Annotated in this window: 45 protein-coding genes and 15 tRNA genes (1 of these 60 running past the window's edge); 43 read left to right on the forward strand and 17 right to left on the reverse strand. The window is 51.3% G+C overall.

Features of this window, described 5'->3' with window-relative positions:
* Window positions 1–117 precede the first annotated feature (117 nt).
* From IEY53_RS29675 to IEY53_RS29745, 15 genes are all read left to right on the forward strand, one after another.
* A tRNA-Ile gene (locus tag IEY53_RS29675) sits at window positions 118–194 on the forward strand.
* Between the two features lie 3 nt (window positions 195–197).
* Window positions 198–273 (forward strand) — tRNA-Asn (locus tag IEY53_RS29680).
* 3 nt (window positions 274–276) lie between these two features.
* A tRNA-Ser gene (locus IEY53_RS29685) sits at window positions 277–369 on the forward strand.
* Window positions 370–384: 15 nt separating this feature from the next.
* Window positions 385–456 (forward strand) — tRNA-Glu (locus IEY53_RS29690).
* A 6-nt stretch (window positions 457–462) separates the two neighbouring features.
* Window positions 463–538: transfer RNA gene (locus tag IEY53_RS29695), tRNA-Val, on the forward strand.
* A 27-nt stretch (window positions 539–565) separates the two neighbouring features.
* Window positions 566–642, forward strand: a tRNA-Met gene (locus IEY53_RS29700).
* 43 nt (window positions 643–685) lie between these two features.
* Window positions 686–762 (forward strand) — tRNA-Met (locus IEY53_RS29705).
* 4 nt (window positions 763–766) lie between these two features.
* Window positions 767–844: transfer RNA gene (locus IEY53_RS29710), tRNA-Asp, on the forward strand.
* 33 nt (window positions 845–877) lie between these two features.
* A tRNA-Gln gene (locus tag IEY53_RS29715) sits at window positions 878–952 on the forward strand.
* Between the two features lie 13 nt (window positions 953–965).
* Window positions 966–1,041, forward strand: a tRNA-Lys gene (locus IEY53_RS29720).
* A gap of 17 nt (window positions 1,042–1,058) precedes the next feature.
* Window positions 1,059–1,142, forward strand: a tRNA-Leu gene (locus IEY53_RS29725).
* Window positions 1,143–1,149: 7 nt separating this feature from the next.
* Window positions 1,150–1,224: transfer RNA gene (locus IEY53_RS29730), tRNA-Gly, on the forward strand.
* A gap of 9 nt (window positions 1,225–1,233) precedes the next feature.
* Window positions 1,234–1,310 (forward strand) — tRNA-Arg (locus IEY53_RS29735).
* 11 nt (window positions 1,311–1,321) lie between these two features.
* Window positions 1,322–1,395: transfer RNA gene (locus IEY53_RS29740), tRNA-Pro, on the forward strand.
* Window positions 1,396–1,407: 12 nt separating this feature from the next.
* Window positions 1,408–1,478 (forward strand) — tRNA-Gly (locus tag IEY53_RS29745).
* Window positions 1,479–1,617: 139 nt separating this feature from the next.
* On the opposite strand, the gene IEY53_RS29750 is transcribed toward IEY53_RS29745, so the two are convergent.
* Entirely contained in the window at window positions 1,618–2,064 is a 447-nt protein-coding gene (locus tag IEY53_RS29750; RefSeq protein WP_189031348.1) for a GreA/GreB family elongation factor, read from the reverse strand.
* 369 nt (window positions 2,065–2,433) lie between these two features.
* On the opposite strand from IEY53_RS29750, the gene IEY53_RS29755 reads away from it, so the two are divergent.
* Window positions 2,434–2,628: a sporulation protein Cse60 gene (locus tag IEY53_RS29755; protein WP_189031350.1), complete on the forward strand. Its 195-nt coding sequence runs from the start codon at window positions 2,434–2,436 to the stop codon at window positions 2,626–2,628.
* Window positions 2,629–2,783: 155 nt separating this feature from the next.
* Here the strand turns inward: IEY53_RS29755 and katA are convergent, their stop codons facing one another.
* Entirely contained in the window at window positions 2,784–4,241 is a 1,458-nt protein-coding gene (gene katA / locus IEY53_RS29760) for a catalase KatA (protein ID WP_189031352.1), read from the reverse strand.
* Between the two features lie 188 nt (window positions 4,242–4,429).
* Between katA and IEY53_RS29765 the strand changes: the two genes are divergently transcribed.
* The 11 genes from IEY53_RS29765 (at window position 4,430) to IEY53_RS29815 (ending at window position 15,917) form a co-directional block, all read left to right on the forward strand.
* Entirely contained in the window at window positions 4,430–4,690 is a 261-nt protein-coding gene (locus tag IEY53_RS29765) for a hypothetical protein (protein WP_189031354.1), read from the forward strand.
* 70 nt (window positions 4,691–4,760) lie between these two features.
* Window positions 4,761–5,219 (forward strand): PleD family two-component system response regulator, encoded by a 459-nt coding sequence (locus tag IEY53_RS29770; RefSeq protein ID WP_189031356.1) that lies wholly within the window; start codon window positions 4,761–4,763, stop codon window positions 5,217–5,219.
* On the forward strand, window positions 5,216–5,539 hold the full coding sequence (locus tag IEY53_RS29775; protein ID WP_189031357.1) for a GGDEF domain-containing protein: 324 nt from the start codon (window positions 5,216–5,218) through the stop codon (window positions 5,537–5,539). The genes IEY53_RS29770 and IEY53_RS29775 overlap by 4 nt, the downstream gene beginning before the upstream one ends.
* A 188-nt stretch (window positions 5,540–5,727) precedes the next feature.
* Entirely contained in the window at window positions 5,728–7,566 is a 1,839-nt protein-coding gene (locus tag IEY53_RS29780) for a sensor histidine kinase (protein WP_308424268.1), read from the forward strand.
* On the forward strand, window positions 7,544–8,716 hold the full coding sequence (locus IEY53_RS29785) for a response regulator (RefSeq protein WP_189031359.1): 1,173 nt from the start codon (window positions 7,544–7,546) through the stop codon (window positions 8,714–8,716). The genes IEY53_RS29780 and IEY53_RS29785 overlap by 23 nt, the downstream gene beginning before the upstream one ends.
* Before the next feature lie 277 nt (window positions 8,717–8,993).
* Window positions 8,994–10,484, forward strand: coding sequence for a DUF5605 domain-containing protein (locus tag IEY53_RS29790; RefSeq protein WP_189031361.1), 1,491 nt, complete (start codon window positions 8,994–8,996; stop codon window positions 10,482–10,484).
* 21 nt (window positions 10,485–10,505) lie between these two features.
* Entirely contained in the window at window positions 10,506–11,807 is a 1,302-nt protein-coding gene (locus tag IEY53_RS29795; protein WP_189031363.1) for an ABC transporter substrate-binding protein, read from the forward strand.
* A gap of 79 nt (window positions 11,808–11,886) precedes the next feature.
* Complete coding sequence (locus IEY53_RS29800) at window positions 11,887–12,762, forward strand: carbohydrate ABC transporter permease (RefSeq protein WP_189031364.1); 876 nt, start codon at window positions 11,887–11,889, stop codon at window positions 12,760–12,762.
* Between the two features lie 24 nt (window positions 12,763–12,786).
* Window positions 12,787–13,623, forward strand: a complete 837-nt coding sequence (locus IEY53_RS29805; RefSeq protein ID WP_189031365.1) for a carbohydrate ABC transporter permease — start codon at window positions 12,787–12,789, stop codon at window positions 13,621–13,623.
* Window positions 13,624–13,797: 174 nt separating this feature from the next.
* Window positions 13,798–14,562, forward strand: coding sequence for a type I 3-dehydroquinate dehydratase (gene aroD, locus IEY53_RS29810; RefSeq protein ID WP_189031366.1), 765 nt, complete (start codon window positions 13,798–13,800; stop codon window positions 14,560–14,562).
* 473 nt (window positions 14,563–15,035) lie between these two features.
* Window positions 15,036–15,917: a copper amine oxidase N-terminal domain-containing protein gene (locus tag IEY53_RS29815; protein WP_189031367.1), complete on the forward strand. Its 882-nt coding sequence runs from the start codon at window positions 15,036–15,038 to the stop codon at window positions 15,915–15,917.
* A gap of 101 nt (window positions 15,918–16,018) precedes the next feature.
* On the opposite strand, the gene IEY53_RS29820 is transcribed toward IEY53_RS29815, so the two are convergent.
* Entirely contained in the window at window positions 16,019–16,783 is a 765-nt protein-coding gene (locus tag IEY53_RS29820; protein WP_189031368.1) for a MerR family transcriptional regulator, read from the reverse strand.
* Between the two features lie 226 nt (window positions 16,784–17,009).
* Window positions 17,010–17,762 (reverse strand): 3'-5' exonuclease, encoded by a 753-nt coding sequence (locus IEY53_RS29825; RefSeq protein ID WP_189031369.1) that lies wholly within the window; start codon window positions 17,760–17,762, stop codon window positions 17,010–17,012.
* Between the two features lie 210 nt (window positions 17,763–17,972).
* Here IEY53_RS29825 and IEY53_RS29830 point away from each other — a divergent pair, with 210 nt between their 5' ends.
* Window positions 17,973–18,392, forward strand: a complete 420-nt coding sequence (locus IEY53_RS29830) for a hypothetical protein (protein WP_189031371.1) — start codon at window positions 17,973–17,975, stop codon at window positions 18,390–18,392.
* Window positions 18,393–18,408: 16 nt separating this feature from the next.
* Window positions 18,409–23,397, forward strand: a complete 4,989-nt coding sequence (locus IEY53_RS29835) for a DUF4132 domain-containing protein (protein ID WP_189031373.1) — start codon at window positions 18,409–18,411, stop codon at window positions 23,395–23,397.
* A 115-nt stretch (window positions 23,398–23,512) separates the two neighbouring features.
* Here IEY53_RS29835 and IEY53_RS29840 read toward each other — a convergent pair whose 3' ends face one another.
* The 6 genes from IEY53_RS29840 to IEY53_RS29865 all read right to left on the reverse strand — a co-directional run bounded on the left by IEY53_RS29840 (window position 23,513) and on the right by IEY53_RS29865 (window position 30,794).
* Window positions 23,513–24,229, reverse strand: coding sequence for a spermidine synthase (locus tag IEY53_RS29840; protein WP_229696435.1), 717 nt, complete (start codon window positions 24,227–24,229; stop codon window positions 23,513–23,515).
* A 14-nt stretch (window positions 24,230–24,243) separates the two neighbouring features.
* Window positions 24,244–25,740 (reverse strand): response regulator transcription factor, encoded by a 1,497-nt coding sequence (locus IEY53_RS29845; RefSeq protein WP_189031375.1) that lies wholly within the window; start codon window positions 25,738–25,740, stop codon window positions 24,244–24,246.
* A 26-nt stretch (window positions 25,741–25,766) separates the two neighbouring features.
* Entirely contained in the window at window positions 25,767–27,572 is a 1,806-nt protein-coding gene (locus tag IEY53_RS29850; protein WP_229696436.1) for a sensor histidine kinase, read from the reverse strand.
* A 44-nt stretch (window positions 27,573–27,616) separates the two neighbouring features.
* A complete protein-coding gene (locus tag IEY53_RS29855) occupies window positions 27,617–28,450 on the reverse strand; it encodes a carbohydrate ABC transporter permease (RefSeq protein ID WP_189031377.1) in 834 nt (277 codons plus the stop codon).
* Window positions 28,451–29,344 (reverse strand): carbohydrate ABC transporter permease, encoded by an 894-nt coding sequence (locus tag IEY53_RS29860; protein WP_189031379.1) that lies wholly within the window; start codon window positions 29,342–29,344, stop codon window positions 28,451–28,453. It abuts the gene before it with no gap.
* A gap of 106 nt (window positions 29,345–29,450) precedes the next feature.
* Window positions 29,451–30,794: an ABC transporter substrate-binding protein gene (locus IEY53_RS29865; protein ID WP_189031381.1), complete on the reverse strand. Its 1,344-nt coding sequence runs from the start codon at window positions 30,792–30,794 to the stop codon at window positions 29,451–29,453.
* A 198-nt stretch (window positions 30,795–30,992) separates the two neighbouring features.
* Here IEY53_RS29865 and IEY53_RS29870 point away from each other — a divergent pair, with 198 nt between their 5' ends.
* Window positions 30,993–33,542, forward strand: a complete 2,550-nt coding sequence (locus IEY53_RS29870; RefSeq protein WP_189031383.1) for a beta-mannosidase — start codon at window positions 30,993–30,995, stop codon at window positions 33,540–33,542.
* A gap of 348 nt (window positions 33,543–33,890) precedes the next feature.
* Here IEY53_RS29870 and IEY53_RS29875 read toward each other — a convergent pair whose 3' ends face one another.
* Window positions 33,891–35,033 carry an asparaginase gene (locus IEY53_RS29875; protein ID WP_189031385.1) on the reverse strand — a complete coding sequence of 381 codons (1,143 nt, stop codon included), beginning with the start codon at window positions 35,031–35,033 and terminating at the stop codon, window positions 33,891–33,893.
* Between the two features lie 335 nt (window positions 35,034–35,368).
* On the opposite strand from IEY53_RS29875, the gene IEY53_RS29880 reads away from it, so the two are divergent.
* Window positions 35,369–35,866 carry a CYTH domain-containing protein gene (locus IEY53_RS29880; RefSeq protein WP_189031386.1) on the forward strand — a complete coding sequence of 166 codons (498 nt, stop codon included), beginning with the start codon at window positions 35,369–35,371 and terminating at the stop codon, window positions 35,864–35,866.
* Between the two features lie 78 nt (window positions 35,867–35,944).
* Window positions 35,945–37,351: a threonine synthase gene (thrC, locus tag IEY53_RS29885; RefSeq protein WP_189031387.1), complete on the forward strand. Its 1,407-nt coding sequence runs from the start codon at window positions 35,945–35,947 to the stop codon at window positions 37,349–37,351.
* A gap of 103 nt (window positions 37,352–37,454) precedes the next feature.
* Here the strand turns inward: thrC and IEY53_RS29890 are convergent, their stop codons facing one another.
* Window positions 37,455–38,738 (reverse strand): PucR family transcriptional regulator, encoded by a 1,284-nt coding sequence (locus IEY53_RS29890; protein WP_189031388.1) that lies wholly within the window; start codon window positions 38,736–38,738, stop codon window positions 37,455–37,457.
* 119 nt (window positions 38,739–38,857) lie between these two features.
* Here IEY53_RS29890 and IEY53_RS29895 point away from each other — a divergent pair, with 119 nt between their 5' ends.
* From IEY53_RS29895 to IEY53_RS29925, 7 genes are all read left to right on the forward strand, one after another.
* A complete protein-coding gene (locus IEY53_RS29895; protein WP_189031389.1) occupies window positions 38,858–40,798 on the forward strand; it encodes an NAD(P)/FAD-dependent oxidoreductase in 1,941 nt (646 codons plus the stop codon).
* Window positions 40,799–40,842: 44 nt separating this feature from the next.
* The gene (locus IEY53_RS29900) at window positions 40,843–41,664 is read left to right on the forward strand and encodes an acetoacetate decarboxylase family protein (protein WP_189031390.1); all 822 of its coding nucleotides are present in this window, start codon (window positions 40,843–40,845) and stop codon (window positions 41,662–41,664) included.
* 69 nt (window positions 41,665–41,733) lie between these two features.
* The gene (locus IEY53_RS29905; protein ID WP_189031391.1) at window positions 41,734–42,507 is read left to right on the forward strand and encodes an SDR family NAD(P)-dependent oxidoreductase; all 774 of its coding nucleotides are present in this window, start codon (window positions 41,734–41,736) and stop codon (window positions 42,505–42,507) included.
* Between the two features lie 171 nt (window positions 42,508–42,678).
* Window positions 42,679–43,665: a Gfo/Idh/MocA family protein gene (locus tag IEY53_RS29910; protein ID WP_189031393.1), complete on the forward strand. Its 987-nt coding sequence runs from the start codon at window positions 42,679–42,681 to the stop codon at window positions 43,663–43,665.
* Between the two features lie 19 nt (window positions 43,666–43,684).
* Window positions 43,685–44,560, forward strand: a complete 876-nt coding sequence (locus tag IEY53_RS29915) for a radical SAM/SPASM domain-containing protein (RefSeq protein ID WP_189031395.1) — start codon at window positions 43,685–43,687, stop codon at window positions 44,558–44,560.
* 127 nt (window positions 44,561–44,687) lie between these two features.
* Window positions 44,688–46,799: a class I SAM-dependent methyltransferase gene (locus IEY53_RS29920; RefSeq protein ID WP_189031397.1), complete on the forward strand. Its 2,112-nt coding sequence runs from the start codon at window positions 44,688–44,690 to the stop codon at window positions 46,797–46,799.
* 49 nt (window positions 46,800–46,848) lie between these two features.
* The gene (locus IEY53_RS29925) at window positions 46,849–47,298 is read left to right on the forward strand and encodes a hypothetical protein (RefSeq protein ID WP_189031398.1); all 450 of its coding nucleotides are present in this window, start codon (window positions 46,849–46,851) and stop codon (window positions 47,296–47,298) included.
* Between the two features lie 153 nt (window positions 47,299–47,451).
* On the opposite strand, the gene IEY53_RS29930 is transcribed toward IEY53_RS29925, so the two are convergent.
* The 3 genes from IEY53_RS29930 to IEY53_RS29940 are packed head-to-tail and all read right to left on the reverse strand — an operon-like array spanning window position 47,452 to window position 49,350.
* Entirely contained in the window at window positions 47,452–47,634 is a 183-nt protein-coding gene (locus IEY53_RS29930) for a hypothetical protein (protein WP_189031399.1), read from the reverse strand.
* A 35-nt stretch (window positions 47,635–47,669) separates the two neighbouring features.
* Complete coding sequence (locus IEY53_RS29935; protein ID WP_189031400.1) at window positions 47,670–48,407, reverse strand: MBL fold metallo-hydrolase; 738 nt, start codon at window positions 48,405–48,407, stop codon at window positions 47,670–47,672.
* Between the two features lie 40 nt (window positions 48,408–48,447).
* A complete protein-coding gene (locus tag IEY53_RS29940; RefSeq protein ID WP_189031401.1) occupies window positions 48,448–49,350 on the reverse strand; it encodes a helix-turn-helix transcriptional regulator in 903 nt (300 codons plus the stop codon).
* A 127-nt stretch (window positions 49,351–49,477) separates the two neighbouring features.
* Here IEY53_RS29940 and yicI point away from each other — a divergent pair, with 127 nt between their 5' ends.
* Together yicI and IEY53_RS29950 are read left to right on the forward strand one after the other, a co-directional pair.
* Window positions 49,478–51,799, forward strand: a complete 2,322-nt coding sequence (gene yicI / locus IEY53_RS29945; RefSeq protein ID WP_189031402.1) for an alpha-xylosidase — start codon at window positions 49,478–49,480, stop codon at window positions 51,797–51,799.
* A 129-nt stretch (window positions 51,800–51,928) separates the two neighbouring features.
* Window positions 51,929–53,110 carry an SGNH/GDSL hydrolase family protein gene (locus IEY53_RS29950; RefSeq protein ID WP_189031403.1) on the forward strand — a complete coding sequence of 394 codons (1,182 nt, stop codon included), beginning with the start codon at window positions 51,929–51,931 and terminating at the stop codon, window positions 53,108–53,110.
* On the opposite strand, the gene IEY53_RS29955 is transcribed toward IEY53_RS29950, so the two are convergent.
* Both IEY53_RS29955 and IEY53_RS29960 read right to left on the reverse strand, forming a co-directional pair.
* On the reverse strand, window positions 53,099–54,757 hold the full coding sequence (locus IEY53_RS29955; protein ID WP_189031404.1) for a response regulator transcription factor: 1,659 nt from the start codon (window positions 54,755–54,757) through the stop codon (window positions 53,099–53,101). The genes IEY53_RS29950 and IEY53_RS29955 overlap by 12 nt on opposite strands.
* Window positions 54,754–56,574, reverse strand: a complete 1,821-nt coding sequence (locus IEY53_RS29960) for a cache domain-containing sensor histidine kinase (protein ID WP_189031405.1) — start codon at window positions 56,572–56,574, stop codon at window positions 54,754–54,756. The genes IEY53_RS29955 and IEY53_RS29960 overlap by 4 nt, the downstream gene beginning before the upstream one ends.
* Window positions 56,575–56,708: 134 nt before the next feature.
* Between IEY53_RS29960 and IEY53_RS29965 the strand changes: the two genes are divergently transcribed.
* Entirely contained in the window at window positions 56,709–57,590 is an 882-nt protein-coding gene (locus IEY53_RS29965) for a carbohydrate ABC transporter permease (RefSeq protein ID WP_189031407.1), read from the forward strand.
* Window positions 57,590–57,671 carry the start of a carbohydrate ABC transporter permease gene (locus IEY53_RS29970; RefSeq protein ID WP_189031409.1) on the forward strand. Its footprint extends 752 nt past the window's final position, so 82 of the gene's 834 nt are visible here — the first part of the coding sequence; its start codon is at window positions 57,590–57,592; its stop codon lies off the right edge, out of view. Before IEY53_RS29965 ends, IEY53_RS29970 begins: the two co-directional genes overlap by 1 nt.

Here is a 57,671-nt window from a genome sequence, read left to right on the forward strand (position 1 = left end):
CCTCCAGCGCCGATGGTACTTGGACCGAAGGGTCCTGGGAGAGTAGGACGTCGCCAAGCGGACAACCACAATAAACTGTGGTATTTTTTTTGCCCTTAATAATTGCATACAATAGAAGGGCCTTTAGCTCAGCTGGTTAGAGCGCACCCCTGATAAGGGTGAGGTCGGTGGTTCGAGTCCACTAAGGCCCACCATATTCCCTGATAGCTCAGTTGGTAGAGCACTCGACTGTTAATCGAGTTGTCACAGGTTCGAGTCCTGTTCGGGGAGCCATTTGGAGAGGTGTCCGAGTTTGGCCGAAGGAGCACGATTGGAAATCGTGTAGGCGCCACAAGCGTCTCGAGGGTTCGAATCCCTCTCTCTCCGCCACTAGTATTACAGCATGGCCCGTTGGTCAAGGGGTTAAGACACCTCCCTTTCACGGAGGTAACATGGGTTCGAATCCCATACGGGTCATATCACGGAGGCTTAGCTCAGCTGGGAGAGCATCTGCCTTACAAGCAGAGGGTCGGGGGTTCGATCCCCTCAGCCTCCACCATAAACATCCATATATATCTTTTACTGACGCGGGGTGGAGCAGCCCGGTAGCTCGTCGGGCTCATAACCCGAAGGCCGCAGGTTCAAATCCTGCCCCCGCAACCAAATTATCTTGGTAAGAGAATACAATGGAATATTTAGTTACTGACGCGGGGTGGAGCAGCCCGGTAGCTCGTCGGGCTCATAACCCGAAGGTCACAGGTTCAAATCCTGTCCCCGCAACCAATTTGGAACCGTGGTGTAGTTGGCCTAACATGCCTGCCTGTCACGCAGGAGATCGCGGGTTCGAATCCCGTCGGTTCCGCCATCTTTACAGCTTCAAGTGAAGCATGATTACTGTTGGGGATTAGCCAAGCGGTAAGGCAACGGACTTTGACTCCGTCATGCATAGGTTCAAATCCTATATCCCCAGCCATTTTTTAAAGTGAGAGCCATTAGCTCAGTTGGTAGAGCACCTGACTTTTAATCAGGGTGTCGAAGGTTCGAGTCCTTCATGGCTCACCATTTATTCTCAGAAGTGTGCGCGTGTGGCGGAATGGCAGACGCACCAGACTTAGGATCTGGCGTTTCACGACGTGGGGGTTCAAGTCCCTTCACGCGCACCATGTTTTTGCGGACGTGGCTCAGCGGTAGAGCATCGCCTTGCCAAGGCGAGGGTCGCGGGTTCGATTCCCGTCGTCCGCTCCATATAGATTTGCGCCCTTAGCTCAGCTGGATAGAGCGTTTGACTACGAATCAAAAGGCCGGGAGTTCGAATCTCTCAGGGCGCGCCATTATTTACTTTCGGGATGTAGCTCAGCTTGGTAGAGCACCTGGTTTGGGACCAGGGGGTCGCATGTTCAAATCGTGTCATCCCGATTTTACTTCTTTGCGGGTGTAGTTCAATGGTAGAACTTTAGCCTTCCAAGCTAATAGCGTGGGTTCGATTCCCATCACCCGCTTACAACAATTCATTTACTGCAGAAGACACTTGCCCATAACCTGGGCAGGTGTTTTTTGGTTTATCCTTTTGATGCCAATGTGGTTATGGGCAAAAATTAAAGCCCCTTCCGTAGTGTTACGGAAGGGGCCCAGTGTCGGTTACCCAACCTCCCCGCAGTTTATGAACCTGCAGCTTTCGATCTGAACGGATAACTGGCCGGAAGGAACCTGAAGCTCATAAGTCCGGCCCGGCTCGGCCAGCAGCAGCTGCATTCCCACTGGAGACAGCAGGGAAACCTTGTTCTCTTCAGGCTTGGCTGATTCGGGGAACACAAGGGTGTAGGTATCCAAAGCATCGTCATCGAGATAGCGTAGCTGAAGCTCACTGCCGATCAGGACTTGGTTATCCAGCTGATCCTCCTGAAAATCGGCCAGCCGCTCCTCCAGAGCGGAGCAATAGCGGTTAAGCAGCTCTTCCGCAGCTGCCCGCTGCTTACCCGGCTCCGGGAAATAATGAGTTAGGAATCCGGTCTTTTCTTCATCAAAATAAACCAGCTGTCTAATCAACTGTGTCCGCGAGTCTTGCTTCAGTGTACTATGGTTCATAGTAGATTTCCCCCCCTCTAAGAAACACAGTTCGTCCGGCAGTAATGCAACATTGTGCCATGATAATCCCTCCTATATAAATAGAGGTTCCCTGATAGGAAACCTTCACAACAGTGTATCAGCTGGCACTTGTAAATACAATCCATATTATCGTTGACTCTTGGCGCATTGGGTGCTAAGCTAGGCTGATATATAGGGCATTCCGCAAAGCAGCGGAGTGCCTTAGTCTATGTAAAGGATTTTTTTACATTTAATGTTACCGGAGGGGTGATGCGCTATGTGCACATTTATAAGTTCCGGCCTATGATTGAACAGAAGGGAATTCATGAATTCGTCTGACCACCAAATCTATTTAAAGGGGAGTTTACAATGATACAAGTAAAAGAGTTCGTAGATACGGATAATTCGTATGCAGAGAATAAAGCAAATGAGTTCTTGGCGGGACTGCAGGAGGAACAGGTAGTGAAGGTATGCTACGGTTCCGTGGTTAAATCTTCACGCGATGGCACAGAGCACCAGAGAAGTACCATTTTGATCGTTTATAAGACTAATGAAAAACAATAGCTGGCATACTTTTTTTTCCTTTCTTTCTGTTGCTTCATCGCTTGCTATTGTAATTGTCGCCATCTATTTGTTGTTCATCCGCTAAGCAGCTTATATCCAAAGAAGTCCTTCACCGATTCGGTTGAAGGACTTCTTTGCTTTGGAAGTGTATTTACTTATGGATTGCTTGGTGCAGGTAACCCCAGGCCTTCTGCAATCCGTTGTCCGAATTCCGGGTCGGCTTTGTAGAAATGGCCGATTTGCCGGATCTTAATCTCGTCTCTCTCCACGGGTGCCATGGCCCCTACGATGTTTCGCACCAGCCGGGTGCGTTCTTCCTCACTCAGCAGACGATACAGATCACCCGGCTGTGTGTAGTGATCGTTGTGGTCGTAGGCGCTGCTGTCTGCAAGCCCGGATACCTCAAAGGGGGCTGGTTTGTTCTGAGCAGACTCAGCCGGTCCTCCGTAGCTGTTAGGCTCATAATAGACGGAACCGCCGCCATTGTTTCCATGAGTCATTGCCCCATCACGCTGATAGTTCTTCACATCAGCCTTGGGACGATTGATCGGCAGACTGTTATGATTCGCACCGACCCGGTGGCGATGGGCGTCACCGTAGGCGAACAGGCGGCCCTGAAGCATTTTATCAGGCGAAGCTTCAATGCCGGGTACAAAGGAACCTGGAGAGAAGGTGGCCTGCTCCACTTCGGCAAAGTAATTCTCCGGATTGCGGTCCAGCACCATCCGGCCGACCTCGATCAGCGGGTAGTCTTTTTGCGACCAGACTTTGGTTACATCAAACGGATCGAAACGGTACGTATTCGCATCCTCCACAGGCATAATCTGCACATGCAGTCTCCAGGCGGGGAAGTCCCCTTTGTCAATGGCGTTGAATAAATCCTCTGTATGGTAATCCGGGTTCTCTCCGGCGAGTTTGGCGGCAAGTTCAACATCCAGGTTCTTCACGCCTTGCTCTGTCTTGAAATGATATTTCACCCAGACAGCAGCACCTTCCGCATTCACCCATTTGAAGGTGTGGCTGCCGAAGCCATGCATGTGCCGGAGAGTGGCCGGGATACCGCGGTCAGACATTAGAATCGTTACCTGATGCAGAGACTCGGGCGATAAGGACCAGAAATCCCAGACTGCATTGGGGTTCTTCAGGTGTGTCTGCGGATGACGTTTCTGGGTATGGATAAAGTCCGGGAATTTAATGGCATCACGAATGAAAAAGACCGGTGTATTGTTGCCGACTAAGTCATAGTTACCTTCCTCGGTGTAGAACTTCACAGCAAACCCGCGGGGGTCACGAACGGTATCGGAAGAACCAAGTTCCCCGGCCACTGTAGAAAAGCGGATAAACATCGGCGTGCGTCTGCCTACTTCGGAAAGAAAGTTTGCTTTGGTGTATTTGGACAAATCCTGGGTAACCTCAAAATATCCATGGGCTCCGGCACCTTTGGCATGTACAACCCGTTCAGGCACACGCTCGCGGTTAAAATGTGCCAATTTCTCCAGCAGATGAACATCCTGCAGCAATGTAGGCCCGCGGGAACCGGCGGTCATTGAGTTTTGATTGTCTCCAACCGGTGCACCCCAGCTTGTCGTAAGATTATTGTTGTTGGAACTCATAAATAGTCACCTCATAGGATTTAAATTTAGATTTAGTATAAGTTCTATAATAACAAATATCTTATAAAATGCAATCCTTTTTTATAATAATTATAATTAAATCATCAAAATATAGAGGTGAATATGAATAAATATTGGGGGAAAAAGACCTGGGATATGATATACAATGGAGCTAAAGGAGGATAGACATGCTTAAAAAATTAGTTATGATGCCTTTCTCCATGTCTTTAGATGAGCAGGAGAAGTTGCGCAAGTTTACATTGGAAGAGAATCTTTTTCGAGGCAGGTTGTTTGCCAGGATCATCATCGGCGTTGAATGCGCAATGGCTGCTGTAGGTATTGCCGGGTCCTTGCTAAAAGTACATGAGAGCTTTCGGTTTAGCTTTTATTTGATAAATGTATATGTTCATGATTCTAATAAATATCGGATTTCTTTGGGGAACCGCTAAATTTGAAAAAGATAAGAAAAGGAAAGAAGTAAATTTCCTCGCTTATGAACGTGCTTTTCAACTCTATGCCATGGTGTTTATGTTATGGGGCTGCATTGTCACTCTGGCGGATCAGAGGTTATATGGGCAGTTGATGGCATTTGTAGTTAATATGATCAGTATCTCGGTTATTTTTTACTTCAGCAACCGGCAAATGATTATTCTGTACGGGATCTCCACCCTGCTGCTGTTTGCAGGACTGCCGTTTGTCCAGCCTTCCAGTGAAGTGCTGGCTGGCCATTATGTAAATCTGATTGTATTCCTGTTCTTTTCCTGGGTGGCCTCCAGAATTTTGTATGTCACCTATTGCAGCAATTTCCACAGCAGGATACAGCTGAAGCAAAGCAATCAAAGGCTGGAAGAGGAAATCACCGAGAATAAAAGAGTCCATGTTGAGCTGGAACGGGCGAATAAAGAGCTGCAAAGGCTCTCGCTGGTGGACGTGCTGACCGGGATTCCGAACCGCCGGGCTTTTGAGCAATTACAATGATCGCACAGGTCATTCACGAAGCTGCAGACACCCCCTCGAATATTGCGGCCCGGCTTGGAGGCGAGGAATTTGTATTGACCGCTTTTGGCACCGGGGAGAAGCAAGCCGGGGAGCTCGCGGAGAATATACGGCAGCACGTGAGTGAAATGAAGATCCGGCATGAATATTCCGCAATCCATCCTTATGTTACGGTGAGTCTGGGAACGGCTACAGGCCGGATTTCAAATGCGGCAGATTTCAGCAAGCTGATACTTCTGGCGGATCAAGCGCTCTATGCAGTCAAGGCGGGCGGACGCAATAGCGTGAAAAGTCTGAAATAATTTGATAAACGTCAAGGAAGGATTATTATTCTCAAAGCGGCACCGGGGCTGGAACCTGGCTGCCGCTTTTGTTGTCTGGCGCAGTTAGTCGAATTATGTCGGATTAAGGTGGGTTTAATTGGATTTTGTCAGTTATTTGTTGACCTATGAATTATGGAGTGATAAATTGGGGGGGATATCAATATGTAATGAAAGCGATGCCAAATTTCTGGGGGGCAAGCATGCGCGGATGGTCCAATATACGTTTTCAGACGAAACTTTTTGTTGTGTTTATCCTTCTTAGCAGTGTCCCTGCTCTGCTGATCGGGACAACTGCTTATCATAAATCCTCAGAGATGCTGCAGGACCGGACAGAACAGGATTTGAGTGTTATTCTGACACAGTTAAATACGTCCATTGAACGGCAAATCAGTGATTTTGACCGATTCACAATGATTCCTTATTATTTGCCGGATATCTTCAGTTTTCTGAATCAGCCCTATTTATCTAAGGACCAATGGGGGAGCCAAGAGATCAATGCCCAGAAAACTATGGCCCGCCTGATGAGCGCTTATCCATCCATCAATTCTTCTATTAACGGGCTTGTGGTTTACGGTATGAACGGCACAAGCAACGCTTACCGGCTAAGTGGAAACTCTGTGATGAATCCGAACCTGCGGTTTGTTGACAATCCGTGGTACGACGAGGTTATAGCGAAAAATGGGGGTTTTACCATTACCGGCGTTCAGGAGATCAATCAGTTCAACACTGATTCTTTTCAGGCTATTGTTGGTGCAAGGCTGCTTATGGATGAAGAGTATCAACCTTTGGCGGTTATGGCCATCTATATCTCTCCCAATTTTATACCAAAAATTGTACGGTCTTTGGAGCTGTCGACTGTACAAGTTGCGGTGTTTGACAGGGACCAGCGGGTTATTTACAGTTCTGAACCTGCACTGACAGACAAGCTTAAGTCCTTCGGCCAAGGACAAACGAAGGGGGGCTGGGAAACGGAGGCCTCTTCTGACACCCGCCAGATCGGATACAATGGTGTTTTTCTTGAAAGCGATTACTTGGGTTGGAAAACCTATCTGGGAGTGGATCGCGAAGAATTATTGGCAGGGAGCCGTTCGATCCGCAGGTTCACGCTGTTTATTATAGTTGCCCTTGTATTCATTACTGCGGCAGCCTCTTGGCTCCTGGCCAGAAGCTTGTCCAAGCCGATCTACCGATTAATCCGTTCCATGCGCGATGTAGAAAAAGGGAAATTTGCGGTCACTGTTCCCGTAGGACGCGGTGATGAAATCGGGCGGCTGGAGGGCAGCTATGGACGGATGGTCACCCGATTGGATGAGTTGGTGCATTCTATTGAAGAGAAGGAACGCCAGAAGCGCCACGCTGAATTGTATGCACTGCGTGCCCGGATCCAGCCTCATTTTCTGTACAACACCTTGAATTCGATCCGGATGCTTGCCATTCTGCAGCAGTCGCCCCATATCGCCAAGCTGATTCAAGCCTTGAACAAGCTGCTCCAGGCCAATATGAAATTGGACAGTGAGCTCGTCTCATTGCAGGAAGAATTGCAGATGCTGCGGGATTACGTCAGTCTGATGGATTTGAGATATACCAATGTGTTTACGGTCGACTGGAAGGTCCCGGAGGAGTTTCTTCATCTTCCAATCCCTCCTATGCTGCTTCAGCCACTGCTGGAGAACGCAATCTTTCACGGTGCCAAAGGTTTGGACCGGAATTTGCACATCACGGTAACAGCGATGCCCGGGCAGGATCAGCGTGCTCTGATTCTGGAGATTATTGATGATGGCGCAGGTTTCCCGCCCGGAGTCATAAATTTGGATAACGCCCCAGATGCCCCGGACTCCTCGCAGATCGGGCTGCGCAACGTTAGGGACCGCATCCGGCTGCGGTTCGGGGAAGAATATGGACTGGAGATGCTGCGGATTGACAATCTGACGATAATGAGGGTAAGCATTCCTTTGATGAGTATGCAGTTGGGAGGGGATAGCCATGTGGAATCTACTGGTCGTTGAAGATGAGTCTATCGTCAGAATGGGCCTGCGGTATATGGTCAACTGGGAAAGCCAGGGTATTCATTGGCATGCTGAAGCCGCAGGCGGCGAGGAGGCACTCCTGGTAATGGCCCGGGAAGACATTCATATTGTAATGACAGATATCCGGATGCCGGGAATGGACGGGCTGGAGCTGGCCAAACAGATTAAAGTCCAGTATCCGCTCGTACAGATTATTTTCTTGAGCAGCTATGACACCTTCACTTATGTACGGGAAGCATTTAAGCTGGGGGCCATTGATTATTTGCACAAGCCGACAATGGATGAGCATGAAATTGTCTCCACCCTTCAGAAGGTGCTTGCCCAACTCAATGTAATAACTTCTGCGGTGCCGCCGGAACTGACGGGGGAGGAGAAGAATGCGCTGTACTTATCTCTTCTGGATAGATACACTTTTCCATTAAGTCCTGTTATCCCTGAATTTGCGGACGATGCTTACCAAAAAGGTTATGAACTGGTGGTATTCCGCAAAAGGGATGATGCGGTTCTGGGGGATGAGGATTCGAATCATCTGCGCTTTCTATCTTTGCAGTATTTAATTACCGAATTTGTAACCAAGGACTGGGGCGGGATTGTATTTCACCGCAGCTTCCGTGAGATTATTTGGATTGCACCGGTACTTCCGCGAGCAGAACAGGCGGATAAAAGCAAATATCTGGAGATCCTGCGCCAAAAGGTACTGGAACTGCTCAATGTCGCGCTGATTTTTGCCGTCAGTCCCATCTGCATGGATATGACCCGGCTTCCGGAGGCTTATCTGGGAGCGCTGCTGCGTTTTCCCGTGCATGAACAAAGCGATAATCTCATTGTGCGCAAGGCTAAGGAATATATTGATCAGCATCTGCTGGAAGAGGTCACACTGGCAAAAGTAGGAGAGGCCATTCACGTGAGCCCGGGTTATTTAAGCCGGATTTTTATTAAGGAGCTTGGTGAGAATTTCAGCGATTATATTATCCGCAACAAAATAGAGCATGCCCAAAAGCTGCTCCGCAGGACAAACCGGAAGGTCTATGAAATTGCAGCCGATATTGGTTATACGAATGCCCATTACTTCAGCAAGCTGTTCAAAGACCGCATGGGCGTTACGCCCCTGGAATACCGAAATCAATAAGGGCAGTAAGGGCCCGTAAGACTTCAAGCAGCAAGCTTCGAAAGACATGAGGCTTGCTGTTTGGCATTTCAGGGCTGCCGTTCAGGAGAAAGGGAATGACAAAAAAACATAGGAGATGTCATGATTCAGCTATTGAAAAAACGGAATGCCCATATTATCCCGGGTAGACGTGCAAATAGTGTAGGAAAGAGCCTTTTTACTGGCTACTGCTCCCCGCTTTCCCTCTCTACAATAGAAATAGAAGCAGAACAGATCAGCAAAGGAAGGGGAGTATCACATGGAAGATGAAGAACAATTGGGGAGCCTCCGAACACAGCGCTGGGGGAGATTTGAATTGAATCTACAGGGACCCTCATCGGGAAATCCGTTTACAGAAATAACGTTAACCGCTAAGTTCCGGCTGCGGCACCTTGTAATTGAGGTGGACGGATTCTATGACGGGGAAGGGCGCTACATTATCCGGTTTATGCCGGATACGGTCGGAGAATGGTCCTATGAAACTACAAGCAATGTTCAGGAGTTGAGCGGCATCCGGGGTACCTTCTATTGTGTAGATCCCGAAGCCGGGAACAGAGGTCCTGTAGGCGTCGATAAGACATTCCATTTCGCTTATGCGGACGGAACCCCCTTTTATCCATTCGGAACGACCTGTTATGTGTGGAATCACCAAGGGGAAGAATTGGAGGAACAGACGCTTCGCAGTCTGGCCGAATCGTCGGCTTTTAATAAAATTAGAATGTGTGTGTTTCCGAAGCATTATGACTACAACCTGACCGAGCCGGCATTCTATCCTTATGAAGGATCACTGGAGAACGGATGGGATTTGAACTCATTCAATCCCGGCTACTGGAGGCATCTGGAACGCCGCTTAAGCAATCTGCAAGCTCTGGGTATCGAAGCGGATCTGATTCTGTTCCATCCCTATGACCGCTGGGGCTTCTCGAAGATGAGCCGCGAAGAGGATAGCTTGTACCTGCGTTATGCCATCGCCCGCTTATCTTCTTTCCGTAATCTGTGGTGGTCGCTTGCCAATGAATATGATCTGATGAAGTCGAAGTCGATGCAGGATTGGGATCGGTATTTCCGCTTACTTCAAGAGCATGATCCTTACCAGCATCTGCGGTCCATTCATAACTGGCATCATCCAGGGATTCATTACCGGAGCAATCTGCATTGGTATGACCATGGCAAACCGTGGGTGACACATGCCAGCATCCAGCATCCCGATCTTCATTTCGTATCCGAATGGCGGGAGCAATTTCAGAAGCCGGTGGTCATTGACGAATGCCGATACGAGGGGAACCTGAACCATGGCTGGGGCAATATCACCGCGGAGCGAATGCACGATTGTTTCTGGGAAGGTGTGTTGCAGGGAGGATATGTGACGCATGGGGAGACCCTTCTTCAAGAAGACCCTATCCTCTGGTGGTCGCATGGAGGAATGCTGCATGGGGACAGCCCGGAGCGGATCAGGTTCCTGCGCGGAATTGTGGAGGAAGGTCCGCAATTAGACAAGGTTTCGATTAATTTTGAATGGGATACATCGGCCGGAGGTGTGGATGGTGAATATTATCTCGTTTATTTTGGCTCCAGCCGGCCGGCTTTCCGCATTCTGCCGCTCCCCGAAGACATTACCTTCACCATTGAGCGAATCGACACCTGGGAGATGACGATAACGGCATTACCCGGATTATATACAGCGGGAAGCCGTATAGATTTGCCGGGCAAGCCTTATCAGGCACTGCGTATTACAGCCGTTCACAACTAAATCATCAAAAGGGGAATGTACATGAAAAAATGGATCTTGCTGCTGACGGGTGTGTTGCTTGTTTCTATAATTGCTGCGGGTTGCTCTTCCGGTAATAACAGCGGGACGGTGAACAATGCAAGCCCCTCAGCGGATAATACCCAAAACGGCGGGGCAAAGGTCAATATCTCCTTATGGGTGCTGAATACCGGCTGGGAATGGTTGCCGGAGGCGGTACGGGATTTTGAACAGACGAATCCGAATATCAGTGTAGAGGTTACCAAATACGAGGTGGACCCGATTAAGGAAGCTTTGAAGGTGGCCGCCAGTTCCAAAACATTGCCTGATATGTGGTTTACCTGGGGCGGATCGCTGGGTTCCTTCTATGCGGAAAACGGGATGACGATGGACCTGACGCAAGTCGCCGCAGATCATAAGTGGTCCGAAATTTACAATCAAACAGCTATCGACATGTCGACCTATGATGGGAAAGTATCCGGCATCCCGATCCATCTCAATGTACTGGGGATGTGGTATCCCAAAAATGTTTATCAAAAGCTCAATCTGCAAGCGCCTGCGACCTTTGCCGAGTTTGAAAGCCAGCTTCAAACCCTAAAGGACAATAATATCACCCCGCTTGCTTTTGGAAGCAAAGGGGGCTGGCATACGATGCGTTTGACCGAACAGCTTCTGGAACACTTTGCAGGCCCTGAGCTGCATGATAAGTTAAACAGCCTGGATGCTTCCTGGAATGATCCGGCTGTCGTCAAGGCCTTCGGGAAGATCAAGGAATACACGGATAAAGGTTACTTTCCGATGGGCTATTCATCCTTGGACCCGAGCGAAGCTGAAAGCCTGATCTATCAGGAGGCGGCAGGAATAATTAATGAAGGTACCTGGTTTGACGGAACGATTATTACGAACGGATTTAATCCGAAAGACTTTGATGTGTTTAAATTCCCGAACGATCAGACGCCGTCCAGGGCCTCTGTGTTCGCCGAGATGTTCCAGATCAATGCTGAAACGGAAGCGGCTAAACAGGAGGCGGCCATTAAGTTCGGTGAATATTTGACCAGTACAGATGTAATCAACAAGTACGTTGAAGATTATGGTTCACCGGCGGCGCTTGAATTCAATATTTCCGATACTACTCCCCATCTCAAGCCATTGCTCGACAGCGCGGGTGACGGAGGTTTCCTGATTACTGACCAGGCCTTGCCGCAGGAAGTGGCCCAGAAGCTGTTCGAGGCGCAGGATAAGGTAGCACTTGACGAATGGACACCGCAGCAGGCAGCGGAAGGTATGGACAAGGCTGTAACTGCCTACAAGAGCAAGCAGAAATAAGAGGATGAATGAATGCGGGGGATTGCAGTCTTATAGCAAAGGAGAGGCTGTAATCCCAAGCAGGAAGGGAGCGTTCCTTGTGACAACAAGAACACTGAAGCCATGGCTGTTCCTGATGCCTGCGCTGGTTATTTATTTGACGGTGATTTTTGTACCGTCCATCTACACGTTTTTTCTCAGCTTCTTCAGGTGGAATGGAGTCACTCCGGACAAGGAATTCGTGGGGCTGGGCAACTATACGGACCTGATCATGAATGACACCGTCTTTGCGAGGGCATTACGAAACAATTTACTGTGGACGATCGGTTCTCTGACGCTCATTATGGGCTTTGGTCTAATCCTGGCTCTAATGCTGAACAAGAAGCTGAAGGGGCGTATTGTGTTTCGCGGCATCTTCTACTTTCCGTATGTGCTGTCCGGTATTATTGTCGCAACCGGCTGGACCTGGATCTATAATCCTACCCAGGGATTTGTGAATAAAGCGCTGGAGCTGCTGGGTCTGGAGAGTTGGAAACATGCCTGGCTCGCTGAACCCAAAACTGCTCTGTATGCAGTATTTGTCGCGGCTTTGTGGCAGGGTATCGGACAGCCGATGGTTCTGTTTCTGGCAGGTCTTCAGACGATTCCGCAGGACCCTTATGAAGCGGCTTACATCGACGGAGCCAAGCCGCATCAATCCTTCTGGTATATTACACTTCCACTGCTCCGGGAGACTTTTGTAATTGTCATTGCGACAACACTTATCGCTTCAATGAAGGTCTATGACATTATATACGGAATGACCGGCGGCGGACCGGCAGAAAGCACGCAGGTATTATCCTCGTGGATGTATAATCAAACCTTCAAGTTTGCAAATATCGGGACAGGATCAGCCATTTCATTCTTTCTGGTTATGATCTCCATGATTGTCATTATTCCTTATGTCTACTACACAACAAAGAAATCACATGTGTAAAGGATAGAAAGCGGGTGGGAACGAATGGAAGAGTTAAGGGTTCACCCGGGAATCCAGGCGCTGAGGTACACCGTATTGATCCTTTTGGCCGCCATATTTCTGATTCCCGTATTATTTATTGCATTTACCGCACTGAAATCGAAGTCGGATTTGCTGACAAGCCCTTTCTACGCCCTGCCGCAGAAGTTCCAGTGGGGGAATTTCGCTGAAGCCTGGAATCAGGGTAAAATGAGCATGTATATGAGCAATACTGCTTTTATCTGTTTGGTCAAGGTCCCGCTGGGGATTATGATTGAAGCACTGGCGGCGTTTGCCTTGACCCGGCTCAACTTTAAATGGAGCAATTCCATGTTTGCTTTTTTTCTGGTGGGTATGATGATTCCGATTCAGGCCACGCTGGTTCCGCTCAATATTTTTCTGAACAAGACACATTTGGTCAATACGTATCCTGGTATTTTTCTCGTTTATGTCGGATTCGGCATACCGTTTGGCATTCTGATTCTCCGGGGCTTTTTCCGGACGATTCCCAAGGAGATTGATGAATCCGCTCTGATCGACGGCTGCGGGGATATGGGGAAATTCTACCGCATCGTTCTTCCGCTGGCCATGCCGGCAATCGCAACCCTGGTGATCTTTGACTTCATGGCAACCTGGAATGAATTCCTGCTTGCCCAAATTTTTATTACCAAGGATTCAATGAGAACGATCACTACCGGGCTGCTGTCATTCAAGGGAGAACATGCGACGGATTATACCCTGATGAATGCAGGAGTATTGATTTCCATTATTCCGACATTGGTAGTCTACCTGCTGTTTCAGAAATATTTTGTTTCCGGGCTGGCCGGCTCTGTTAAAGGCTAATATTTGGCGAAATCAGCTATCATTAAGGACATGGCATAAGCTGCTGTGTCCTTTTCTTGTGGAGGATGGACGAAAGGGTTTGATTATCCGGGTTAAAGCCAATAAGATAGAGGATATAGCGGGACCGGCAAAAGTCAGGAGCAGATCTACATACCAGGATAGGAGCTGTAATTTATGAGCCGCACAGTAACCGTTAAAAATGTAATTATAGGCGAGGGTACGCCGAAGATTTGCGTTTCGCTTGTGGGGGCGACGTTATCCGATTTAAAGCAGGAGGCAGCGGCGCTGAAGGCGCTGGCTCCCGACCTGGTGGAGTGGCGTGCCGATTTTTTTGAGCAGGTGGAAGAGCTGGAGGCCGTTATGGACGCACTTGGCGTGATTCGTGCCCTGCTTCCGGATCTGCCGCTGATCTTCACCTTCCGCAGCGCCAAAGAAGGCGGCGAGAAGGAAATCAGCACCGGAGATTATATCGCGCTGAATAAGGCGGCTGCCGCGAGCGGTCTGGTCGATATTATCGATGTAGAGCTGTTCAATGAGGAAGAGGATGTACGGGTGCTTATCGCGGCTGCGCATGATAACAATGTGTTCGTCATTCTCTCGAACCATGATTTTCACGGGACCCCGCCGAAGGAGGAGATCATCTCCCGTCTGCGCAAGGCTCAGGAGCTTGGGGGAGATCTGCCCAAGATCGCGGTTATGCCCGGCAGCCCGGCGGATGTGCTGATACTGCTGGCAGCCACCCATATGATGAAGGAAGAGTATGCGGACCGCCCGATTATTACGATGTCCATGGCAGGGTCAGGTGTGATCAGCCGATTGGCCGGAGAAATCTTCGGCTCGGCGCTCACCTTCGGCGCGGCTTACCGGCCGTCGGCACCGGGACAGGTGGGGATCAGAGAGCTGCGTGAGGTGCTGGCCTTATTGCACCGCAGCCTATAAGACTATAAATAGTGTGATCCTAAAAGCGGCACCGGGATTTTGATCCCGGTTGCCGCTTTTGTTATCTTGGTTTGGGACAGCCCATACTTCGGAGTCATTTCACTGCATTTTGTACATCAGGCTGTGGATTAAAGCAGCTCAGGGTCGATTTGACTGCATTTGATGCATTGGGAATAGAAGGAATGGCTGGAAAATGCCCGTTTTCTAAATTTCCGCTGTATGAAATACATCCAAATGGACTTTTAAGCTATCTGGGAGCGATTGTGCTGCACAATATACATTAGGATAAGCTCTCATCGCAGGATGATGCTCATGTGCAGGGGATGATGCGGCAGGTCCTCCACTAGTGCTGCAGTAGCGTTGCTTTTATCGGCCCGAGTCCTAACTCCTGAAAAGTCAGCCGGCTCTAACAAAGTGTATTCTCCCAGCCGAAATAATAAGAGATTTACAACTCTTGAGGAGGTATAGGACATATGAGAAAAAGCTGGATGATCCTCGTAAGCTGCCTGCTGGCAGTAAGTCTGATGTCAGGAACGGTGCTGGCCAAGCCCGGAAATGGCAATGGTAATGGCAATGGCAATAGCGCAGACAAGAAGGAAAAAAACACGGAAGCCAAGCCCGTTGCCCAAACGGTAAAGGAAGAGGACAAAGGCAAGGTGAAAGAAACCGTAACCTCAGTTACATACGCTACCTATGGCGGCAATGGACACAATGGGTACAAGGGACTTTTAAAAGCGATTGAGAATGTAAAAGACAAACCTGCCGGTGCTGTAATTGCCGAGCTTTTATTGACCCGATATAACCTGCAGCTAACTCCTGAAAAGAAGGCTGAACTGGAGGCAATAAAGGAGAAAGATGCGGCTCTGTCAGCACTTGCCGACATACTGGACAAAAAAGGAAGCGTTACCGATGCGGTATACGTGGAGAAGGAAGCCATCAAAGCCAACGTTAAAAATCTTGACTCTTATAAAAAACTGGGCAAGCTGTACGAGAAAACCGGCAAAAACGGTGTGAAGCTGTACGTTAACGGTGAAGAGCCTGCAAGTGAAGTGGCTCCAATCCTCAAAAATGGCAGCACATTCGTGCCATTCCGGGCAATTTCCGAGGCTCTGGAAGCCGAGGTGATCTGGAACAAGGAAGAACGTTCTGTTACCGTAACCCGTGACGGAATTACAGTAAAATTGTTCATTGATAAGAAGCTGGCTTACGTCGATGGCAAACAAGTCACACTTCAGGCTCCTCCAGCGATTATAAACGGCAGTACTGTAGTGCCTGTGCGCTTTGTGAGCGAAGCCTTGAAGGCTACTGTAAAATGGGAACCCGTATCCCGCTCCGTAGTGATCTATGAAGAATAGGCTGTAAGCGGAGGGCTGGAGTCAAAAGATCCAGCGGCCGATCAGTTAACAGGAAAAGGACACGGCAGCTTATGCCGTGTCCTTTTCTATTGAGGCCGTTCTTACGCCTTCATCCCGGTATAGATGAATACCGCATCCCGCAGAAATGCCGCGAAACCGGGTTTTTCCTTGTCATAATAGGCGGTGAAACGTTCATCGTCCACATACATTTGTGCAACACCGGCATGGGCTTCCTTGGTATAGCTGTCCCAATAGAAGGTCAGCCACTTCCGGTGCAGCTCGGCTCCTTGCTGCGCGGGCTCGCTGGCAGGATCGCCAAGCTCCATCGCTTGGCCCAGTAGACGGAACATGTCTTGTTCGAGCTGCTGGATGGCTGTATAATCCTCTTCACTCATGCCGGCCAGTTTCCTGTTCGACTTGTCTACAGCGCTGTCGCCGTATTTGGCTCTGACTTCCTGTCCGTATTTCTGTTCGTTATCCTCTACCAGCTTCTGCTTGAAGCCATCAAATTTCTCCTTGTTGCTCATTGTTATTCTCCCTTCGGCTTGTGCCAGCGTCTTCTCGACATTGGCAATCAGCAGTTCCAATTGTTCTTTGCGCTTAAGCAGCTGCTCGCGGTGTTCCTTTAGTGCAGCGGCTCCGTCGAAGGAGGGGGCGTTCATAATATCTTTGATGCGTTCCAGGCTGAGGCCCAGTTCCCGGTAAAATAAAATTTGCTGCAGCCGGTCGACCTCTGCCTGGCCATAGATACGGTACCCGGATGAGTTGATTCTCGCCGGCTTGAGAATGCCGAACTCATCGTAGTAACGCAGCGTCCTGGTGCTGATTCCAGCCAGATTGCCCAGCTTCTGGACCGTGTATTCCATATGCAACCCCTCCTGACAAATTCACTGTACACCTTTACGTTGCGTCAAGCTCAAGTGTTTTTTTGAAAAAAACGAATTGGAAAGGCATCCCGCATCTAACACCAAGAAAGCGGCTGAAGTCCCTACTGCTCATATACAGGGGATTCAGCCGCTTATGTGTGCTTCACAGAAAGCAGCAGCGTGCTCATTTCAAGAGAATTGGATAGAGCAGGGAGATCATGAGGCTTTAGCGGCGTCCAACCTGTGCAGCAAAATATTCCTGCAACTCGGCCACCTTCCGCGGATCGGCAAGCGTAGCCTTGTCAGTAAAATAATGCTCGACTACGAGTTCCCAGGTCGGAACGATTTTTTGCGAGGTCATCGCTTTGATGGCCACCTTGACGGTTTTGCGCTCGCGGGCGTTGGAGAAGGTATCCTTGTAATGCTGGGACCGCCCGAAATCCAGATCGCTGAAGATTGCGCGGAAGATCTCCGCAGTCATCTTGGCATCATCAAGCGCCCGGTGGGCAGACCCGGAAGGTTCCAGCCCAAGAAGTGCCATGGCACCTTCAACGCTGATATCGTTGCTGAGGCCCCGGGCACGGAGTACGCCTTTCAGCAGATCAAAATAGGTCGCAGCCATCCAGTAGCTGTCGTCCATCTTATGCATACGGATATCCTGAATGATCCGCTTCATATCCTCGCCGCCCCAGGTAAGAAGCAATACGCCGTCTTCACTCTGATCCAACCAGGTCTGAAAGGCGGTGATCACTTTGGGAAAACGTGCGGCAATATCAATATCCTCCTGCGGGATGCCGGTTTTTTTCTTGATAAACGAATTGAGGGTGGAGAAATATATAGGTTTGATTAAGGAAGAAAATTCATCCTTGTACTGCAATGAAGAATCTAACCGGACTGCCCCAATCTCAATGACCTCCATAGGATGCTCGCTGGCAAACTTGCGGCCGTTGAATTCGATGTCCAGAATAATATAATCCAAGGTACTTGCCTCCGTTTCCGTGACTGGCGCTAGGGTTGCCTTAAAATGCGCCGACTATTCTATTTTAGCAAAAAATGCGGGCTTACGGGAAATTGGAAATGCATGCGGGTAAATTTGAGTTTTATGGCGAGAATTGGGTACGATTGAAAGGGAATCGGGTAATAGACAAGGAGGTCTGTCTTTCAGGCCCGCCTTGGGGAGGTAAGCGAAGTGAAACTGTATGTAACCGTCAAAAGCCTGGGCAAACGCAGGCCAGTTCTCGAGCGCCGCAAGCTTGAGCTTGTGAATACGCCGCAGACGCTCAGAGAGCTGATTGTGGAGGTAGTCTCGGAGCAGGTGCAGAAGCTGCAGGACAAGCAGGGGCAGGGGGGAATAATCCCTTTTCTGACCGGAGATGAAATCGGGGAACGCGGCGACAATGGAAAAGTAGGCTTCGGCACAGTGTATAACGAAACAGGGCCTGATCAAGATAAGGCGGTTGCGGCTGCGCTGCTGGCTTTTGAGGATGGGCTGTACAAAGTGTTTGTAGGGGAGAAGGAATGTACGGCACTGGATGGTCCCCTGCAGATGGAAGAGGGCGACGATCTGGTATTTATAAGGTTTACGATGCTTGCAGGACGAATGTGGTAGAGGAGGAGCTTTTTACATGAAAATAGGGAACGCGGAGTGGGAAACAAATGGGTATGCCGATATGCAGAAGAAAGCCCAGGCGCTTGAAGGGGAAGGTTCTGAACTTGCCGTTGTCCTCGCTGAACTCAGCAAAAACCGGTATTTGCATGAAGGAGAAGAACTATACGAAAAATGTGTAGCTATCCTGCAACAGCGGGCTGCCGAAAAACAGACGGATTTCGCTGGTTATTGGCAGCCGCTTATTCAAGTGATGGAGTTGCTCTACAGCGCACATACTGTTGAAATCGTACGTTACATAGTAGATCATGCCCAGGAACAGCCTTACGGAATCGGTTATGCACGCCGGCCCTTCCGTTCACGGGAGCTTGAAGTTCACCGGATGCGAATCTTTAATAAGATCAATGCGTTGATCTTTATGGAAATCCTGGAGTTCTCGCTGCCGGAATATCTGAAAGCCAATCATGAGAAAGATTACAGCACCAGCTACCGTATTGACGTGGCTTTGGCTGATGTAGTGGCCTATGAGCTGGACCACGGGGATGGGGGCATGCTGGATCTGCTTAAGGAAGCGGTATATGGCGACAATCAGGGAGCGCAACTCAGCCAGAGTATGATTAAGGGTGTCTTTCTGAGCCATAACCCGGAGGCTCTTAAAATGACGGGTGAATTACTGATTGCAGCGCGTCTGCAAGAGGGGCTGCGGCAATCCATTGTCGAAACGATGGATATGGGGACGCTGTCGAACAACCTGTATATGCTGAAGCTGATTATCGATAACGATCTGATCCGGTACAGCTCGGTGGTGCGGGCGCTGGGGACATGGACAGGCATGGGCCTGGAAGCACAGAACCAGCGGGTGGCCAGGCAGCTGATTGAAGGTGCTTATGAGGTGCTTACAGATGAAGCTGTGCGGGAAGCCTGGCTGTCCGACGCCAACGCGAACCATGTGTACCTAAGCCTATGGAGTACAGCGGTGTATGAGGAAGAAGACTTGTACGGGAAGATTGATACGCTTATGGCCGGTGGGCAGCTGTATCAAAGAATCGTAGCCCAGTATGTGCTTGCGAACAGTGAGAATAAAGAGATCCGCCTGGCCAGCGCCCGGCAGTATCTGGATGAGCAGGAGCCTGAGCTGCTGTACTGGATTCTGACGAATTATAATTACAGTTATGACCGGATGTGGAGAGCATCTAACGATGAGGGGCCAAGGATCGAGGTCAGAACCAGTCCGCAGCTGGAGGATAAAGAGGAGCGGCGGCGGGACTTCGATGCGCTAAAGGCGATATTCCTGAACCCGGCCAGCGGGGACCGGACGGGCCCGTCGAAAGTGCTTGATTTCCTCCAGATTGCTTATACCCGTGATTTGCCGGTACAAAAAATGCTCTATTTGATCTCTTACGATATGGACCCGGGTTGGGTGAATGAGGTCATTGCGCTGAGGGACAAGCTTAGTGCAGATCTGCGTGGGGAGTTGCTGAATTACTTCGTGCTGGCGCCCGAGGAGGCTGTACAGCGGGAATTTATCTTCGCCAGCCTCTCCGATAAGAGCATGAAGAACCGGGAGTTCGCGCTCGAACTGGCCCAGGAGCTGATCCTGTCAGAGGAAGAGCTGCAAATGGCCGAAGCCTTGCTGAAGCTGAAGACCGGAACGTTGCGCCAGAGTGTTACCCGGATGCTGCTGAAGCAGCCGGACCCTGCTCTGCTGACTGCGGTCAGCCGGCTGCTGCAGGGCAAGAACAGCCTGCAGCGGCTCGCCGGGCTGGAGATTGCTACGGTGTTGTTCGAGGATGAAGCACGGCAAGAGTTGTTCCTGGCGGTGCAGCCACATGTCGATGGGATTACAGAGCCTTCCGCCAAGGAACGCGAGCTGATGGCTAAGATGGGGCAGAAGAACGAATACATCCGGGCGAACGGTTATGGGCTGTTTGATCCCAAGCAGACGGAGCCTTGGCTGGCTGAAGGGCCAAAGCCCGGCAGCTTCGAGTGGAAGCACGTATTCAAGCTGTCTTTGGAGCAGATCCGGACGTTCTTGGAAGGACTTGATCAAAAGATTCATGAGCACCGCGATGTAGAGTATGAAGCGGAGTATTACAGCGGCTACAAAGAAACGCTGCTGATCGGGACCAATTTCCGGCCCCTGCAAGGGTACATTCAGAGTCATGAGGATCATACATCCTCCCGTCTTGAGCAATATCCCCTGCATGAGGTATGGTCCGCTTATGTGCAGGAGAGCGGCTGGGAGGCCAGGGATCTGCTGGAGCTTAACTTCTATATAACCCTGACGGATCTGGACAAGACATTGGATCATTATTACGGCTATTATAACGGTTCTGCTAATTACGAGGCCCTCCGCAAGCAAAAGCTGCTGGAAGGCTTTAGAGCTGAGTTTGCCGAACGGGTCTACCCGGTGCAGCAGATTCGGGACGTGCAGAAGGTACTGGACAAGCTGCGCTATAAGTGGCAGACGGAAACACTGGTCGCAGCTTTTTTTGCAGACAGTGCGAAGACAGAGGAGTTCCGCCTGGCGGACGGAGCTGTTAATGCCCTCATGGCGGCGTTCCCGGAAGAGAAGCTGGAAGAGGAGAGCCCTTTGCTGAATTTGCTGATCCAGCCCTTCATTCAGATGGAACACTCCCATTGGAGCGGATCAGAGGAGTTCAAAGCGATGTTCCTCACCTCCTATACCCTTGAGCGTATGCTCGGGAGCAAAGAGAACCATTCCGTCATTGGGCTGAAAAATTATATCAAAGCTTTTAATGACGGAATGATTGGTGAAGGGACACTTCTTAAAGAACTGCTTCTCGGCCAAGATAACCGTAACCATATGCGGTGGATGACTTCGCGCAGCCATGAATGGATTGAGAACAGCCCGAAGGTGGTGGAGCTGCGTGCACGGATGATTGAGCGTCTCTTGGCCATTGAGCTGGGACGTGGGGATCTGCCGACAGAGGTGACCGCGCTGACTATGGGGCTGGAACGGATTGAGGGCATGGAGTACTTTGTGCGCATTCTCGCCGGGCTGGATCAGGATACGTTTATTCGGGGTTATGTGTACGGCTACGGAGACAACATTACGAAAAAGGAGTCATTCAGCCATCTGCTCAAGGTCTGTCATCCCCGGGAAGGTGATGATGCCGGGCTACTGAAGATTCTGCTGAAGGAATATAAACTCTCTGACAAAAAACTGCTGGAAGCGGCTATGTATGCCCCGCAATGGATTGAAATTATTGCCGAGTATCTGGGCTGGGAAGGGCTGCGCAGTGCCGCCTGGTATTTCCATGCGCACATCAATGAAGGTTTCTCTGCGGAAAAAGAGACCGTAGTTGCGCATTATTCGCCCATTACACCACAGGACTTCAATGACGGCGCATTCGATGTCAAGTGGTTTCAGATAGCGTACGAGACGCTGGGCCAGGAACGGTTCAAGCTGCTCTATGAATGCGCGAAATATATCTCCGCGGGTGCGAATCACCGCCGCTCCCAGCTGTTCGCCGATGCCACACTCGGCAAGCTGAAGCTTGAGGAGCTGAAGACTTCTGCGGCGCAGAAACGCAACAAGGATCATCTGCTGAGCTACAGCCTGATTCCAATTCGTGCTGACCGCGAGCAGGATATCCGCGAGCGTTATGAGTTCATCCAGCAGTTCCTGCTGGAGAGCAAGAAATTCGGGGCGCAACGGCGTGCCAGTGAAGCGCTGATCGTCCGGATTGCCCTGGGCAATCTGGCCCGCAATGCCGGCTATGCCGATGTCACCCGCATGATGTGGGATCTGGAGTCGCGCAAGCTTGATGAGCTTACGGTCTTCTTCCACCCCTTTGCGCTGGATGAAGAGACTACCGTCATGCTCAGCATTGACGATGAGGGGCAGAGTGACTACGTCGTAATCAGCAAGGGCAAGGCGCTGAAATCGGTGCCGTCCCGCTTCAAGAAACATGAGCATGTGGAGAAGCTGAAGGAAGCGAAGGCGGAACTGACCGGACAATACCGCCGCGCCCGTGCCGAGCTGGAGCGGTCCATGGAATCCGGCAGCACGTTCACCGTGGATGAGATTATGGGAATTACCCGCAATCCGGTGCTGGCACCGCTGCTGCGCCCGCTGGTGCTGAAGAGCGGAGAAGAAGCCTTAGGGTACTTTGCTGCGGAGGGGCCGGCACTTGTGGACCCGGACGGGGTACAGCAGGCCCTTGGCGGACAGGATATGCTGCAAATTGCCCATCCGCTGGATCTCTATCGCAGCGGGCAATGGAGCCTGTACCAGAAGGATCTGTTCGACCGCCAGGTGCGCCAGCCGTTTAAGCAGATCTTCCGCGAGCTGTATCTGCCGAATGCGGATGAGCTGGCGAATGGGGTATTGTCCCGCCGTTACGCAGGGCATCAGGTACAGCCGAGCAAGACGGTGGCGCTTTTGAAGAGCAGGCAGTGGACGGTAAGTTATGAGGAAGGGCTGCAGCGGGTCTTTTATGCCGAGAATCTGATCGTCCGCCTGTACGCTATGGCTGACTGGTTCTCCCCGGCGGATACCGAAGCGCCGACACTGGAGACGGTGCAGTTCTTCGACAGGACCACTTATAAAGAAGTAGCGCTGGATCAGGTGCCGCCGCTCATCTTCTCCGAAGTGATGCGTGATATTGATCTGGTGGTGAGCGTTGCTCATGTTGGCGGCGTTGATCCGGAGGCCAGTCTGACGACCATCGAAATGCGCCGGGTCATTGTGAATGAATCGCTGCGTTTGCTGAAGATCGGCAATGTACGTATGGATGGGAATTATGCGCGGATTGAAGGCACACTGGGTGAGTATGCCGTGCATCTGGGCAGCGGACAAGCCTATAAGCAGGCTACGGGAGCGCTTCATATCATCCCGGTGCATTCTCAGCACCGCGGGCGGCTGTTCCTGCCATTCCTGGACGAAGATCCGCGCACCGCGGAGATTCTCTCCAAGGTGATGCTGCTGGCGCAGGACACCATGATCAAAGATCTGCAGATTCTGATGCAGCTGGGGGGATAAGGTAGAGGGGCCGTGAGGGAGCGAATGAGAGGCATTTTTGCCTTTGATCCGTGCTCTAGACGTCGTGAGGGCGCGAATGGAAGGCATTTTTGCCTTTGATCCGTGCTCCAGACGTTTATTCGCAGGTGTCTCCGATGACATACCCCGGTGCGGGGTGGATCTCGGTGAAGCCGGCCAGATAGCGCGCCTGGTAGCGGATCGGGCGGCTGCTGCCCATCATCAGGATGTTCAGCATGCCGGCCGCCCCGCCGGAGCGCAGGGCGAAGGTCTTGATATAGGCGTATTCCCCGCTCAGCGTGGTATGGATTGCGCCGATCAACGGGTCATGCCCGCCTTTACCCATCAGATTCATGATGATGGAGCCTTGCGGGTGCAGCTTGGAGCGGGTCATGCGGAAGAATCCGTCCGAAGTGAGATGCTGCGGAGTTCCTTTGGCGGTAAAAGCGTCCAGAATAATATAGTCATACCGGTTCGCAGGCTCATGCTCCAGAATCTGTCTGCCATCCCCGATCTCTACATTATCCAGGGTATATCCGAAGGACCTCCTGCTTAGCTCCACCACTTCCGCGTTAATCTCGGCCACTTTAAAGCGTTTTTCTGCAAAATAACCGGGAATCGTTCCGATGCCGTGGCCAATGGCAAACACATCTGCAAAAAAAGAATTGTTGTATTCCATCAGATGAATGATGGCCCGCGGATACTCAAATACAACCCGCTTGGGCCGGTTCAAATCGAGCGCACCCTGGATTGCCTGGTTGTTGAACTCCATCACCCGGAAGCGGCCTTTCTCGCCGTATAACTCTGTGGTGTCGTATACTCTGATTTCCTGCAATCCGCCATATCTCCTTAATGAATCGATATCCGTTTATATTCGTTCGGCGTCACGCCGACTACCCGTTTGAAGAGTTTGTTGAAATAGGCGGGATCGGCATAGCCAACCTGGGCTCCGATCTCGTGCACCTTCAGGTCTGGAGCATTCTTCAAAAGCTGCTTGGCGGCACGGATACGGATCTCAATAATGTAGTCGGTCAGCGTATGTCCCGTCTCTTGCTTGAATAACTTGCTTAAATAACTGGGTGTCAAAAAAACCATGCCTGCCAGAGCATTCAGCTCCGCAGGCTGATTATAGTTGGCGGCGACCCAGCGCTTCACCGACTCAACGGCGGTGCCCGACATCGTTAGCCGGTGGTTCCTAATCTCGCTGAGCGCAGCCGAGAAGGCCGAGATAAAGCATTGCTCAATCCCGCCAAAGGTCATAATGCCTGCGATTTGTTCGGCCAGCTTGGCACTGCCGTAACAGCCATATACGGCTTCAAATTCCTGGATTTCTTTGGCCGTTGTCTCTTGGATCATCCGGCAGGCCTGCAGAATCAATTCACCATCGGCCTGCGTTGACTTCAATGCTGCGAATAAGCCATGAATCCATTCCATAACCCCCGGCACGTTGAGAATTTGCAGTTCATGAACCAGTGCCTCACGGGTGGCAATGAAGGCATCCAGCTGGCCGCTTCCTGGGGGCCGGATCTCTTGAATATTAGCATAGTGCAGATTGCCGCTATAGTAAATCCCTGTATCACAAGCCCGCTTGGCTTCCAGGTACGCGGTTTTGAGCTTCGCCGGGTCCGTATAGGAGCAGCTTGTTCCAACATGAAGGATGTCACCGGGAGAATAGCTGTGAATCTCGGCAGCGATCCCTTGCAGCTCATCCGCACGGAGAAGCTCCATGGAATACCAGATTAGCATTTGCTGTCCGTTCAGGACAGCGAGCTGATCGAACACCGCCGCCTTCTCTTGCCGCAGACTGTCTATACAGGTACAGACGACTTCCGGTCTGCTGCCCTTTAACAGGATGACCGTGAAATAAGGCTGGGGCAAGGTAAGGCCGGTTAACAGGAGGGAAGACGGTTCCTCCATATGCAGCAGGGACAGCAGCAGCCCGGAACGCTGGCGTTCCTCTTTGGCCTGTTGCTTGGCCCGTTCTTCATCCAGCCGGTAGAGAATCTCGAACAACTGCTCTTTGTTAATGGGCTTCAACAAATAATCCACCGCCGAGCTGCGGATCGCTTCTCTGGCATAGTTGAATTCGACAAAACCGCTCATCAGCAGGGAGCGGATCTGCGGATGGCTGGCTTTGAGGCGTTTGATCAGCTCCAGGCCGTCAACCTGGGGCATACGTATATCCGTAATGACTACATCGATCTGGAGTTCCGGCAGCTCATCGAGTACCTGCTGCCCGTCGGCATAGGTGCCCACCACCTGGAACCGGCTGCTCTCTTTGCCGATCATCCGGGCCAGACCTTCGCGAATCAGGATCTCATCATCCACAATTACAATGCGCAGCAATCCGGTTCTCCCCTTTCTGTGTAAGCTTACTGTTCTTCGTCCGCGTCTCCCGCAGCGGTATTAATCCGCAGGGAGACGCGGGTACCTTTCCCCGGCTCACTGTCTACCAGCAGTCCGCAGGGGCTGCCGTAATGCAGGCGAATCCGTTCATTCACATTACGCAGGCCAATACCGAATTTCTCTCCGGTAGCTCCGTTAGCCAGACTGTTGTTCAAGGACCGCAGTGTCTCCTGATCCATGCCTACACCATCGTCTTCAATGCTGAATACCACTTTGCCTTCTTCCTCCCAGGCGGTAATCCGCAAGGTGCCCAGGCCGACCTTTTGGTCGAGCCCGTGGAACACGGCATTCTCCACAATCGGCTGAAACACCAGCTTGATAACGGGCAATTGCAGAAAGTTTTCAGGAACATTGATCTCCAGTTTGAACTTGTCCGGGAAGCGGATTTGCAGCAGATGAAAATAGTTCCGGACATGATCCAGCTCCTGCCGGATGGTCACCGGCTCTTCGCTGCGGACGATGCTGTAACGCATCTGAAGACCCAGCAGATAGGTGAGCTTCGCCACCCGGGGATCATCGTTGCTCTCGGCCAGCATCCGGATGGATTCCAGTGTATTGTAGATGAAATGCGGGTTGATCTGATTCTGCAAGGCCCGCATATCAGCTTTTTGCTTGCGTTTCTCGGTGAGCGAGACCTCCTGGAGCAGATCCTTCACCCGGATAATCATCCGGTTGAAGTGGCTGCCCAGTATGCCGATCTCATCATTATATTTGGGATGCAGCCATACCTCCAGGTTGCCGTGCTGCACCTGCTTCATCAAGCGGACCATGGACTTGAGCGGTTTGGTCAGCGCATGCGAGATAAAGGTGGCGACGACCAGGGCAAAAGCGATAATGATCAGCGTGGTGAAGATCAGGGCATTGCGGTTTTTTTCCACCGGGGACAATATGCGGGAGAGCGGGATGGTGACCATCGTCGTCCACCCGGTCTGCCGGGATACGGTATACACGGCCACATGGGGCTCACCGCCCAGCATAATTTGAAAATGCCCATGGTCCAGCTTCACCTGATCCAGAAGCAGCTGTCTGTTCAAGGCTAGTTCTTCAGGGATCGTATTCTTCGCAGTTTCCCCGCTGTACATCAAATCCCCTTTATCGTCCACAATCAGGGTGTTGCCCTGGGTAACGGCATTGACTGGCTCGACAATGCCTTTGAATAAGCCGATATCAATGTCAAAGACGAGAATCCCGATATTTTTTAAGGTACTGACAGAGTTAATGGTGCGGAGTACACTAAAGACCTCTTTGTGCGCAGTGGAGTTCACCCGGATGGTGTGGCGGCCCTGAATGATTGGAGCTGCTCCACCCGCCTCGCTGAGGTTTCTCCACCCGGCGAGCCGTTCTGCCGGAGCAGTCTCATTAACACCCGGCGCGGTATCATAGAAAATGGAACCGTACTGATCCACCATATAAACGGCGAGAATTTCGCCCTTGGTATGCTTGAGATAACTGAGGAACATCGCCATGCCCGTATTTTTGTCCCAATCCGTAAAGGACTGTGTCAGATAATATTGTACATCGGTGTTGTACAGCGGCAAGGTTGTATACCGTTTCAGGTCAGCTACATAACGGTCAATCGTATCCGAGGCGTTTGTTGTCATTTGACCCGCACTTTCGGTCGCATTGGCCAGCACGGAATTGAACATGGACCGCGAAGACAGATAGCTTACATAAGTAATCGGCAAGGAGATCAGAAATACGAATACGACGATAAGCTTGCGCTCCATGGGCAGATTGGCAAGGAACAACCATATTTTGCGTAAAATCCTCAAGAGTGTGGACAGCATCATTGTTATTCCTTTCCGGTAAGACTGCCTTATTTGACTGCGCCGCTGGTCACCCCTTCAAAAATAAACCGCTGCAGGAAGAAATACAGCACCACCGTGGGCAGCAGAATGAGCAGAATCGCCGCACAGATCAAGTTCCATTCGCCTGAATTGACCCCTTGGAACCGCATCAGGATGGTGGTGACGACGCCAAGGCTCTGTTTGGGCATATAGAGATACGGGATGTACATGTCATTATAAATGCTGATCGTCTTCAGAATCACCAGAGTAGCTGTAGCCGGTGTAAGCAAAGGGAAGATGATCGAGCGGTAGATTTTGAACAGGGAAGCGCCTTCGACCATAGCACTTTCGTCCAGATCCACAGGAATGTTGCGGATAAACTGCAAATAGAGAATGATCTGGATAACATCTGCGCCGATATAGAGCACAATGGGAGCGCCAAGCGTGTTGTACAGGCCCATATTCTTAATGATGCCGAACGTGGCGACCTGGGTAGTAATGCTCGGAATAATGGTAGCAACCAGATAAGCGCCGAATACAACCGGTTTCAATTTAAAAGAAAACCGGCCCAGCACATATGCAACCATTGTCCCAAACAGAATGTTCAGGGTCAATGTAATGATGATAATAAACAGTACGTTGCCGAATCCGCTCAGCAGGCCGCCCCGCTGAAACACGGCAATGAAGTTGTCAAAGTTCAGAAAGCTGTTCGGCAGCGCCATGGAGCTGCTTGCGTTGAACTCCTCCGTCGACTTAAAGGCGTTCACGACCACCACATACGGCGGGAAAAGAACGACGAAGACCCCGATCAGCAGTGTGAAGTATTTGAAAAAATCAGTGAAGCGGAACTTGGAGTGTGCCATCTATTTATCTCCTCCCCGGCTCAGAACCAGTTGTTGAATGAGCAGTACCGCGACGACAAAGAACAGCAGGATGATGCTCATTGCGGAGGCAAGCCCGTAATTGTTAAAAGCGAATGCGGTGTCAACCACACGCTGTACGTAAGTCTGGCTGGCACCGGCAGGGCCGCCTTTGGTCAGCACGAACGGCAGGTCGAAGACTTCGAGTGCACCGGTAACGGTCAGGAAAAGATTCAGCTGGATGACTGGCTTCATGTTGGGAAGCGTAATTCTCCATAGGGTCTGCATCGAACCGGCCCCGTCGATTTTGGCCGCTTCATAAATGTCACGCGGAATCGCCTGCAGGGAAGCGATATAGATCACCATATTGTAGCCCATGAAACGCCAGAATCCGGTGGAGGCCAGCGAGTAGTTGACGAGTGTTTCCGTTCCGAGCCAGCTGGTCTGTCCGAGTCCGGTCAGGCCGATACTGTTCAGGAACAGGTTCAGTGAGCCATTGGTCGTATCGAACACATAGCCAAACATAAAGGCAACGGCGACACCGTTCATAATATAAGGGAGGAAGAGCAGAATCCGGAACGCATTTTTGCCGCGCAGCTTACTGTTAAGTACAACAGCAAAATAGATGGCAACGATGTTCTGGAGAATCCCCATCACGAAATAAGCGAAGTTATGGGTGAAGACTTTGAAGATATCGGGATTGGAGAAGACTTCACGGTAATTGGCGAGTCCGACCCACGGTTTCTCCGGGCTGTAGCCATCCCAGTTGGTGAAGCTGTAATAGACCAGCTTGATCGCCGGATAATAAGTAAAGGTTCCCAGCAGTATTAATGGAATCAGCAGGAACGAGACAATAATAATGGTCTTCTGCTTGTTATAGGATAATGTTCCGAACATCGCTAACCCTTCTTTCATCAAAGCATGGTGTTGAAAACAAAATGGATTATCCGAAGAAGAAGATAATCCATTTTGCGCCGTGAATAGGATCCGTCAGTTGCCGGATTTATTTGCCGAGATCCTTTTTGGATTTGGCCCAGGCCTTGTTCCATTTGTCCAGGACGGCTTGCGGATCTTTGGCAAGTACGAATTCTTGCGCGATGGCCGGCAGATCAATTTGTGCTTTGTTACTGATGTCTGTGACAGCAGCATCGTCCGGTGTTCCTTCTTGCAGAACCACGCCTGTAGCTTGGAAGTCCTTGAGCTGTGCCAGGTTGGATTCTTTGCCTTTCAGCGGGGAGATGAAGCCGGCGAAGTCTTCATAACCGGACTCTTCAATCATCCATTTCACAAAAGCTTTGGCCGCATCGACATTTTTGCTGTCTTTGGCAACCGCGTAGAAGAAGTCAGGGCTGAGGGCAGCCGCCGGAGTGCCGGAATTATCATAAGGAAGCGGGAAGAAACCTACGTTGTCCTCAGTGGTTCCTGCGCCGATCACTTGATTGATGACCCAGTTGCCCAGGTAGTACATGGCGAATTTGCCGGCAGCGATGTCTTTTTTGGATTGCTCCCAGTTGGTGGAGTTGATGTCTTTTTCCAGGAAGCCTTTTTCATTCAGTTCTCTCAGCAGGCTGAGCGCTTTACCGTATCCGTTGTCCATTGTGAATGGAGTATCGGTATTCAGCTTGTCATTCGGGAAGTCTGCTTTGCCTTCAATGATGCGGGGCATATCATACACCCAGTTGTTCAGCGGCCACTTATCCTTGAAGTTGGAAGCCAGAGGGATGATGCCTTTGTCCTTCAGCTTTTGGGCGGCAGCCAGGAATTCATCCCAAGTCTTGGGGATTTCGGTAATACCGGCCTCGGCGAAGGCTTTTTTGTTGTAAACAATGCCCGAAGTAGAGTTGCCGGTGGTAATGCCGTAGAGTTTGCCTTCATAGGATTTGAAATCTTTGAATGTAATCTGATCGTTCAATCCCAGATCATCCAGCGGTGCGAAATACTTCGGGAGATCCGAGTTAGGGATGGTAGGGATGAACATCACGTCAGGGAGCTCACCGCTGGCCATTCTGACCTTGGCTTGTTGGTTATAGTCCGTTTGGGAAGCTTCAAATTCAACTTTGATATTCGGATACTTCTCATTAAAGCGCTTTACATATTCGTCATACTCTTTGCCGATCATGTCGGTTCTGTTGGTCAGGAAGGTGATGGTGCCGCTGATATCCGCTGCGCCTCCGGCTGCGGGTTCTGTGGTTGTGCCGGCATTGTCGCCGCCTGTATTGCCGGCTGTGTCCGCAGGCTTATCCGTGGCGGTGGCCGCTTGGTTTCCATTGCCGGAACCACAGCCTGTGAGGGATACAGATAAAATCATAATGATAACAAAACATAACGAAAATAACTTATTTCTCATAATTATTCCCCTTTTCGTTTTATGTTAGCGTTTACATGAATATTATAGCGCTTATTTTTCTGCTAATAAAGGCTCTGAATTATTATTTATTGTCTTTATTTGTTGTGTTTTTAAAGATATAATTAGTTTATTGCTAACAATAACATAACAAAATAGAATGGGTACGAAGAGATTCTACATCATCTTTTAGGAGGTATTATGAGACAACAAGAGATTACGCTGGGCAATTGGGAATTCAGAGCATCGGGTGAAGGGGAGTGGCTGGCGGCAACGGTGCCGGGGACGGTGCATACGGATCTGCTGAATAACGGTCTGATTCCTCCTCCTTTCTATGGGAAAAATGAACATGAACTGCAATGGATAGACAAAAAGGACTGGGAATACCGTACGACCATCAAGTTGGGTGAAGAGTGGAAGCAGTTGAACCGTAAGGAGCTTGTATTTGCGGGGCTGGATACGTATGCCGATGTGTACGTAAATGATGTGCTTGCACTGTCCGCAGATAATATGTTCCGGGAGTGGCGTGTAGATGTGGAAGGCCTGCTGCGCACAGGCAGCAACGTGATTCGTATTCTTTTCCGCTCCGCAGTTCAGGAAGATCTGCCCAAGCTGGAGCAGCTCGGGTATTCGTTGCCTGCCAGCAATGACCAGTCCGAGCTTGGAGGACTTGCGGATCAGCGGATCAGCATCTTTGCCCGCAAGGCTCCCTATCATTATGGTTGGGACTGGGGCCCAAGATTTCTGACCAGCGGTATTTGGCGCGAAGCGATGCTGGAGGGCAGGGATGCCGCCGCAATCAGTGATCTCTATATCCGTCAGAATGCAGTAGGACCGGAAGAGGCGAACCTCACCGCTGTAGTCGAAGTGGATGCTCCGGCGGCGTGGGAAGGAATGCTGCGGATCAGTGCCGACGGCCAAGAATGGACGCAGGCTGTTACCCTTAAAGAAGGCAAACAGACGCTGGAACTGGATATAACGATCGATCACCCGAAGCTGTGGTGGTGCCGGGGCCTTGGTGAACCGCAGCTGCTTCTGTTCCGCGCCGAGCTGGTGCAGGGAGCGTCTGTCGAGGCGGCCAGGGAGGTGCGGACCGGACTGAGGGAGATTAAGCTGATCCGGGCCAAGGATGAACAGGGCGCTTCTTTTGCTTTTGAACTGAATGGGGTTCCCGTCTTCGCCAAAGGTGCCAACCATATTCCGAGTGACAGCTTCCTGACGGATGTGACTGGGGAGCGTTACCGGCATGAGATTGCCACAGCGGCAGAATCCAATATGAATATGCTGCGCGTCTGGGGCGGCGGCATTTATGAGGAAGAGGTCTTTTACCGTCTGTGCGATGAGTATGGACTGCTGGTCTGGCAGGATTTCATGTTCGCGTGCAGCATGTATCCGGGGGATGAGGAATTTCTGGCCAGTGTGCGGAAAGAAGCCGAATATAATGTAAAAAGACTGCGGAACCACCCCTGCATCGCGCTCTGGTGCGGCAACAATGAGATCGATTCAGCCTGGTCGCACTATGAAGAGAATATGGGCTGGGGCTGGAAAGAAGGGTACACCACAGAGCAGCGGGAGGAGATGTGGGCACATTACGAGGAAATTTTTCATAACATTCTGCCTGAGGCAGTAGCGGCCCATCATCCCGGTGTGGATTATTGGCCGTCCTCTCCGCTACGCGAGCTTACCGGAGACAGCAGCCAGCACGCGACCCGTATTATGGGTGAAGGAGATGTTCATTACTGGGGCGTGTGGCATGCGACTGAACCTTTTGAGAACTATAACAGCAAGGTAGGCCGCTTCATGAGCGAATACGGCTTCCAGTCGTTCCCGGAGCTCAAGTCCGTGTTAAGCTACGCGGAAGAGCAGGATATGGAGCTGACGAGTGAGGTGATGCTGGCCCATCAGAAGAATGGACGGGGCAATCTGCTGATCAAGGACTATATGGAGATGTATCTGCCGCAGCCGAAGGATTTCAAAGCTTTCCTATATATGAGCCAGATCCTGCAAGCGGAAGCGATCCGGATCGCTATTGAGAGCCACAGAAGAAACAAGCCTTACTGCATGGGAACCCTATACTGGCAAATGAACGATTGCTGGCCGGTAGCATCCTGGGCGGGGATGGACTATTACGGGCGCTGGAAAGCACTGCAATACACGGTGCGCCGCAGCTTCCAGGATGTGTTGCTGTCTGTGGTAAATACGGAGGCAGGCGAGCTTGAGATCCATGTGGTGTCCGACTTAAGAGACGTATGTGCAGGCGGCCTGCAGATTACCCTGCATCAATTGGATGGTTCGGTGATAAAGGAATGGACGCGCGATGTAGTGTTGGAACTTGACTCCGCTGCTGCAGTCTTTTCGGCTCCGCTGGCTGAACTGCTGGATGGGCATGAGCCTGAAAATGTGCTGCTGAAGGCGGTGCTGCAATCGGCGGATGGTGTAGAGCTGGACAGCAAGGAGCATTATTTTGTCCGGGCCAAGGACATGCTGCTGCCGGAGGCTACGATCACTGTAAATGAGGTGGCGGGCAGTGAAGGGCAAAGCTTTACCGTGGAAAGCAACGTGCTGGCCAGAGGGGTGTATCTGACGGCTGAGGCCGAGGGGATCTTCTCGGACAACTACTTTGATCTGCTTCCCGGGCAGAAAAAGACGGTCTCGTTCGCCTTGCGGGGAACAGAGGGACAGGACTGGATTCCGGCGGCACCGCAGGGGCTGCAGGTGCAGTCGATGGCCGATTATATCCTGCAGGGATAATGGCCGGTGAGGTGGCTGCTTGGAATGGCCCTTTGTTTTGTAGTAGGATCGACTTTGGCACTTCGTATGGACGCTGCGCGAACAGACCATTGTTCCAATCGCTGTTATCCCCGGATTTTATTGATTCTCCTTAGCGGTGAAAATCCGGGGACAAAGGCGACCGCTTCCGCTTTTCCACAATCAGTCCGTCCTCTCCGCTGTTTAAGCTGGAAGAAAGCCACCAATGACCAAAAACGCAGAGCAGCGATCCTCCAATAACTGGAGGATTGCTGCTCTGCTGATTTTTTTCTTGCTTTAGAAGAGTAGGATGCCTCATTCGTAAGGGGAATCCACGTATGGGGCAGCTTCTTATTTGCTCATATCGAAATCGGGCATGCCGATCGTGGAGAACCACTGGCGGATTTGTTCCTGATCTTTGGAGAAGGTGAGTCCCAGCTGAAGGAGGATTCTGGCCTTCTGCGGGAGCAGGTCGCCGGCCCCGATAATTCCCTTGGCGCCGGTGTCATAGACTGCACCGGAGCCGGTGCGGGTTGCGTTGACGAAAAGGACGCCGCTTTCGATGGCTGCTTTGCGGGCCTCCTGCTGAGGAGTAGAGATTCCTCCGGCGCCGTGGCCTGCAGTGACGATTCCCTGAACGCCTTCAGCGGCAAGAGCGGCAATGGGTGCGCCCGATGCTTCGGTGTAACTGTAGATGATTTCTACTTTGGCCAAATCCTCAGGTTTGATGGTGTTCAGGTTAAATGGCGTCTGCCATTTACCTGTAGTGGCTTCCTTGACGCGTGCCGGAGCACGGACGGCGCGGATCCTGTTCTCGTCAACGGTGCCGAGAGCGCCGTAACGGCCTCCGCCAAAGGTATCAAGACGCAGGGCATCTGTTTTGGTTACCTCTCTGGCAGCGAAAAATTCGTCGTTCATCATCAGGACGGTGCCGTAATAGGTTGTTTTTTGGCTGGCGGCGAGACGAATGGCATTAAGCAGGTTGCCTTCGCCATCAAAGGAAATGGTATTGGATTGCCGCATGGAGCCTGTAAAAACCACGGGTTTCGGACTTTGAACGGTAAGATCCGTCCAGTAGGCCAATTCCTCCATGATATTGGTGCCAGTGGTGACGACTACCGCATCCACAGTAGGACTGCTTAACTGCTTGTCGATAGCAAGGGTGAGGTTGTAGAGATCTTTGGATGTCGTCTGTGAGGAGCTGATGTTGCTTAGTTCTGTGCTGGTGACATTGGCTACTTTGGACAACTCGGGTTGTAATCTTTGGATAATATCGTTAATCGGTACCCGTTCTGTGCCGTAAGTCTGAAAAAGTTCCCTGGAAGGCGAAGTGGAGGTTATGGTTCCTCCAACGCCGACGACAACCACGTTGGGGATAATTCTGCCGGATGTGGTGGCATCGGCGGCATGGGTAGTGGAAGGATAAAGGAATGCAGTGAAAAAGATGGCAAGGGCGGCAAAAAGGCTGATTACTTTTTTGTGAGAAACGTTCATGAACAACCTCCTCAAATTTTTTTGTAAGTGTATATGACATTGATTATAAATGTCAATATGATATATTTACTTATATGTAAAAAAAATGAACTGAAAGTCATTTAACATTACATATATATTCATGGTTCAGATAATTGATGTTATTTTATATTACACAAAAGGGTGATTATGAGTTGTTGTCTCTAAAGGTAAGCCGGAAAAAATATCCTGCCTCATGGAATTCCAGCCGGTGCCGGGCCGTTCTCTGTACCGTGGATTGACTTGCGTATGACACACCCCTATGATGATAAATAATAATAGTATAGAACCTTGAGGTTTAAGAGGAGAGAGACAGCATGGCTTTGGAGATCGAACGTAAATTTCTGCTGCCGGAATATCCGGAGCGGTTAATAAAGGCCGGGGAGCTGAAGATTCTGACCCGGCAGACCATGGACCAGACCTACCTGGCGATTGACGGGGCCCAGGAGCTGAGAGTTCGTAAAATTACCGATCTCGACACCGGTAAGATTACTTATACACACACGTTCAAGGATGGCAAGGGAATTAGCCGCGAAGAGGTGGAATACAGCATTTCGGCTGGACTCTATAATCAGATGATTGAAGCCGTCCGGGCGATCCCTCTAATCAAAACGCGTCTCACCGGCAATTGGAACGGTACTATTGTAGAGATAGACGTATACACCCAGTTGGAGCTGGCCGTGCTTGAGGTTGAATTCGACTCGCTTGAGGAGGCGGAAAGCTTCCAGGCTCCGGCGTGGTTCGGCAAGGATGTCAGTGTCGAACGTCAATACAGCAACAAAACGGTCTGGAAGGAGCTCCAGGGAAAGGGTTAATCCTATAAAAGAACGGACTTTAACGCGTAAACGTGTTACTATATAGGATAATAAAGAGGGGATTGTAGGAGGATGGGTATGAAGTATATAAGCACAAGAGGCAATGTGGAAGCTAAAGGCTTTATCGATACGGTCCTGATGGGACTGGCGGATGACGGAGGACTAATGGTGCCTTCGGAGATCCCGGTTGTTTCGGCAGCAGAGCTGGAAGAGTGGAGAACACTCAGCTACCAGGAGCTGTTCCTGAAGATTTTCTCCTATTATACCAATGACGAAATTCCTTACGAGGATTTAAAAGAGATGGCTTACACCAGCTATGGGAATTTCCGGGCCCCGGAAGTGACACCTGTGCGCAAGTTAAGCGACTCCTTATATGTGCTGGAGCTGTTCCACGGGCCAACCTTTGCGTTTAAGGATGTGGCGCTGCAATTTATGGGCGAACTCTATTCCTATATCTCCAGGAAGCAGAACAAGATTATTCATATCCTGGGTGCAACCTCGGGAGATACGGGTGCGGCAGCCATTCAGGGTGTACGCGGCAAGGAAGGCATCAAGATCTGTATTCTTCATCCGCATGGCAAGGTCAGCAGGGTGCAGGAGCTGCAAATGACGACGGTGGATGACAGCAATGTGCTGAACCTGTCCGTACACGGCAACTTCGACGATTGCCAAAAGGTCATCAAGGACCTGTTCGCCGATCTCGATTTCAAGAGCAAATATCATCTGCGGGCGATCAACTCAATTAACTTTGTACGTATTCTCGCCCAGACAGTCTATTATTTCTATGCTTATCTGCATGTTGAAGGCAGTGCAGGCAAGAAGATCAACATCAGCGTACCGTCCGGCAACTTCGGGAATATTTTCTCAGGTTATCTGGCCAAAAAAATGGGCTTGCCCTTAGGCAAACTCATCATCGCCACCAACGAAAACAACATCCTGGAGCGCTTCGTGAACACCGGCGAATACAAACCAGGCGACTTCACCAGCACATACAGTCCGTCCATGGACATCCAGGTGGCGAGCAATTTCGAGCGGTACTTGTACTACCTGACAGGCGAAGACTCCGGGAAGCTGTCCAGTTACATGGCGGCACTGCAAAGTGAAGGTAAAATCACCATTGACGGCACAGACCTGGAGCAGGTGCAGACGGATTTTGCCGCACTGGGCGTGAAGAATCAGCAGTGTCTGGATACTATCGGCAAATACCAGAATGAATTTGGCTACCTGCTTGATCCGCATACCGCTTGCGGGATTGCTGCGTATGAGGCTTTTAACGGCGAGGGAGAGATCGGCATTACCTTTGCGACAGCCCACCCGGCCAAGTTTGATGAGGCGATTGCCTTAATCGACATCAAACAGGAATTTCCGGCACAGATCGCGGCCTTGTTCGCTATGCCCCAGCATCAGACCGTGGTGGAGCATGACAAAGAGGCGGTTGTGCGTGAGCTGAAGGCTTTCTACGGAAATGAAGGCAGCGTAAGGTAGAACTAAGTCCTTTGATTCCTATAAACATCATAGAGCCCCCGTTCTTCAGGCGAAGAACGGGGGCTTTTATGTTGTACATAAGGTTGTCAACTGCTTAGACAGATCACCGCAAATACAGTGCTGCCTGTTGCTGTTCCCGGGCTTTCTCACAGAAATCAGCGACCTTGTAGGAGACGTAATAGGCGAGCATTTTTTCCGAATCGGAGAAGTCGGTATCCAGCAGTCTGCCGATATGTTCCAGTTTATATCTGAGTGTATTCCGGTGAACATACAGTTCTTCGGAAGCGAGCTGCATGTTCCGGTTATTTTTGAGATAAACAAAAAAGGTGTGGTACAGAGTGGACTGGTGGGCGGCATCATATTCCTGCAGCATAAGCAGTCCGGGATGGCGGTATCCATGCGTCTCGCCGGACATCACTTCGGCTGAAAGCAGCTCATAGAGCTGGATATCGGCATAGTACGTCAGCTGCTGCCCGGGGCAGAGAATCTGGCCGATGCGGATTGCGCTTAAGGCTTGCAGGTAATATATTCTGCACTGGGCCAGACTGGAGAACATACTGCTGAGCCCTATGGTGATGCCGGTCTGGTTCAGGAATTGCTGCAACGGCTTGCTGCGGACAAGCTCTTTGGAAAGGGGGCCGTCATGGATCATCATAATCCGCCCCTCATAATAGGTGCAGGGACTGCCGGGGAAAAGATGTTGTAAACGCTCTCTTAAATAGTCGTCATAACGACCCGAGTTCTCATAGCGGGTTAGGTCGAACAGCAGCACAAGCAGCTGTGTTCCGAACTTTAAGCCTGCAGACAACATCCGGTCCCGGATGGTGCATAGATCCTGTGGCTGCTGGTCCAGCAGTCCGCAGATGAAATCCTCCACCTTTATATTTTTGGCGTTGCGGTAGTAGCTGCTCTTGCTCATTTCTTCCGCAAGGACGGTGGCGGCAATCGCCAGCAGTTCGGGATCTCTGGGCCGGAAAGGGATCTTGCCGCCGAGCAGCAGCACGTTGCCGATTTGTTTGCCGCCTACCTTTATTTTGGAGATCAGCTTGGTATTTGCTGTTTCCTCGCAGGCCACTTCATAGGAAACATCGGTTTGTTTCCCCCGCCGGACACTTTCCATTCTGTTCACAGCCGCAATAAAGTCATAAGAGCAATAGCCCTTGCGGATATTCTCACGCCATATGTAATCGTCTATAACTTCCTGGCCGGAGTGGGCTACAATTTTGAAGCTTGCGTCAACCACAATAACGGGATTTCCCAGCAGCTCTGCTGCTGTGTTCACAATTGCCGAAAGGCCTGTGCCAGAAATGTATGCCGTGAACAACGATGCAGTGTAATGTTCGATTTCAATTCTTTCACGCTGCTGTTCATTTAAGGTAACATCCAACGGTATCGCCCCCTTGTTATTATAGTGCAATGTGCACTATTAAGAAGTGATTTTTGACGCTTGTAACTATATTCACAAAGTGTCGGCGGTCTTACACTATAGGTGGAGGTGCTGAGCAGATGAAATATGAGAAACTGTTTGCAGCAGGACAAATAGGGCGTCTTACGTTGAAGAACCGGATCGTAATGCCGGCAATGGGCACATCACTGGCAGCGGCCAGCGGCGAAGCTTCGGATGAGATGATTGCCTTCTATGAGGAACGTGCCGCCGGCGGTTGCGGTCTGATTATTACAGAAATTACCCGGGTGGACAACGAAACGGGTGTGGGAACCCCCAACCAGCTTAACGCCAGCGATCTGCTGTTCGTTCCACGGCTGGAGAAGCTGGCCAGGGCTGTACACCGTCATGACAGCAAAATCTTTCTCCAGCTCCAGCATCCGGGACGGCAGAATCACGGGCGGCTGATCGGCGGCAAGCAGATTGTGGCTCCAAGCGCGGTTATGTCATCGGCGATTGGAGAAATGCCCCGTGAGCTGTCTACGGAAGAGGTTGAAGGTCTGGTGCGCAAATTCGTATTCGGCGCGGTTATCGCTCAAACTGCGGGGATCGACGGTGTGGAAATCCACGGAGCCCACGGGTATCTGATTGGACAGTTTCTAAGCCCGCTGACCAATCTGCGGACCGACAAATACGGAGGTTCGCTGGAAGGCAGGATGTTGTTCCTGAGCGAGATCGTTCAAGGAATCAAGCGGGCCTGCGGGGCCGGGTTCCCGGTATCTGTCCGAATCGACGGGGATGAATTTGTTCCAGGGGGTATTGCGCTGGAAGAAGCGCTGCTCACCGGGAAGCATCTGGAACAGCTCGGGGTGGACTGTATAAATGTAAGCGCAGGTACTTACGAGTCGTCGAATGTGATCATTGAACCGATCTCCTATCCGCAAGGGTGGAAAAGGCATCTGGCTGCCGCGATGAAGCAGGCTGTTCAAATTCCGGTCATCGCATGTGATGTGATCCGCAAACCCGAATTTGCAGAGAGTCTGCTGCAGGAAGGGAATACGGATTTCGTGGCGCTCGGCAGAGCTCAGCTGGCCGATCCGGAGTGGGGAAACAAAGCGGCTGAAGGCCGGGAGGCTGAAATCAGAACCTGCATCTCCTGCCTGTACTGCATCCAGGAGGTGATGGAGTGCAAGGTCATTAAATGTGCCGTCAATGCCCGGGCAGGACGGGAGCTTGAATTCGCCGAGCCGCCCCGGGATGGCGGCGGCAAGGTTGTCGCGGTGATCGGCGGCGGCCCGGCAGGCATGGAGGCCGCACGGATTCTGGCGCTGCGGGAGTTCAAGCCGGTGCTGTTTGAGGCGCGCGGCGTGCTGGGAGGCAGCGTGGAGCTGGGAAGCCGCCCGCCGCTTAAGGAGAAGCTCAACTGGTTCATCGGCAATATGCAACATCAGCTGGAGTTGTTGAATGTGGATGTCCGGCTCTCAATGAAACCTACGCTGGAGCAGTTGCAGGCGCTGAATCCGTATGCGGTATTTGTCGCCGCCGGAGCACGGCCAATGGTGCCCGGCATTCCTGGAGTTGACAAGACCTCAGTCTGCACGGTTGTCGACGTGCTTAGCGGAACTGCTGTAATCAAGAACAAAAAGGCCGTGGTTATCGGTTCCGGCATGACCGGACTGGAGACGGCGGAATATCTGGCTGACCTCGGAAATCAGGTCACGGTAGTGGAAATGCAGCCGAGGGTCGGACCGGATGCGTATCTTCCGAATCTGATCGACATTGTCACCCGGCTGAAAAAAAGCGGAGTAGAGCTGCTGGGATCGACAAAGCTGGTCGAAGTTCAGGATGGAGCCATTGTGCTGGAGAACACCGCCACGGGTGAAACCTCAGTGAGGGAAGCTGATGCCGTAGTGCTGTCCATTGGAGTTGTGCCTGAACGTTCATACGCGGAAGGGCTCAAGCAGGCGCTCCCTAAGGTGAAAGTGATTGGCGATGCCGGTCAGCCCGGCAGAATCGGGCAGGCGATTCAGTCCGGCTTCGAGACGGCCTTTGTACTGAACTGATCCTATTTTTACGGGACTGATATTACATGAAGGAGGGTTCAAGGATGGGGAGTTTTGTGAAAAGTTACGAGGATATCCAAAAGTACGGAGGCAGACCCACTACCTTTTATGATGCGGACATGCTTACGGTGTACTGGGAGACAAAGCCGGAAATTATCGAACGCCTGCTGCCGAAGCCGCTGAAGCCGTCCAGACGTCCGCTCGTAAATGCGTTTGTGGCCAACTATCCGGCAACGAACTTTTGCCCGCCTTACCGTGAGGCCGGATTATTCGTGCTGGCTGACTACAACGGCCAACCGGGCAACTATTGCCTGTCGATGCCGATTACGAGCGATATCGGCATGGCGATGGGCCGCGAGGTCTGCGGCCTGCCCAAGAAAATGGCCGATGTCCGCATGACCAGTCTTGACGGTGCCATCGAAGGGGCGATTAACCGGCATGGTGTTGACTTTTTCAGCGTCAATGCCCGTATGGGGGACCGGTTCAATGATGATGGGGCCGAAGGGGTCCTGAAGGAGTTTTATGGCAAGGACATTCCTTTGTACAACATCAAGTACGCCAATGCGGTTGACGGAAGCGGCTTCGATCTGCTGCCGGTGCTGGTGACTCAGCGGCTGGTCAGTGATGTCAAGGTATATAAGGCTGCTGAAGCTTCTATTGCCTTTCAGGAATCTCCGCATGATCCATGGAGCGAGCTTGAAGTTGTGAACATGCTGGGAGCGGTCTATACCGTCAGCACGAATGTGCTGGAGAAAGGCAAGGTGCTGGAACCGCTGAATCCAATGGAGTTCCTGCCTTATTGCTATCTCCGCTGGGATTGGTGGGAGAACAAGCTGCAGCCGAAGCATGACGGGGCGTCTGTATAACCCGAGGATCAGCCCCGGCAGATCATGCTTGCAAAACCCGGGCTAACAAAACTTTTAGGAGGGGTTTCGATGAACAATCTTTTTGACTTAACGGGGAAAACAGCGATTGTGGCGGGTGCATCCAGCGGGATCGGTGTGCAGTTTGCGGAAATGCTTGCGGATCAAGGGGCGGATGTGGCGGTATTAGCCAGAAGATATGACAAACTGACTGCAGTGGCGGAGGAGATCGGGGCGAAGTATCCGGAACGCCGGATTATCCCTATTGAATGTGATGTGAGAAAAGAAGCGCAGATTATCGCAGCCGTCCAAAAGGTTATGGCTGAGTTCGGCAAAATTGATATCCTGCTGAACAATGCCGGTATTGTCGATGCGGTGCCGATTGAGGCGCTGGAGGAGGAGGCCTGGGACCGGGTGCTGGATACCGATCTGAAAGGCGTGTTCCTGATGTCCAAACATGTCATCCGCCATATGAAGGAACGGAAATACGGCCGGATTATCAATACCGCCTCCATGCTGGGGCTTACCGCTTCGGCTTCCATACCTACACATTCCTATAACGCGGCTAAGGGCGGAGTTATCCACCTGACCCGGGGGGTGGCAGCAACGTATGCGAAGCACGGAATTACGGTCAATGCGATTGGACCGAGCCTGTTCGAAAGTGAAATGACGGAGAACACGCTGTTCACGGAGCAGGCACTGAAAATGTATAACGCCGTATGCCCGATGGGCCGTCCCGGAAATCCCGGTGAGCTGAATGGAGCTGTGCTGTATTTTGCCTCGGATGCTTCCAGCTACACCACCGGGCAAACGTTGTTCGTTGACGGAGGCTGGACGGTTATATAATGTACAGCGGTATTTTTGAAGAAGCGCCTGCATATATGCAGGTGCTTTTTTTCACATAGGAAACTTATCGGAATTTGTCGGAAATTACCCGTTAAAAGTGGACATGACTACCATAGAGTGAGAAAATAACAGGGAGAGTCAGTTAGAACTAAAGAAGGACGGGATCACATCATGACAATTCGATTCGGGGTCATTGGAACCAACTGGATTACAGACCGCTTCATCCAGGCCGGTCTGGAGAACGAGGAGTTTATTCTGACAGCTGTGTATTCCCGCACCATGGAGAAGGGTCAGGCGTTTGCTGCGAAGTATGCAGGTGCCGCGATTTATACCGATCTGCAGCAGCTGGTCCAAAGCGAAGAAGTGGACGCAGTTTACATAGCCAGCCCGAACTCGATGCATGCGGAGCAGGCTGTCCTCTGTCTGAACCATGGCAAGCATGTCTTATGCGAGAAGCCGGCGGCTTCCAACAGTGCGGAGCTTCGGGCCATGATCGAAGCAGCACGGAGCAACAACGTTCTGTTCATGGAGGCGATGAAATCGACCTTTATGCCTAACTTTGGCGTCATCCGGGATAATTTATACAAAATCGGGCGTGTCCGGCGGTATTTCGCCAGCTATTGTCAATATTCGTCAAGATATGATGCTTTTTTGCAAGGCACAGTATTAAATGCCTTTAATCCTGTCTATTCCAACGGCTCGCTGATGGATCTGGGGATCTATTGTCTGTATCCAATGGTGGCGCTGTTCGGAAAGCCGGAATCGGTGCAGGCGGTGGGGGTGCTGCTCTCCTCCGGAGTGGATGGGGAAGGCAGCATTGTGATGAAATATGCGGATATGGATGCTGTGGTCATGCATTCCAAGATCGCGGACTCCTATTTGCCCGCTGAGATTCAAGGTGAGAATGGTACGATGGTGATCGACAAGATCAACCAGCCCTACCAGGTGAAGATTCATTACCGCGATGGAACTGTGGAGGAGCTTACGCTGCCGCAGGTGTTTGAGTCGATGTATTATGAAATTGATGAATTCATTACGCTGCTGCAGAGTGGGGAGCGGGAGAGTCAGGTCAACAGCCATGCCAATTCCCTTGCAGTAGCCGAGGTGATGGAGGAAGCGAGAGCGCAAATCGGGCTGCGTTATACTTCGGATCTATAAGACGAATGGGGAGCGGGACTTGAAGACTTTTAAAAAGGTATATATCGAGATTACAAGTGTCTGCAACCTGGCCTGCAGCTTCTGCCCGCAAACCGCCCGGCAGAAGAATTTCATGAAGCTGGATACCTTCAACACGATACTTGACGAGATCAAACCGCACAGCAATCACATCTATCTGCATGTGAAGGGAGAGCCGCTGCTGCATCCCAAGATCGGGGAGCTGCTGGATGCGGCCCATGCCAAAGGGTTCAAGGTCAACATTACGACCAACGGAACATTGATCCACAAGGCGGGGCCGAAGATCCTGGGCAAACCTGCCCTGCGGCAGATGAATTTCTCGCTGCACAGCTTTGACGGGCATGAAGGCTCCGAGAACCGGGAGGGGTATCTGGCGGAAATTATCTCATTTGTGCGGGAAGCTTCGGCACAGGGAGTGATTATTTCTTTCCGTCTCTGGAATCTGACGGAGGATAATCTGACGAATCTGGAACGCAGCCGCAACCGCGAGACGCTGGCGCTGCTAGAGGAAGCCTTCGGACTGGACTTCAAGATTGAGGAGAAGGTAGTGCCGGGCAGCGGTGTCAAAATTGCGCCGCGTATCTATCTCAATCAGGATCACGAATTCAAATGGCCGAGTCTGACGGAGCCGGAGGATGAAGGCAAAGGTTTCTGCCATGCGCTGCGCAGCCAGGCTGCGGTGCTGGTTGACGGTACGGTGGTGCCCTGCTGCCTGGATGGCGAAGGGGTCATTAATCTGGGTAATATCCATGAGAAACCTTTCTCCGAGATTGTCGAAGGTGAGCGGGCGAATAATCTATTCTACGGATTCTCCCGGCGGGAAGCTGTGGAGGAATTGTGCCGCAAGTGCGGGTACCGGCAGCGGTTTGGGACATAAAAAGGGCCGGGGGCCGGAAGGATAAACAGCAAGCTTCCAGGAAGCTTGCTGTTTGCTGTACGGCTTGTCAGCTGTTTTTTGTATCAGACAACGAATCATAATAAGCTTGTTCACTTAGGAGGCGCATATGCTGAAATCGCTGGAAGCCATTCATCACTATCGTCAAGGCAAACAGGAGCTGCTGGAGAGCTGCTTCTGGCTGAAGGTCATTGTCCAAGCCGAAGAGCAGATCGTAAATTTGGAACGGGTAGAGTCGCTGCAGGAGCTGAACTACAGGAACCCTGTACTGGATTATGTGGAACGGAGTTTGCTGCTGCTGGAGAAGCTGCCTGTATCGTTCTGGATCAAAGAGCTGGTCGAAGAGGTCTTGATCTGGTCGGAAACGGCCAAAGGAGGCACCTCGCGCCAACGGCTGATCTGGCAGGAGGAAGGGATTAACTGTTTTGTCCATAATATCGGATCGGCGCAGTTATACCGGCTGTATGCGGGGGGAGCAGAGGCCGCTGCAGATTCTGACCGGCAGCGCATGGTTCATCGTCTCATTGAGACCCATGGGCTGATCGGACAGCAGATACGCGGCGAGGTACCTCCGTCCGTCAATCGGCCTTTGTCCGCCATGGCAGAGGAACAGCTGCTGACCCGTGAAGAGCTGGTGCGGCTGCTTGAGGCGCTGAATCATTGTATTATCGGCGCCGTCTCCCCGGAGCTGTGGCAGCTGGTGCAGGATGAAGTGCAGGAGCTGATTGCCGCAATTGCTTCAGGGGAAGCGTATGCCCCATTGCCCATGCAGGAGCGCCTGCGGAGAATGCGCTCAGGCCCGATTCACAGGGGAGAGGATTTTGCTGGGGAATGGAGCCGGGTGGAGCAGGAAGGGTTTCGTCCGGAGACGCTGGAGCATTTACACAATATGACCTTCTGGTATGTGGAATCAGCTCTGCAGACCTTCTCGCTGGAGCAGTTTCTGAAGATTATGACGCTGGCGGCCGGAGGTGAGCAGCGCCTGAATCTCAGTCATATCAGTTTTGAAGCGGTCATGAACAGTATTTATTATGATTACAAGGGCGTTAAGAAGATCAATGTATATAAGAAGCGGATTATAGAAAAATATCTGTCGGAGCTAACCTGGTCCGAACTTGCGGCTGGGAAGGCTGCGGCGGCCAATCCGCATTTGACGCATCGCATATACGCGAAGTCTTATTTGCCGGATACGGTATTTTTTGATTTTCAGTTCTCGCCTGCGGCGGAGAAGCTGATTGAATTCTGCATCGAAGCCGAGAAATCGGCGCTGTACGAACGGGCGGTACTGCTGCTGTTCGATCTGTTCGAGCTGCGGCGGGATGCCTTTGACCGCTTCCACAACGAGGACAGCTACCTGAGTCAAATGAACGGTACCGCTGATTACAAGGCGGTTATTCTGGAGCATATTACCGGGAGGAAGGTGCTGGATATTGGGCCGGGCGGCGGTGTACTGCTTGATCTCATTGAGGAACGGATGCCGGATGCGAGGCCGGTAGGCATTGATATTTCCAGCAATGTCGTCGAAGCCCTGCAGCAGCGCAAGCAGCGGGAGGGCCGGCGCTGGGAGGTGCTGCAGGGAGATGCGCTGAACCTGAGGGATTTCGTGGAACCCGGCACGGTGGACACAGTGGTTTTTTCCTCCATATTGCATGAATTATACTCCTATGTGCCTTTTAATGGCCGCAAGTTTAATCATGAGACTCTTTCCGCTGCCCTGCGCAGCGCCTTTGAGGTGCTCGCGGAAGGCGGAGCCATTATTATTCGTGACGGGATCATGACCGAACCGGAGTCGCTGCAGCGCAGAGTGCGTTTCCTGGAAGCCGATGGCCTTTCACGGCTGGAGCGGTATGCCAAGGATTTTGCCGGACGCCGGATTGTTTATGAGCGTATAGGCGACAATGAGGTGCTGCTGCCTGTTAATGATGCCATGGAGTTTCTGTATACGTACACTTGGGGAGAAGAGGCGTATATCCATGAGGTGCAGGAGCAGTTTGGATATTATACCCCTTCGCAGTATGTGGCCTTTATTGAGAAGACACTCGGGGAAGGGGCACGGATAGAAGTTTTCCGCCACTATCTGCAGGCAGGATACACCGAAGCGCTACAAGGCAGGATCATGATCATGGACGAGGATGGCCGGGAGGTGCCGCTGCCGGACAGTACCTGTTTTGTTGTTATCCGTAAGGCGGCGGAAGACGGAGTTGATTCAGGAGCCCTTTAATGGTTTATATGAAAAAGGGTATGAATAATACATAATTTGGAGGCATGAAATGGAACAGAGAAACAGAATTGTTATACCTGCGCTGGGGGCGCTGCTGGTCGCCATACTTGGGGGTGCAGTGTGGGCTGCGATTGCCATTCAGACTGAATATGAAATAGGCCTGCTCGCGTGGGCCATCGGTGGGTTGGCCGGATACACGGTCGCCATTCTGAGCCGGCGGCAGACGAATGCCGCACATCGGATTATTGCGGTAATTGCCAGCTTGCTGGGGATTTTTCTCGGCAAATATTTTATCTTCGGTTATGTGATGAATGGAGACGAGATTACCGGCATGTTCTCCGCCGACTTGTTCTCCTTGTTCATGGACAATATCGGGGAATTTTTTGGTGCAATGGACATCGTATTCGTCATCCTGGCAGTGATTACCGCCTGGCAGATGCCAGGCCGGATGCAGCAGCAGCCGGAGCCTGTGGCCCCAACGGATCAAAGATATCCTTAAGTTATCCGTGACAGCTGTGTGCGATAGGGATTGCTGCCCACTAATCCTGGGATAGGGGCTTTGGCTGGGTGATTATAGGGAATAGCGCCCGTTAATAGTGTAGAACACCCCTGGCGGGGGTGGTTTTGACGATAATAGCGGGCAAAATTCCCGCTAAACGGCTTGGAATTGGCCATTCGCCAGGATTAGCGGGCGGATTTCCCGATAGGACAGCTCCCAGGGCCGCCCTGTCCGCCCTGCTTCATGGACGGCACGTGAGAGCCTGATGTACAACAAAAAGACCTGGAGCTTGGCTCCGGGTCTTTTTGCGCTGCAATAAAAAGTCAGTGTTGGCATGTGGCCCCCCAATACATATCGTGCAGCCAGATCATTCAATCCCTATATTTATGAATGAGTTGTTGGAGTGCTTGCTGTACATCGCCATGAAATATACCTCCATGATAGCAAATGACCTGTTCAATGTCGTAGTCCAGCAAACGCTCTACAGAGCGGATGGCTTCATCCAGATCGAGTGTGTATTGGGGGTTGGCGATGGCAAGCTCGCCTTCCTCAATAATGAGGGCATCTGCAGCTATCAGTGTTTGGGTGGCCGGTTGATACAATGAGATATGCCCAGGCATATGGCCGGGAGTGTGGATTACCCTTATCCCGCCGCACCAGGGGAGCCATTCCCCACCCGATACCGTCTGATCAACGCCAACCGGCTCGATGGACTGCAAGAAACGAATGAAATGTTCTGCACCCGGCTTGGCTTCATCCGGCAATGTGTTAAACGATGCCTCCGCCTGTTCAAGCCGTAACGACTTCTTCGCGCCTTCAATGTAGGGGGCTTCCAGCTCGTACGCGATGATGTCGATGTGCGGGTACGTCCGCTTCAAGGCAGCCAGCGATCCGATATGGTCCATATCGTGATGCGTCACGATCAGTTTCGTAATCGAAGTAAGGGGGATGTTGTGCCGGTTAGCCGCTTCTTCAAGAAGAGGGATGAAATTTGGATAGCCGCAGTCGATGAGAATCACATCGTTCTCGTCTTGAAGAAGGATCGGGGTAATGACCTGTTGTTGTCCGTTGTACTCAAACTCGATTTCAAGTAAATGATAAATGCTCATATATATACCTCCTGATTGAAGAAAAAATTGGTGATCAATTTCAGCCTCCGGCGGCCTGCCCGGAGTGTTTGCGGAATTCCGAAGGTGTGCATTTCATCTCTTTGCGGAACACTTTGATAAAATAACTGACGTTATCGAAACCGACCTCTAGTGCGATGTCGGAAATTTTGCGTTCGCTGCTCCGGAGTAAATCCGCAGCCTGGCGAATGCGGTAGGAGTTAATGTAATCGACCGGGGTTTTGCGGGTCATTGCCTTGAAAAAACGGCAGAACTGCCCCTCGCTCATTGGAATGAGCTCCGATAGATTACGGGTACGAATCGGCTCCTGATAGTTGTCCTGGATATATAGGATAACTTTCTTCAGCCGGCTGATCTTGGTCGTGTCCGCACTGTCCGATTGGCTGCGGTTCTCCGTACGGCCTTCAACCGCAAGCCGGGAGAGCATAATGAGCAGTGATCCTTTCATAAAAGCTTCAAGTCCGGGCATGGTAACAGCATAGGCTTCCATGATCCGTTCAAGATGTTCCAGCAGCTCCTTGTGCCAGGGGATAGAGGGCGTAATATGCCGCGGGAAGCTCTGGCGTTTCTCCAGGAGCGGCTGAACGGCATGCTGCTGGATGGCGTCATACTGGGCGCTGGCCAGGAAATCGGGATGAAAGACAAAGGCGCAGAATTTGCAGGGTGTTTCCTTCAAGCTAAAGGCGGCATGAATATCTCCGGATTCAATGAACACAGCTTCACCGGCCCGGAGCGGAAAATAGTCGGTGTCAACCTGAAACTGGACCTCCCCTTCAAGCAGCATAAAAAACTCGGCTTCCTCATGCCAGTGGGTATCCAGCACATGGGTTCCCGCGGGAAGTTCAATCCAGTAGGCGGCAACCGGGAACATGACATCGCCATGTACACGGTTTTCTTTTAGCAGATGTTGTGTAGTGCGGTCCATATGGGCCTCCTTTCCTTAATGAATATCAGAATAGTGTTATAAATTAGCTATATTATATTAGTTTTACACATTTATTATCGTTATAATGCAACTATAAACACCAAATCGAAGGGTGGCAAGTACACAAATGAAATTTACAGACGGTCTTTGGCTGGTTCGCGACGGGATCTCAATCAACGGTGCTGTGCAAAACTATGCAGTAGAACAAACCACTGAAGGTTTGACAGCGATAACGCAGACTACTCCAATTACAGGGCGGGCAGCAACACTCAACTCTACGCTGCTCACCGTGAAATTCCATTCCCCGCTTCCGGGTGTGGTAGGGATCAAGATTATTCATCATGAGGGCGTACAGGAACGGGGTCCGGTTTTTGAATTGACCAAAGGCACCGGAGACCATGTGAAGATTGAAGAGAACGAGCAGGAGACTGCACTGATCAGCGGCGGACTTCGTGTTGTTATCCGCAAGGGTGAGCAGTGGGCAGTGGACTTCTACCGCGGCAATGAGCGGATTACCGGCAGCGGTTATAAATCGATGGCTTATATCACGGATCAGGACGGCAATACGTTCATGCGTGAAGAGCTGGATATCGGCGTGGGTGAATTCGTCTACGGACTAGGCGAGCGCTTCACGGCTTTTGTAAAAAATGGACAAGTGGTGGACATCTGGAATAAAGACGGCGGCACAAGCTCCGAGCAGGCCTATAAGAACATTCCTTTCTATGTTACAAGCAAAGGGTATGGTGTATTCGTAAACCATCCTGAGCTGGTGTCATATGAAATCGCTTCGGAAAAAGTGAAGAAAGCCCAGTTCAGCGTAGCCGGCGAAAGCCTGGAATATTTCGTCATCGAAGGTCCGACCATTAAAGAGGTTATCAGCAAATACACCTCCCTCACCGGCAAACCTGCGCTGCCGCCGGCCTGGACCTTTGGCCTGTGGCTGACTACTTCGTTTACAACCGACTATGATGAAGCGACTGTGAACTCTTTCGTAGACGGCATGGCAGAACGTGATCTGCCGCTGCATGTATTCCATTTCGACTGCTTCTGGATGCGTGAATACCAATGGACGGATTTCCAGTGGGATGAACGCGTATTCCCGGACCCGCAGGGTATGCTGAAACGCCTGAAGGAAAAAGGGCTGAAAATCTGCGTATGGATCAACTCTTATATTGGACAACGTTCGCCGCTGTTTGAAGAAGGCCGGAAAAATGGCTATCTGATCAAAAAACCAAACGGCGATGTCTATCAAACCGACCTGTGGCAGGCAGGCATGGGGATTGTGGACTTCACGAACCCTGCAGCTTGCGAATGGTATGCCGGGTATCTGCGGGATCTGGTAGATATGGGCGTAGACAGCTTCAAGACGGACTTCGGCGAGCGTATTCCTACGGATGTTGTTTATTTTGACGGCTCCGATCCGCAGAAGATGCATAACTACTACACACAACTGTACAACAAGGTAGTCTTTGAAGTGCTGGAAGAGAAGCTTGGCAAAAATGAAGCGGCTGTCTTCGCGCGTTCGGCAACGGCCGGCGGACAACAGTTCCCGGTTCACTGGGGCGGCGACTGCTACGCAGATTATGAGTCGATGGCTGAGAGCCTGCGCGGCGGGTTGTCACTGGGCTTGTCCGGCTTCGGATTCTGGAGCCATGATATCGGCGGCTTCGAGAATACCGCTCCGGCGCATGTCTTCAAACGCTGGCTGGCTTTTGGCTTGCTCTCCAGCCATAGCCGTCTGCACGGAAGCAGCTCGTACCGGGTGCCTTGGGCGTATGACGATGAAGCAGTGGATGTTACCCGTTTCTTCACCAAGCTCAAATGCAGCCTGATGCCGTACCTGTACGATGTAGCCGGACAGGCAGCGGAACATGGCTGGGCTTCGATGCGGGCCATGGTTATGGAATTCCCGGAAGATCCGACTTGTGAAGTGCTGGACCGCCAGTATATGCTGGGAGATTCCCTGCTTGTGGCTCCAATCTTCCAGGAGAATGGCGACGTGAAATATTACCTGCCGGCTGGGCGCTGGACACATCTGCTTAGCGGCGAAACTGTACAAGGCGGAGCATGGCGCAAAGAAACACATGATTTCTTCAGCTTGCCGCTCTACGTCCGCGAGAATTCCTTGCTGGCCCTCGGCAGTGTGGACAATCGTCCGGATTATGATTTTGCCGACGGCGCCAAATTCGGCCTGTACTCGCTGGCAGACGGCACTTCTGCAACTGCAACGGTTCGTGATATGACTGGTGCTGTGGAACTGACTGTGAAGGCTGAGCGTAAAGGCAACACTGTATCGGTAACTGCAGAAGGCAGCGGCAAAGCATTCACGCTGGCTCTGAAGGATCTGGGAGCTATTGCTTCCGTCAACGGTGCTGCACAGGTGGATGAGACTACCGTGAAGGTGGATGCCGGTTCCCCATCGGTATCGTTTACCCTTACCTTGAAATAAACATGCGGCACTAATTGAATAAACCTCTCGGCAAGTCATTGAAGTGCAGTAGGCTTCATGTCAGCCGGGAGGTTTTTTTGCCGGTATAATAGGATTGTCTACACAAGATCACATAAAGGAGAACGAAGCATGAGCAACCCTATGGACCAGGACAACGTTATATTGAATCAGAAGGACTATTCCTCTGCAACGGTGCTGTCGTCCGCAGCCAATTATATAATGAACAAGGAAAAGCCCTTTACCCACACCTTCAGAACCTACATCCGGCTGAGAGAGACCGGTGTGTTGAATCTGAGACTGTGGCACAGCAACAATGTAGACTCCACCTGGGATCAAGGCGTGGAAGCGAAGGGCAGTGAACCCGGGGGTGACTGGGTTATTGAAGCGGCTTATGTCGCCGATGGCGGACAGGAGCCTCAGGGTCAAGTGATCCCAGGGACACAGGTCGCCGTTACTTTTGACGGGGAATCGTCCAAAGCGGTAACACCGGGCGAAACCTTCTGGAGCGATGAGGCAGAGCTTGATCTGGCAGAGGGTCATTATCTGGCCTTCACCTGGACCATTCGTACACAACATCCGGGGAAATCCTATCCCTTTAACGTAGAAGGGATGTTGGTTACCGCCTATGACGCACCGGGTGATCTGGCGGATCGCGAATCGGCTGAGGGTTTTGCCGGTTCGGACAATCTGCTGGTATTGCCCTCTTATATCGGATACAGGAAGAAGGGTGCCCGCAGACTGGTGTTCCTGGGGGATTCCATTACCCAGGGAGTGCGGACCGCAAAGGATGGGTATGAGTATTGGGCCGCTAGGATTGCAGAGGGGCTGGGAAAGGAATACGGGCTCTGGAATATCGGATCGGGCTGGGGCCGGGCGTATGACGTGGCGGCGGGCGGATCGTGGCTGAAGAAGGCCAAACAAGGCGACGAAGTGCTGATTGTCCTTGGTGTAAATGATCTGGATATCGGGAACCGAACGGCAGATGAGCTTCTCAGGGATCTGGCGGCGATCATCGTTGCCCTCAAGGAAGCGAACCCGGAGGTCAGCATCCTTCTGGGTACGGTGCCGCCGTTCAACTTCCAGGCTGAGAAGGAACAGGCCTGGCGTTATGTGAACAGGGAAATTCTGAGCCGCCCGCCTGCAGGCACAGACCGGGTGTTCGATATAGCCAGTGTGTTGTCCATGCCTGCCCCGCATGAGCACCTTATCCGGCCGGAATATATGAGCGGAGCGGAAGATCCGCACCCGAACGGCATAGCCGGACAAGCCGTTGCGGACGCTTTTCTGAACTGGTATGGTTCAGGCATTTAATTGGTTCCGGTAATCCTTGGGCGTGCTCCCCGTCTGCTTTTTGAACACTTTGCTGAAATACTTCACATCATGGAATCCAACCATTTCGGCAATCTGGGACAGCTTGTAATGGGGATTCTCCAGCAGCAGCTTGGCCTTCTCAATCCGGATATTAACGATGTAATCGGAGAAATTAATGCCATATTCGTGCTTGAATCTGCGTGAGACATATTCACGGCTGACATAGAACTTGCCGGCTACTTCCTGTAAGGAAAGGTCGGATGGATAATTCTGTTCAATATATTTAACGATCTCATTCATGGAATGGCGTTCCTTGCCCGTCTGGGCAGTCAATGTCTGTGACAAACGCAACATCAAGGCAAATGACCAGTCGCGCCAGGCAAACAAGGAGAAGGAGTAACCGTTCGCATAGGGAGCCGGATGGAGCCTGTCGTCCTGCTCAAGCCGGGCCACAATCTCTTCAGCCTCCCGCCCCAGGACCTCCCGCACCAGACGGGACCGGAAAAGCAAAACATCGGATTTCCAGGTATTCAGCATTTCTGGTGTCACCACGCCGCTGCGGCTTAGCTCATCAATCCAGTTCTGGGCCGCAGCAGACATGACTTCAGCACTCCCGCTGATAACAGCCATTCTCCAATCTTCCTGCACATGGGCAAAGATGGGCCGCGAGCCGCTTCCAATCGGGCTTGCAGTCTTTTCTTTGCGTTCGGCGGAATGCAGGGTTGATCCCGGGAAATGGCAGTAATCCTCATGCCGCAACAAGTTCCGGTGCAGCAGGGCCTCTGCCGCTTCGGAGCGCTGGGACGGGAGCTCTGCGGGCAGTCTGCCGATGCTGCTGATTCCGAAATGCATGCGGAACTGCAGGGTATGGAACATGCCTTGATTCATTCGGCCGGTCAGCTCAATCACAGATTCCCGGGTATCCCACAGTAGGATGGCAATCTCCGGGGGGCCTCCCCAGTAACGAAAGGCGATGCCTTTTCCGGACGGCTGCACAAATTCATTGCAGATATTGACAATCGCATAATACATCAGCTCACTGTCCCCGCCAAAACGTTTGAGAAGCGGGTTGTTGCCCGGGTCGGTCTGCACCAGGATCAGCTGTGAAGTAGGCGTATTCCCGGGAATCACCCCTTCAGCTTGCAGCCTTCGTATGGAGGATTCAGCATTAAGCGGGTCATCAATCAGCGCAGAGAGCAGCTTTTCCCCATAAATAGGTTTGAATTCATTCAGCCTGATGCTTTGCTTCTGCCGTTGTCTCCGGTCCTCTTCCTCGGAACGCCAGGCCGCCACAGCTTTGGCGACCGCCGCATTGATAGCTTCGGCCTCGATGGGCTTCAGGATATAATCAATGCCGCCGTGCAGGACTGTCTGACGTACGAAGTCAAAATCATTGTGCCCGCTGACAACGATGAACTTGGCAGAGCCGGCAAATTCATTAACCCAGGTCATTAACTCAATGCCGCTGCCTGATTCCATCATCATATCCATAATGACCAGCGCCGGCTTGGCTTCACGCATGATCTCAATGGCCTCGTTGCCGCTTCCGGCTTCCAGAATGTCGTCTATATCATGGGCTTCCCAATCTACAAGCAGCCGCACCGCTTTTCGTACTCTTGCCTCATCATCCACAATCAATGCCTTCATATGCTTTCACGCTCCGCTATAATATCAAATTCCAGCCTGACCGTAACACCGCCGCTTGGACGGTTATCTACAGTGAGAGTGGCGTTGTCTCCACAGACCAGCTGCAGCCGTGCCAGGACGTTCGGCAGTCCGATGCCGGAGCCGGGCGCGTCCAGGCGGGCCTCTGAAGCTTTGGAGAGCTCTATATTAGTTCCAGTGGGCTGCTGCAGCTCTTGCCGCAGAAGATCCAGCTTGGAGGAGGGAATGGCTCTTCCGTTGTTCTGGATAAGGATCTGCATCCGCCCGGGCTTCAGCAAGGTGACGCTGATCTCTATTTCTCCGTCGCTGCGGGAATGGTTGAAACCGTGCTTAAAGTAATTTTCGACAATCGGCTGCACAATCATCTTAGGCATATACACGTTCGCAAGCGGTTCTTCCATATCATAACGGAAAGTGAACTTGTTCTCAAAACGTTCCTTCTGCAGTTCAATATAGGCTTTGACATGCTCCAGCTCACTCTGGACGGTAACGATTTTCTCGTCATTGTGCATACTGTAGCGCATCATCTTGGCCAGTGCAGACAATAGGGAGTAGATCTGCGGCACCTTGAGCTCCAAGGCAAGCGTACCGATAATTTGCAGGGTATTGTTCAAAAAATGCGGGTTGACCTGGGCCTGCAAGGCCCGCAACTCATTGGTTTTATTGGACAGCTCCAGCTTATACTCACGCAGGATGAGGTTGTTGATCGTATCCATCATATTGCGGAAATGCTCAGTCACCACTCCGATCTCGTCTTTGCCCGAAGGACGGATGTCGATAGCGAGATTACCGGTCTGCACCTGGCTCATGTAGCGGTTGAGCTGCTTGATCGGAGCTGTGATGCGGAAAGAGATCAGAACCGTCAACGTTGTGATCATCACGAGCAGCAAAGCCAGGAGCACAATATTGATCGTGGCGGCTTCCTTGGCTTCGCGGTACAGGTAGGTCACCGGAATCTGCTTCACGAGCGTCCACTCAAGGCCTGCGTCCTTAATTTTCTGATAGATAAACACGGCGCCGTCCTCTTCAAAATAGCCCTGGTCGGGCGTGCTACCTGCAACCTGTCTGCTGTACCAGGGCGCATCCACCGGCTTGCCGTATTCACCGTCGGAGCTGCCATACAGCATGGCCCCCTTGTTATCGAGCAGCCAAATATTCTCTTGTCCCTGCACATATAGCTGGCTGACGATATCGGCGAGTGCAGTAGCTCTGACATCAATGGACAGATAGGCTATCGGTGTAGTGGTGGGGATTTGTTCAATTCTTCTGTGCAGCGTGAATACCGGCTCCACAATAAATTGCAGGATCGGGGAAGGCAGGCCATAGCTGTGACTCAGATGTGTGCTTTGTATGGAGACGGTAGAGTCGCGCTTCAGGCTGGACTCTGCATAGGGCGGAATGCCCTGCCACCGTTTGGGGGTATTCTGGGTAAGCAGCGTGGCATTGCTGCCCTTGACCCCATACAAATAGACCTGGGATATATCAGGCATCGAGGAGGAAATGTAGTTAAGTGCTGAATAGATCCGGCTGTTGGATGTCATGTCATCATAGCCGGCTTCCAGCAGCCTGTACACATCGGAATCGGAATAGACGATAAGAGACAGACGTTGGATCTCCTGGATCAGGCCGCTGATATTCTTGGAGCCTTGATACAGCAAATTTTTGTTCTCATCCACGGCCCGGGTTCTTAGGGAGTGGGTAGTGTAGGTATAGCTTATATACATTGTAGCCAAAATACAGAGCAGTGTAGGCACCAGGATAAAAATGATGAGTTTGGTGCGAATTGTGTTCCATTTCATCGAAACTTGTCACATCCGATCAATATTTTACACCTGAAAGATCACTTTCGTAGGTGTGATGGGGCGGTGAAAAAATAGATAATATGATTAGATCATATACAAGTAAGTGAGCAAAAGAAAGGGGGGGCCAATAAATGCGCGGCTCTAAGTTGTCCCAGTTAGGTCAACAGTTTTTCTTCGTTGGCCCGGCGGTCTTATTCTTCACCTTAATCACAATTATTCCATTTTTGATGGGGATGTATTACTCATTCACAGATTGGAACGGTGTATCCGGCAATGTCAGCTGGGTTGGCTTTGATAATTTTAAGAGTATTTTTACAAACGACTCGGACTTCTGGTCATCCTTCTGGTTTACGGTAAGATTTACTGTGCTCGGCGTCGTTCTAACCAATGTGGTTGGCTTTTTCCTGGCTTATCTGCTGACCAAGCCGTTAAAAACGCGTAATATGCTCCGTACCATCTTTTTTATGCCGAATGTTATCGGGGGATTGCTGCTCGGCTTTATCTGGCAGTTCATCTTCATTAAAGGGTTCGCCACCATGGGCGAGGTTACAGGCTGGTCCTTTTTTAATCTTCCGTGGCTTGGCGATGCAACTACCGGCTTCTGGGCGATTGTAATGGTATTTGTCTGGCAGTCGTCGGGTTATTTGATGGTTATCTACATCGCTTCACTCAGCAATGTATCCAAAGAGGTGCTGGAAGCCGCAGATATTGACGGTGCATCCCGGTTCCAGGTACTGCGCAGTATTGTAGTTCCGCTCATTATGCCTGCAGTAACCATAGGGTTGTTCCTGGCCATTTCCTGGTCCTTCAAAATGTTCGATCTAAATCTGTCGCTGACCAAAGGCGGGCCGTTCAAATCGACGGAGTCCGTGGCCATGAACATTTATAATGAAGCCTTCCTGAACAACCGTTACGGTCTGGGTACTGCTAAAGCGCTGCTGTTCTTCGTAATTGTAGCCATTATTACGCTGATTCAGGTCCGTATTACGAAGAGCAAGGAGGTAGAAGCTTAATGAGTGCAAAGTCAAAAAGCAGATGGAATATCGGGATTGAAGGGTTGATGATCCTGCTGGCGCTTCTTTTCCTGTCTCCAT

Source organism: Paenibacillus albidus, from assembly GCF_014644435.1.
GTDB lineage: Bacteria > Bacillota > Bacilli > Paenibacillales > Paenibacillaceae > Paenibacillus_AQ > Paenibacillus_AQ albidus.

Coding starts and splice junctions, on each gene's coding strand:
- IEY53_RS29900 (WP_189031390.1), top strand. CDS start 40,843: ATGGGGAGTTTTGTGAAAAGTTACGAGGATATCCAAAAGTACGGAGGC.
- IEY53_RS29785 (WP_189031359.1), top strand. CDS start 7,544: ATGTGGAATCTACTGGTCGTTGAAGATGAGTCTATCGTCAGAATGGGC.
- IEY53_RS29865 (WP_189031381.1), bottom strand. CDS start 30,794: ATGAGAAATAAGTTATTTTCGTTATGTTTTGTTATCATTATGATTTTA.
- IEY53_RS29950 (WP_189031403.1), top strand. CDS start 51,929: ATGAGCAACCCTATGGACCAGGACAACGTTATATTGAATCAGAAGGAC.
- IEY53_RS29755 (WP_189031350.1), top strand. CDS start 2,434: ATGATACAAGTAAAAGAGTTCGTAGATACGGATAATTCGTATGCAGAG.
- IEY53_RS29960 (WP_189031405.1), bottom strand. CDS start 56,574: ATGAAATGGAACACAATTCGCACCAAACTCATCATTTTTATCCTGGTG.
- IEY53_RS29955 (WP_189031404.1), bottom strand. CDS start 54,757: ATGAAGGCATTGATTGTGGATGATGAGGCAAGAGTACGAAAAGCGGTG.
- aroD (WP_189031366.1), top strand. CDS start 13,798: ATGAGCCGCACAGTAACCGTTAAAAATGTAATTATAGGCGAGGGTACG.
- IEY53_RS29795 (WP_189031363.1), top strand. CDS start 10,506: ATGAAAAAATGGATCTTGCTGCTGACGGGTGTGTTGCTTGTTTCTATA.
- IEY53_RS29835 (WP_189031373.1), top strand. CDS start 18,409: ATGAAAATAGGGAACGCGGAGTGGGAAACAAATGGGTATGCCGATATG.
- IEY53_RS29870 (WP_189031383.1), top strand. CDS start 30,993: ATGAGACAACAAGAGATTACGCTGGGCAATTGGGAATTCAGAGCATCG.
- IEY53_RS29750 (WP_189031348.1), bottom strand. CDS start 2,064: ATGAACCATAGTACACTGAAGCAAGACTCGCGGACACAGTTGATTAGA.
- IEY53_RS29905 (WP_189031391.1), top strand. CDS start 41,734: ATGAACAATCTTTTTGACTTAACGGGGAAAACAGCGATTGTGGCGGGT.
- IEY53_RS29805 (WP_189031365.1), top strand. CDS start 12,787: ATGGAAGAGTTAAGGGTTCACCCGGGAATCCAGGCGCTGAGGTACACC.
- IEY53_RS29790 (WP_189031361.1), top strand. CDS start 8,994: ATGGAAGATGAAGAACAATTGGGGAGCCTCCGAACACAGCGCTGGGGG.
- katA (WP_189031352.1), bottom strand. CDS start 4,241: ATGAGTTCCAACAACAATAATCTTACGACAAGCTGGGGTGCACCGGTT.
- IEY53_RS29820 (WP_189031368.1), bottom strand. CDS start 16,783: ATGGAATACACGGTCCAGAAGCTGGGCAATCTGGCTGGAATCAGCACC.
- IEY53_RS29875 (WP_189031385.1), bottom strand. CDS start 35,033: ATGAACGTTTCTCACAAAAAAGTAATCAGCCTTTTTGCCGCCCTTGCC.
- IEY53_RS29815 (WP_189031367.1), top strand. CDS start 15,036: ATGAGAAAAAGCTGGATGATCCTCGTAAGCTGCCTGCTGGCAGTAAGT.
- yicI (WP_189031402.1), top strand. CDS start 49,478: ATGAAATTTACAGACGGTCTTTGGCTGGTTCGCGACGGGATCTCAATC.
- IEY53_RS29895 (WP_189031389.1), top strand. CDS start 38,858: ATGAAATATGAGAAACTGTTTGCAGCAGGACAAATAGGGCGTCTTACG.
- IEY53_RS29935 (WP_189031400.1), bottom strand. CDS start 48,407: ATGAGCATTTATCATTTACTTGAAATCGAGTTTGAGTACAACGGACAA.
- IEY53_RS29860 (WP_189031379.1), bottom strand. CDS start 29,344: ATGTTCGGAACATTATCCTATAACAAGCAGAAGACCATTATTATTGTC.
- IEY53_RS29930 (WP_189031399.1), bottom strand. CDS start 47,634: ATGCCAACACTGACTTTTTATTGCAGCGCAAAAAGACCCGGAGCCAAG.
- IEY53_RS29770 (WP_189031356.1), top strand. CDS start 4,761: ATGGTGTTTATGTTATGGGGCTGCATTGTCACTCTGGCGGATCAGAGG.
- IEY53_RS29855 (WP_189031377.1), bottom strand. CDS start 28,450: ATGGCACACTCCAAGTTCCGCTTCACTGATTTTTTCAAATACTTCACA.
- IEY53_RS29940 (WP_189031401.1), bottom strand. CDS start 49,350: ATGGACCGCACTACACAACATCTGCTAAAAGAAAACCGTGTACATGGC.
- IEY53_RS29765 (WP_189031354.1), top strand. CDS start 4,430: ATGCTTAAAAAATTAGTTATGATGCCTTTCTCCATGTCTTTAGATGAG.
- IEY53_RS29780 (WP_308424268.1), top strand. CDS start 5,728: ATGAAAGCGATGCCAAATTTCTGGGGGGCAAGCATGCGCGGATGGTCC.
- IEY53_RS29920 (WP_189031397.1), top strand. CDS start 44,688: ATGCTGAAATCGCTGGAAGCCATTCATCACTATCGTCAAGGCAAACAG.
- IEY53_RS29775 (WP_189031357.1), top strand. CDS start 5,216: ATGATCGCACAGGTCATTCACGAAGCTGCAGACACCCCCTCGAATATT.
- IEY53_RS29910 (WP_189031393.1), top strand. CDS start 42,679: ATGACAATTCGATTCGGGGTCATTGGAACCAACTGGATTACAGACCGC.
- IEY53_RS29965 (WP_189031407.1), top strand. CDS start 56,709: ATGCGCGGCTCTAAGTTGTCCCAGTTAGGTCAACAGTTTTTCTTCGTT.
- IEY53_RS29925 (WP_189031398.1), top strand. CDS start 46,849: ATGGAACAGAGAAACAGAATTGTTATACCTGCGCTGGGGGCGCTGCTG.
- IEY53_RS29880 (WP_189031386.1), top strand. CDS start 35,369: ATGGCTTTGGAGATCGAACGTAAATTTCTGCTGCCGGAATATCCGGAG.
- thrC (WP_189031387.1), top strand. CDS start 35,945: ATGAAGTATATAAGCACAAGAGGCAATGTGGAAGCTAAAGGCTTTATC.